General features: G+C 66.2%; 48 protein-coding genes (2 of these 48 cut by a window edge). 9 read left to right on the forward strand and 39 right to left on the reverse strand.

Going from position 1 to position 56,477, the window contains the following annotated elements; all coding sequences use genetic code 11:
- The 4 genes in view from AC1VVK_RS06020 to AC1VVK_RS06035 are tightly spaced (each overlapping or abutting the next) and all read right to left on the reverse strand, a layout consistent with a single transcriptional unit that may run on beyond the window.
- A protein-coding gene (locus AC1VVK_RS06020) for a xanthine dehydrogenase family protein molybdopterin-binding subunit (RefSeq protein ID WP_482904755.1) crosses the window boundary here: on the reverse strand, positions 1-2,593 show its 5' portion. Its footprint begins 131 nt before the window's first position; only the first 2,593 of its 2,724 coding nucleotides appear in the window; the start codon lies at positions 2,591-2,593; its stop codon lies off the left edge, out of view.
- On the reverse strand, positions 2,590-3,081 hold the full coding sequence (locus AC1VVK_RS06025) for a (2Fe-2S)-binding protein (protein ID WP_482904756.1): 492 nt from the start codon (positions 3,079-3,081) through the stop codon (positions 2,590-2,592). Before AC1VVK_RS06025 ends, AC1VVK_RS06020 begins: the two co-directional genes overlap by 4 nt.
- Positions 3,078-3,947: an FAD binding domain-containing protein gene (locus tag AC1VVK_RS06030; RefSeq protein ID WP_482904757.1), complete on the reverse strand. Its 870-nt coding sequence runs from the start codon at positions 3,945-3,947 to the stop codon at positions 3,078-3,080. The genes AC1VVK_RS06025 and AC1VVK_RS06030 overlap by 4 nt, the downstream gene beginning before the upstream one ends.
- Positions 3,944-4,657 (reverse strand): SRPBCC family protein, encoded by a 714-nt coding sequence (locus AC1VVK_RS06035; protein WP_482904758.1) that lies wholly within the window; start codon positions 4,655-4,657, stop codon positions 3,944-3,946. Before AC1VVK_RS06035 ends, AC1VVK_RS06030 begins: the two co-directional genes overlap by 4 nt.
- A gap of 198 nt (positions 4,658-4,855) precedes the next feature.
- Between AC1VVK_RS06035 and AC1VVK_RS06040 the strand changes: the two genes are divergently transcribed.
- Positions 4,856-5,647: an SDR family oxidoreductase gene (locus tag AC1VVK_RS06040; protein WP_482904759.1), complete on the forward strand. Its 792-nt coding sequence runs from the start codon at positions 4,856-4,858 to the stop codon at positions 5,645-5,647.
- 172 nt (positions 5,648-5,819) lie between these two features.
- Here AC1VVK_RS06040 and AC1VVK_RS06045 read toward each other — a convergent pair whose 3' ends face one another.
- The 14 genes from AC1VVK_RS06045 to AC1VVK_RS06110 all read right to left on the reverse strand — a co-directional run bounded on the left by AC1VVK_RS06045 (position 5,820) and on the right by AC1VVK_RS06110 (position 20,618).
- Positions 5,820-6,188: an EthD domain-containing protein gene (locus tag AC1VVK_RS06045; RefSeq protein ID WP_482904760.1), complete on the reverse strand. Its 369-nt coding sequence runs from the start codon at positions 6,186-6,188 to the stop codon at positions 5,820-5,822.
- A gap of 72 nt (positions 6,189-6,260) precedes the next feature.
- Positions 6,261-6,968, reverse strand: a complete 708-nt coding sequence (locus tag AC1VVK_RS06050) for a hypothetical protein (RefSeq protein ID WP_482904761.1) — start codon at positions 6,966-6,968, stop codon at positions 6,261-6,263.
- Positions 6,969-6,986: 18 nt separating this feature from the next.
- Positions 6,987-8,204, reverse strand: coding sequence for a toxic anion resistance protein (locus AC1VVK_RS06055; RefSeq protein WP_132386971.1), 1,218 nt, complete (start codon positions 8,202-8,204; stop codon positions 6,987-6,989).
- Positions 8,205-8,297: 93 nt separating this feature from the next.
- Entirely contained in the window at positions 8,298-9,134 is an 837-nt protein-coding gene (gene fdhD / locus AC1VVK_RS06060) for a formate dehydrogenase accessory sulfurtransferase FdhD (protein ID WP_482904762.1), read from the reverse strand.
- 40 nt (positions 9,135-9,174) lie between these two features.
- Entirely contained in the window at positions 9,175-10,164 is a 990-nt protein-coding gene (locus tag AC1VVK_RS06065) for an aldo/keto reductase (protein ID WP_482904763.1), read from the reverse strand.
- On the reverse strand, positions 10,164-11,120 hold the full coding sequence (locus AC1VVK_RS06070) for a Gfo/Idh/MocA family oxidoreductase (protein ID WP_482904764.1): 957 nt from the start codon (positions 11,118-11,120) through the stop codon (positions 10,164-10,166). Before AC1VVK_RS06070 ends, AC1VVK_RS06065 begins: the two co-directional genes overlap by 1 nt.
- Before the next feature lie 69 nt (positions 11,121-11,189).
- Positions 11,190-12,095, reverse strand: a complete 906-nt coding sequence (locus AC1VVK_RS06075) for a class III extradiol dioxygenase subunit beta (protein WP_482904765.1) — start codon at positions 12,093-12,095, stop codon at positions 11,190-11,192.
- A 1-nt stretch (position 12,096) separates the two neighbouring features.
- Positions 12,097-12,549 carry a protocatechuate 4,5-dioxygenase subunit alpha gene (gene ligA, locus AC1VVK_RS06080; RefSeq protein ID WP_482904766.1) on the reverse strand — a complete coding sequence of 151 codons (453 nt, stop codon included), beginning with the start codon at positions 12,547-12,549 and terminating at the stop codon, positions 12,097-12,099.
- Positions 12,546-13,571 carry an amidohydrolase family protein gene (locus AC1VVK_RS06085; RefSeq protein WP_482904767.1) on the reverse strand — a complete coding sequence of 342 codons (1,026 nt, stop codon included), beginning with the start codon at positions 13,569-13,571 and terminating at the stop codon, positions 12,546-12,548. Before AC1VVK_RS06085 ends, ligA begins: the two co-directional genes overlap by 4 nt.
- 2 nt (positions 13,572-13,573) lie before the next feature.
- Positions 13,574-14,437, reverse strand: coding sequence for an NAD(P)-dependent oxidoreductase (locus tag AC1VVK_RS06090; protein ID WP_482904768.1), 864 nt, complete (start codon positions 14,435-14,437; stop codon positions 13,574-13,576).
- Between the two features lie 100 nt (positions 14,438-14,537).
- The gene (gene mdoH / locus AC1VVK_RS06095; protein ID WP_482904769.1) at positions 14,538-16,370 is read right to left on the reverse strand and encodes a glucans biosynthesis glucosyltransferase MdoH; all 1,833 of its coding nucleotides are present in this window, start codon (positions 16,368-16,370) and stop codon (positions 14,538-14,540) included.
- A complete protein-coding gene (locus AC1VVK_RS06100; protein WP_482904770.1) occupies positions 16,367-17,947 on the reverse strand; it encodes an OpgD/OpgG family glucan biosynthesis protein in 1,581 nt (526 codons plus the stop codon). The genes mdoH and AC1VVK_RS06100 overlap by 4 nt, the downstream gene beginning before the upstream one ends.
- Positions 17,948-18,157: 210 nt before the next feature.
- On the reverse strand, positions 18,158-19,363 hold the full coding sequence (locus AC1VVK_RS06105) for an efflux RND transporter periplasmic adaptor subunit (RefSeq protein ID WP_482904771.1): 1,206 nt from the start codon (positions 19,361-19,363) through the stop codon (positions 18,158-18,160).
- Positions 19,356-20,618 carry a TolC family protein gene (locus tag AC1VVK_RS06110; protein WP_132386989.1) on the reverse strand — a complete coding sequence of 421 codons (1,263 nt, stop codon included), beginning with the start codon at positions 20,616-20,618 and terminating at the stop codon, positions 19,356-19,358. The genes AC1VVK_RS06105 and AC1VVK_RS06110 overlap by 8 nt, the downstream gene beginning before the upstream one ends.
- Before the next feature lie 188 nt (positions 20,619-20,806).
- Between AC1VVK_RS06110 and AC1VVK_RS06115 the strand changes: the two genes are divergently transcribed.
- Both AC1VVK_RS06115 and AC1VVK_RS06120 read left to right on the forward strand, forming a co-directional pair.
- Entirely contained in the window at positions 20,807-22,003 is a 1,197-nt protein-coding gene (locus tag AC1VVK_RS06115; protein ID WP_482904772.1) for a cytochrome P450, read from the forward strand.
- Between the two features lie 5 nt (positions 22,004-22,008).
- Positions 22,009-22,329 (forward strand): 2Fe-2S iron-sulfur cluster-binding protein, encoded by a 321-nt coding sequence (locus AC1VVK_RS06120; RefSeq protein ID WP_482904773.1) that lies wholly within the window; start codon positions 22,009-22,011, stop codon positions 22,327-22,329.
- A 329-nt stretch (positions 22,330-22,658) separates the two neighbouring features.
- On the opposite strand, the gene pobA is transcribed toward AC1VVK_RS06120, so the two are convergent.
- Positions 22,659-23,828 (reverse strand): 4-hydroxybenzoate 3-monooxygenase, encoded by a 1,170-nt coding sequence (gene pobA, locus AC1VVK_RS06125; RefSeq protein ID WP_482904774.1) that lies wholly within the window; start codon positions 23,826-23,828, stop codon positions 22,659-22,661.
- Positions 23,829-23,965: 137 nt separating this feature from the next.
- On the opposite strand from pobA, the gene AC1VVK_RS06130 reads away from it, so the two are divergent.
- Both AC1VVK_RS06130 and AC1VVK_RS06135 read left to right on the forward strand, forming a co-directional pair.
- Complete coding sequence (locus AC1VVK_RS06130; RefSeq protein ID WP_482904775.1) at positions 23,966-24,847, forward strand: helix-turn-helix domain-containing protein; 882 nt, start codon at positions 23,966-23,968, stop codon at positions 24,845-24,847.
- A gap of 62 nt (positions 24,848-24,909) precedes the next feature.
- Positions 24,910-26,565 carry a SulP family inorganic anion transporter gene (locus AC1VVK_RS06135; protein ID WP_482904776.1) on the forward strand — a complete coding sequence of 552 codons (1,656 nt, stop codon included), beginning with the start codon at positions 24,910-24,912 and terminating at the stop codon, positions 26,563-26,565.
- 325 nt (positions 26,566-26,890) lie between these two features.
- Here the strand turns inward: AC1VVK_RS06135 and AC1VVK_RS06140 are convergent, their stop codons facing one another.
- From AC1VVK_RS06140 to AC1VVK_RS06150, 3 genes are all read right to left on the reverse strand, one after another.
- On the reverse strand, positions 26,891-30,283 hold the full coding sequence (locus AC1VVK_RS06140) for a glycosyl hydrolase (RefSeq protein WP_482904777.1): 3,393 nt from the start codon (positions 30,281-30,283) through the stop codon (positions 26,891-26,893).
- Positions 30,284-30,570: 287 nt separating this feature from the next.
- Positions 30,571-31,863: a sugar isomerase gene (locus tag AC1VVK_RS06145; RefSeq protein WP_482904778.1), complete on the reverse strand. Its 1,293-nt coding sequence runs from the start codon at positions 31,861-31,863 to the stop codon at positions 30,571-30,573.
- Between the two features lie 64 nt (positions 31,864-31,927).
- Positions 31,928-34,051, reverse strand: a complete 2,124-nt coding sequence (locus tag AC1VVK_RS06150) for a bifunctional rhamnulose-1-phosphate aldolase/short-chain dehydrogenase (protein WP_482904779.1) — start codon at positions 34,049-34,051, stop codon at positions 31,928-31,930.
- 110 nt (positions 34,052-34,161) lie between these two features.
- Between AC1VVK_RS06150 and AC1VVK_RS06155 the strand changes: the two genes are divergently transcribed.
- From AC1VVK_RS06155 to AC1VVK_RS06170, 4 genes are all read left to right on the forward strand, one after another.
- The gene (locus AC1VVK_RS06155) at positions 34,162-35,577 is read left to right on the forward strand and encodes an FGGY-family carbohydrate kinase (RefSeq protein ID WP_482904780.1); all 1,416 of its coding nucleotides are present in this window, start codon (positions 34,162-34,164) and stop codon (positions 35,575-35,577) included.
- Positions 35,577-36,722, forward strand: a complete 1,146-nt coding sequence (gene lldD / locus AC1VVK_RS06160; RefSeq protein ID WP_482904781.1) for an FMN-dependent L-lactate dehydrogenase LldD — start codon at positions 35,577-35,579, stop codon at positions 36,720-36,722. The genes AC1VVK_RS06155 and lldD overlap by 1 nt, the downstream gene beginning before the upstream one ends.
- 30 nt (positions 36,723-36,752) lie before the next feature.
- On the forward strand, positions 36,753-37,829 hold the full coding sequence (rhaT, locus tag AC1VVK_RS06165; protein WP_482904782.1) for an L-rhamnose/proton symporter RhaT: 1,077 nt from the start codon (positions 36,753-36,755) through the stop codon (positions 37,827-37,829).
- 80 nt (positions 37,830-37,909) lie between these two features.
- Positions 37,910-38,683 carry a DeoR/GlpR family DNA-binding transcription regulator gene (locus AC1VVK_RS06170; protein WP_482904783.1) on the forward strand — a complete coding sequence of 258 codons (774 nt, stop codon included), beginning with the start codon at positions 37,910-37,912 and terminating at the stop codon, positions 38,681-38,683.
- 323 nt (positions 38,684-39,006) lie between these two features.
- Here the strand turns inward: AC1VVK_RS06170 and AC1VVK_RS06175 are convergent, their stop codons facing one another.
- The 17 genes from AC1VVK_RS06175 to cyoA all read right to left on the reverse strand — a co-directional run.
- Positions 39,007-40,332: a family 1 glycosylhydrolase gene (locus AC1VVK_RS06175; protein ID WP_482904784.1), complete on the reverse strand. Its 1,326-nt coding sequence runs from the start codon at positions 40,330-40,332 to the stop codon at positions 39,007-39,009.
- Positions 40,333-40,342: 10 nt separating this feature from the next.
- The gene (locus AC1VVK_RS06180) at positions 40,343-41,188 is read right to left on the reverse strand and encodes an alpha/beta hydrolase (RefSeq protein WP_482904785.1); all 846 of its coding nucleotides are present in this window, start codon (positions 41,186-41,188) and stop codon (positions 40,343-40,345) included.
- Positions 41,185-41,667 carry a hypothetical protein gene (locus tag AC1VVK_RS06185; protein WP_482904786.1) on the reverse strand — a complete coding sequence of 161 codons (483 nt, stop codon included), beginning with the start codon at positions 41,665-41,667 and terminating at the stop codon, positions 41,185-41,187. Before AC1VVK_RS06185 ends, AC1VVK_RS06180 begins: the two co-directional genes overlap by 4 nt.
- Positions 41,667-43,955 (reverse strand): TonB-dependent receptor, encoded by a 2,289-nt coding sequence (locus AC1VVK_RS06190; RefSeq protein ID WP_482904787.1) that lies wholly within the window; start codon positions 43,953-43,955, stop codon positions 41,667-41,669. Before AC1VVK_RS06190 ends, AC1VVK_RS06185 begins: the two co-directional genes overlap by 1 nt.
- A 42-nt stretch (positions 43,956-43,997) precedes the next feature.
- Positions 43,998-44,831 (reverse strand): fumarylacetoacetate hydrolase family protein, encoded by an 834-nt coding sequence (locus AC1VVK_RS06195; protein WP_482904788.1) that lies wholly within the window; start codon positions 44,829-44,831, stop codon positions 43,998-44,000.
- A 48-nt stretch (positions 44,832-44,879) separates the two neighbouring features.
- Complete coding sequence (locus AC1VVK_RS06200; RefSeq protein ID WP_482904789.1) at positions 44,880-45,764, reverse strand: VOC family protein; 885 nt, start codon at positions 45,762-45,764, stop codon at positions 44,880-44,882.
- Positions 45,761-46,192: a GlcG/HbpS family heme-binding protein gene (locus AC1VVK_RS06205; RefSeq protein WP_132387025.1), complete on the reverse strand. Its 432-nt coding sequence runs from the start codon at positions 46,190-46,192 to the stop codon at positions 45,761-45,763. The genes AC1VVK_RS06200 and AC1VVK_RS06205 overlap by 4 nt, the downstream gene beginning before the upstream one ends.
- Positions 46,189-47,712 carry a bifunctional 3-(3-hydroxy-phenyl)propionate/3-hydroxycinnamic acid hydroxylase gene (locus AC1VVK_RS06210; RefSeq protein WP_482904790.1) on the reverse strand — a complete coding sequence of 508 codons (1,524 nt, stop codon included), beginning with the start codon at positions 47,710-47,712 and terminating at the stop codon, positions 46,189-46,191. The genes AC1VVK_RS06205 and AC1VVK_RS06210 overlap by 4 nt, the downstream gene beginning before the upstream one ends.
- 28 nt (positions 47,713-47,740) lie before the next feature.
- On the reverse strand, positions 47,741-48,976 hold the full coding sequence (locus tag AC1VVK_RS06215) for an amidohydrolase family protein (RefSeq protein WP_482904791.1): 1,236 nt from the start codon (positions 48,974-48,976) through the stop codon (positions 47,741-47,743).
- A 326-nt stretch (positions 48,977-49,302) separates the two neighbouring features.
- Complete coding sequence (locus AC1VVK_RS06220; RefSeq protein WP_482904792.1) at positions 49,303-50,232, reverse strand: LysR family transcriptional regulator; 930 nt, start codon at positions 50,230-50,232, stop codon at positions 49,303-49,305.
- A 22-nt stretch (positions 50,233-50,254) separates the two neighbouring features.
- Positions 50,255-50,845: a response regulator transcription factor gene (locus AC1VVK_RS06225; protein WP_132387033.1), complete on the reverse strand. Its 591-nt coding sequence runs from the start codon at positions 50,843-50,845 to the stop codon at positions 50,255-50,257.
- On the reverse strand, positions 50,838-52,172 hold the full coding sequence (locus AC1VVK_RS06230) for an ATP-binding protein (protein WP_132387035.1): 1,335 nt from the start codon (positions 52,170-52,172) through the stop codon (positions 50,838-50,840). The genes AC1VVK_RS06225 and AC1VVK_RS06230 overlap by 8 nt, the downstream gene beginning before the upstream one ends.
- Entirely contained in the window at positions 52,160-52,900 is a 741-nt protein-coding gene (locus AC1VVK_RS06235; protein WP_482904793.1) for an SURF1 family protein, read from the reverse strand. The genes AC1VVK_RS06230 and AC1VVK_RS06235 overlap by 13 nt, the downstream gene beginning before the upstream one ends.
- A 22-nt stretch (positions 52,901-52,922) precedes the next feature.
- A complete protein-coding gene (cyoD, locus tag AC1VVK_RS06240; RefSeq protein ID WP_132387037.1) occupies positions 52,923-53,303 on the reverse strand; it encodes a cytochrome o ubiquinol oxidase subunit IV in 381 nt (126 codons plus the stop codon).
- Entirely contained in the window at positions 53,303-53,947 is a 645-nt protein-coding gene (gene cyoC / locus AC1VVK_RS06245; protein ID WP_132387039.1) for a cytochrome o ubiquinol oxidase subunit III, read from the reverse strand. Before cyoC ends, cyoD begins: the two co-directional genes overlap by 1 nt.
- Positions 53,948-53,950: 3 nt before the next feature.
- The gene (gene cyoB / locus AC1VVK_RS06250) at positions 53,951-55,957 is read right to left on the reverse strand and encodes a cytochrome o ubiquinol oxidase subunit I (RefSeq protein ID WP_482904794.1); all 2,007 of its coding nucleotides are present in this window, start codon (positions 55,955-55,957) and stop codon (positions 53,951-53,953) included.
- A 7-nt stretch (positions 55,958-55,964) separates the two neighbouring features.
- On the reverse strand, positions 55,965-56,477 hold the 3' portion of the coding sequence (cyoA, locus tag AC1VVK_RS06255; protein WP_132387043.1) for a ubiquinol oxidase subunit II. The gene runs 750 nt beyond the window's last position; the window shows 513 of its 1,263 coding nt (coding positions 751-1,263); its start codon lies beyond the right edge, outside the window; its stop codon occupies positions 55,965-55,967.

Below are 56,477 nucleotides of genomic sequence, written 5' to 3' on the forward strand. Positions count from 1 at the left end.
AGCGCAGCCGGTTGCCCTCCACCGTGCCTCCGGCGAAATCCTGCCGCCCCTCCGGCGCGGAGAGATAGCCACTGAGCGCCGTGCCCTCGACATCGAAGTGCGCCACCATCGCCTGCGGACCCATCGGCGTCTTCAAGATCATGTTCCAGTCGCCCTCCGGCCCAGCCGAAGACTGCGCAGGTGCTTCCGCCACCGGCTCCGACACTACCGCGACAGGCTCCGCAACCATCGCCTCAACCTTCACCGGCTCCGGCGCGTGGACACCGGAAACGTCGCGCTGCTCGATCACGTCGAGAATGCGCGCCGGCGTCAGCGGCAGCACGACATCGCCCAGTTCGCCGAAGGGCGTGAGCGCGTCGGCAATGGCGTTCACCAAAGTCGGCGGCCCGATGATCGCCCCGCCCTCCCCCACGCCGCGCATGCCGCCGATGGACTTGGACGGCGTGTTGGCATGAACGAATTCGAACGTCGGCACGTCGCTGATCGACGGCAGCATGTAGTCCTTGAACGTCGCCGCCTGCGGATTGCCGCGCCCGTCGTAAGGCATCTCTTCCAGCAGAACCATGCCGATGGCCTGCGCCAGACCGCCGGAAATCTGCCCTTCGACCACGGCAGGATTGATCACTGTCCCGCAGTCCTCCGAGGAGATCCAGCGCAGGATCTTCACAAAGCCGGTCTCCGCATCCACTTCCACCACGGCCAGATGCGTGGCGCTGGTGAAGGTCATCGGCGGCGGCTGATAGCGGAACTGCATTTCCAGCCCGCTTTCGAAGCCGGGGGGCAGACGGTCCGGCTCGCCATAGGCAATCGCGGCGATCTCCGCGAGCGGGCGGGCCATTTCCGGCGCACCTTCCACGCGCACCGTGCCCTCATCGATCACCACGCTTTCGATGCTGGCGTTGAGCAAGTGGGCGGCCAGCGTGCGGACCTTGTCCGCCAGCATTTCCGAACAGCGGATCGCCGCGCCCCCGGCAATCACGCCCTGCCGGCTGCCCGCCGCGCCGGGACTGAAGCCGCCGCGCGCGGAATCGCCCTCGAACACGGTCACGTCCTCGTAGCGGACGCCCAGGCGGTCGGCGATGCACTGGGCCATCGTCGTTGCCGTGCCGTGGCCCTGCGAATGGGTGGAGAGCGTGGCGGTGACTTTTCCGGTCGGCTCGATCCGCACTTGCGCGAGTTCGCCGGTCATCGGCGCCATCGATCCGGCCGAGCCGGTCGGCTCGACATAGGACGCGATCCCCACGCCGAGATAGCGCCCCTCCGCCCGCGCTGCCACCTGTTCGCGCCGGAACGCCGCCATGTCGAAATGATCCAGGAGCTTTTCGAGGCATTCGCCGGGCGTGATGTCGTCCAGCGGAATGCCCATCGAGGTGACCATGGGCTGGTCCTTCAGATAGACCAGATTGCGCCGCCGGATCTCGATCGGATCGATGCCGAGTTGCCGCGCGGCCCGGTCCAGCATGGTCTCGCGCACCAGCGATTCCATCGCCCAGGGCCCACGATAGGCGGCAAGGCCGTTGGTATTGGTGTACCACCCGCGCGAAACGAAGGCATAGGCGGGCACGCGATAGGCCGCCCAGACGAACATGTGCACGGCGATATTGCTGTCCGCCCCTTGCGGGAACGCGCCGTTGTTGCAGTCATAGATCCCGTGCGATCCGGTCAGCCGCCCTTGCGCGTCGAACCCGGCCTGCAAGGTCATTTCCGCCTCGCGCGCCTGATTGGAAGCGGTCAACGCCTCGTATCGGTCCTCGATCCACTTGAGCGGCTTGCCCATGAGCAGCGCGGCGACGATCACCGCGCTCTCTTCCTTCCACGGATGGTTCTTGAGGCCGAAAGAACCGCCCACGTCCTTGGCGATCACCCGGATCGCGGTATCCGGCAAGCCGAGTGCAAGGCTGACCCAGCGCGCGACCAGATGCGGGCTCTGGCACGTGATCCAGAGCGTCAGTTCCTCCGGCCCGTCGCGCGAGGCCAGCACTCCGCGCGTTTCCATCGGCGATTGCGAGATGCGCTGGTGGACGATCCGGTGGCTGAGGCGCAGCGCCGACCCGGCGAGCTTGTCCTCCAGTTCGTCCTCGATCTCCTCGTCACCGATTTCGGCCGCGACATTGCTGTCCATGCCGGGATGGATCGGTGCCGCCACCTTGGCCTGCGCGATGGTGACGACCGGATCGAGTTCCTCGTACTCGATCTCCACCAACGAGGCGGCGTCTTCCGCCTGTGCGCGGGTTTCGGCGGCGACCAGCACCACCGGCTCACCCGCGTAGGACACATAACCGTCCGCCAGCGGCGTGATCGGGACTTCCGCCTCGGTAAAGAAGAACGAGAGCAGCTTGATCGGCCGCGCGGCAAGGTCCGCCATGGTCAGCACGGCATGGACGCCGGGCATCTCACGCGCGACTGCAGTGTCTATCGAGACGATCCGCCCACGCGCGATCGGACTGCGCGCGAAAGCGACGTGCAACATCCCCGGCAGCGTCACGTCATCGACGAACTGGCCGCGCCCGGTCAGCAGGCGCGGGTCTTCCTTTCGGGGAACGCGCTTGCCGATCCAGCGGGTGGCGCCGAGGTTGGAATTGGGGGCGTTCATTCAACCGCTCCCGCGCCGACAGTGCCCTCGGCCAGCGCCTTGGCGGCGCGGCGGATGCCCTGATAGCCGGTGCAACGGCAGATGTGGCCGCTCATCGCGGAAACCAGCGAGTCCTCGCTCGCTTTCGCTTCCCCGCCGGTGAGCGCGGCGAAAGTCATCAGCACGCCGGGGGTGCAGAACCCGCATTGCAACCCGTGCGCCTCCCGCATGGCCTGCTGGACGGGGTGGAAAGTGCCGTCCGGCGCGGCGAGGCCTTCCACCGTCGTCACGGTGCTGCCATCGGCCTGAACCGCCAGCATCAGGCAGGATCGCACCGCGCGCCCGTCCACCATCACTGTGCAGGCACCGCAGACGCCATGCTCACAGCCGAGGTGGACGCCGGTGCACCCCGCATCGAGCCGAAGGTAATCGGCAAGGCTGGTGCGCGCCTCCACCACCGCGTCGCGGCGCTGGCCGTTGAGCGTCAATGCTATGGCGTGCTCGCTCATGCCGCCTCCCTCAGTTGCAGTGCTTCGCGCAAGGTCCGCGCGAAAATGCGGCGGCCGACCGTGCGGCGATATTCGGCGCTGGCGTGGTGATCGTCGAACGGCGCGGTGTCCGCCACGGCGAGTTCGGCCATGGCACGCGGATCGAGCGCGGAGAGCGAGGCGCCGGTCAGCGCCGCCTCCACCTGCCGCATCCGCACTGGCGTCGGGCCCATGCCGAACCATGCGAGACCCACACGGGTCAACGTATCGGCCTCGACCACCGCCGCGCCAACCATGCCGACCAGCGCGAAGTCGCCGGGCCGCTGCGCCACTTCGCGGAACAGCACAACGTGCCCGTCCGGCCAGTCGGGATAGATGATCCCGGTCAGCAGTTCGTCCGGCTCCAGCGCGGTCATGTAGGGGCCGATGTAGAAGTCGGCGGCATCGACAACGCGGGTGCCGCGAGTCGAGGTAATCTCCAGCCGGGCCCCCAGTGCCACCGCCGTAGCGGGCATTTCCGCCGCCGGTTCGCCCAGTGCCACGGAGCCGCCCACAGTGCCGCGATTGCGCGTCTGGTGATGGCCGACATGACCCAGTGCCGTGACCAGCGCGGGCAGATGCGCCGCCAGCACCGGATCGGCCAAGGCATCGGCCTGCCGCGTCATCGGGCCGACGCGCGTGCCGCCCTCCGCGCGGGTGACGCCCTGCAAGGCCGCGATCCGGCCGATGTCGAGAAGAATGAAGGGCTGGCTCATCCGCAAGTTGAGCAGCGGCATCAGCGTCTGCCCACCCGCGATCACGGTGGCTCCCCCGCCCGCTTCGGAGAGGATGCGGCAGGCCTCCTCTATGCTGGAGGGGCGCTCATAGTCGAAAGGCGCGGGCTTCATCGCCGCGCTCCGCCGCGGCCCGCCTCAAAGGCGGCGGCCGCAGTGACGATCAGCAGGACCAGCACCACCAGCATTTCCACCTGCATGTGCGCCGAGCCAAGCAGGAAACCGGCCAAAACGGCCATGACCAGCGCCGCCGTCCAGCCCCAGATCCCGCCCGCCGCCGTCGTCGCCATCACCGTGGATGGCGCCAAAACGACGGCACCTGCCGCAGGTCCCCCGACCGCTGCGGCAGGTGCCGTCACCCCGGGTTCGGCGGGTGCGTTGCCCCCCGCAACGACCTCCCCGAACTTCGCGAAGAACTTGCCAGCAAGATTCTTCGCCGTGGCATCGATGATCGGGCCGCCGAGCTGCGCCATGCGCCCGCCCACTTCGGCATCGACCTCGTAAGCGACCAGCGTTCCCCCGTCCGCCGTGTCGCTCAGCCTTACTTTCGCTCCCCCCTTCGCCGTGCCGGCAACGCCCCCGTTGCCCGACCCGGTGATCGTGTAACCGTTCGGCGCGTCCAGATCGGACAGTTCCACCGCACCCTTGAACCGCGCGCCGATGGGGCCGATCTTCACTTCCGCCGCTGCCACGAAACGGTTCTCCCCGTCCCGTTCCAGCGACTGACAGCCCGGAATGCTCCGGGCGAGAATCGCCGGATCGTTCAGCGCCTCCCACACCTTCCGGCGCGGCGCCGCGACCCGCTGCTCGCCCGTCATCTGCATCCCGCGCTCTCCCCGTCCGCTTGTTCGCCGTCTTATCCGGTGGCGGATTGAACGCGATCCGGTTGTCTTTCGCAAGACTTATGAGCGGTACTGTATCTTATTCCCCCCGGCGATGAAAGGTCCGGGCGCTGGCGGCGATGCTGCGCTGCGATTACCACTCTGCCCGCAAAGCCCCGCAAAGGAGGCAGGAGGAGAGCCATGAGCGCAACCGTCATCATCACCGGAGCCGCCGGCGGCATGGGCATCCCCAGCGCTCGGCGCTTCGCCGCGCAGGGCCGCCCGCTGCTGCTGTGCGACGTCAATGCCGACAAGCTTGAGGCCTTCGCCGAGGAACTGCGCAGCGAGGGCGCCCGAGTGACCACGCTAGCCGGAGACATTTCCGCCGCATCCTTCCCGCAGGATCTTGTCGCCGTGCTGGGCGATGCACCGCTTCACGCGCTGGTGCACACCGCCGGGCTCTCGCCCACCATGGCGGACCCGCTGCGGATCCTCGAGGTCAACTATTTCGCCACCGAGCGCCTTGTCGCCGCGCTGCTGCCGCGCTTCGAAAAGGGCGGCTGCGCGGTGCTCATCTCGTCGATGTCGGGCTATCTGCTCAGCGATCCGGCCATGGTGGACGCGGTGCGCGACCTGCTCGCCGGCAAGGGCAGCGAGGGCATCGAGCGCTTCGCCGTCAATCCGGGCATGGGCTACACGCTGTCCAAGCGCGCGGTGATCGGTCTTGTCGGCCGCGAGGCTGCGGCGTTCGGCGCGCGCGGCCTGCGCATCGTCTCGATCGCACCGGGCTTCATCGACACGCCGATGAGCCAGGCCGAAGCCGAATCCAGCGAACAGATGCGGCAGATGATTACCATGACTCCGGCAGGTCGGCTTGGTCTGGGCGACGAGATTGCCTCGGTGGCGGAGTTCCTGTGTTCGCCGGGGGCTTCTTATATCAGCGGGTGCGATATCAAGGTGGATGGCGGGATTCTGGGGCGGTTGGGGATTTAAACTACGAGGGGCGGAGCCGCCCTTTCGCCCATAGCTCTCGTCGCCCCCGCGAAGGCGGGGGCCTCGCTGCCTTTTGCCACGCCGCGAGGAAGGAAAGCGGAATCCCCGCCTTCGCGGGGATGACGTAGTTTTTGCGGGTAGAGTTAAACCTGAACCCGCATTCTACCGCCTCTCACGCCTTCATGTCGCTCTCGCATTCCACCACCGTCGCAATCCGGAACGAGGTGCGGTCGAACAGGTTCGCCTCATCCGCCACGATTTCCTCGGGCATCAGGCTGGTGGTCATGTAGCGCAGGGTGCCGCGAAAGGTCGCCTCATCCTCGAACCAGAGTTCGGTGATGACATCGGGCCCATCGGTAAAGGCGCCCGTCTCGGGATGGACCTGTGGTTCGAGATAGCGGCGCACATAGCGCGAGAGGCCCTGCGAATAGCGCTCGGCCAGCGGGGCGTGGCGGGTTTCGTAGTAATCGCGGAACTGCTCCGGCGTCAGGTCGGGCCTGCGCTTCATGAACAACAGGATCTTGAACACTGTGCCAGCCATGCCTTCTCTCCCGGATAGGAGAGCGGCGTAACATCCGGCCCCGGCATGGCCCAACCGCCGGAGCGATAGCGCCTATTCGTCGCGCGAGTCGATGTACTTGGCCTCAAGGAAGCGCCCGCGCGTGGCCAGCGCATCAAGGTCGTTGCGCGAAAGGTCCAGGCTCATCGCCTCGATCTGCCCGGCGATCACGCCCAGCCCCTCGACCAGTTGCTCTGACGGCGTCGTGCCGCCCGCATGCGGCTTGTTGCGCAGTTCCGCCGGGATCCGCGTGTAGCTGTCCACCAGCGAAGGCAGGTGCTCGGACAGCAGCTTGCGCACTTCGTAAGCGGCGGGGCCCTTCTCTTCCAGCGCGGCGAGCTGCGGGGCGATCTGTTCGAGACGCACGCCGATCATGTCCACCGCGTCCACCGCCGCATTGGGCAATGCCCGGCGGCGGTTTTCCAGCCAGATCTCGGTCGACCCTGCCAGTTCCGGCAGGGTCGCGTTACCGAGATCGCCGACGTTGAGGCGCGGGCTCGACGGGTAGATCGACAGGAAACAGAACACCGCGAAAGCCAGCAGCGTGGTCAGCACCGTGGTGGTGAAGGAAAGTCCGCCGAGGATCAGCCCGGTGGTCAGCGCAACGATGAAGATGACCGCCACCGCCAGGAACGCTCGGCGCAATCGGCGCCAGCGGAACGCCCAGCGCTCCTTGCGCGCGTTGTAGAGCCGCGCTGCCCGCTGGCGGCGGGCGGCGCGGATGATGTCCTGATTCACGGCATTGCGAGACGTTTGCGGCATGAGACTAGTCTAGCAGGCTCAATCGAGCGCCTCCAGCAGCGCCTTCGCGGTCTTGCTGTCTCCCAGCGCGGCGGCGCCTTCGGCCTGCCCCTGTGCGCGGGCGATATAGGCTTTGGACTTGGTGACTTCGCCTTCCAGCGACTGCACCGTCTGCTTCATCGAATCGAGCGCCTGCATCTTGAAGGTGTCGATCGAATCCATCGTGTCGTAGATGTTCTGGAACGCGCGGCTGAGCGTTTCCAGCGGGATCGTCGAGTTCGCCGCCTGCTCGTGAATGCGCGCGGTGTTGTCCTTCAGCATCTGGCCGGTGCCGTCGATGATCTTTGCCGTGGTGGTGTTGAGCGCGGTAATCTGGTCCAGCACCAGCCTCTGGTTGGCCATCGCCTGCGCCACCGTAACCGCCGTGCGCAGCGCGCCGACCGTAGTGGTAGAGGCGCGATCGACGCCCTTGATCAGTTCGACATTGTTCTTCTTGACCAGATCGAGCGCGAGGTAGCCCTGCACCGATACGGCCATCTGCGTCAGCAGGTCCTGCGTGCGCTGGCGCACGTAGAACAGCGCGGATTCGCGCACGGCCTTGGCCTTGGCGGGATCGGTATGGTCGAGGTCGTTGGCCTTCTGCTCCAGCGTCTCGTCCAGCGCCTTCGACATGAAGATCATCTGTTCGAGCTTGCCCATGGCTGCCCAGAGGTTCTGGCGCTCCACATCGATGGCGGCATTGTCCATTAGCAGCTCGTCCTTGCCGCCCTGAAGACGGGCGAGGATCGCGCCGATATGGCCCTGCGCGCTCTGGTAGCTGTCGAAGTAGTTGCGCAGCTTGTTGCCCATCGGGATGATCCCGAAGATCTTGCGGCGCGAGAGCAGGTCGCCCTTGGTCGAGGGGTCAAGGTCTTCCACCGTGCGGCGCAGTTCGGCAAGGTCGGCGCCGACGCCCGCATCCTTGTCCATCGCGCGCACCGGGCGGTCGAGGAAGCGGTTGGACTGGCCCGAAGCCTCGGCGATTTCCTTGCGGCCCATATTGGTGATCTGGTCGACCCGGCGGCCGAAATCGGGCGAATTCACGTCCTGCGAGACGAGATCGTCGACGAATTCATCGACGCGCGTCTGCAACTTCGAGCGCTGCTCGTCTCCCACGGGCACGAGACCGGCCGCCCGCTCGGGCTGGACCACCGGCACCGGATCGGGAGGGGTCAGCTTGAGCTCGCCCGCGGTCGCCTGATCGGTCGTCGTCGCCATGGAAGAAAATCCCCGTCCTTCAAGAATTGCAGTCGTCTCTCGCGAATCTAGGTTCGACCGAAAAAACTACAAGCAAAACAGGAAGCCCCCCATTTACGGTTCGACGAGCGGCGTGCCCCCTTCGTCGGAAGGCTGGGTATCGGTGACGACCAGCATGGCATCGTCCCGCGCCACGACGCAGAGCCAGAGCCCCGCCGCGTGGGCCCGGCGCACCGCAAGATCGGTGGGGGCGGAGATCGTCACGAGCAGCGGAATACTTGCACGGACCGTCTTCTCGACCAGTTCGTAGGAACAGCGCGAGGTCATGACGACGAAGCCCTGCGCCGGATCGATGCCGCCGCGAACCAACGCACCGATCAGCTTGTCGAGCGCGTTGTGGCGGCCGACATCCTCGCGGATCGCCAGCAACATGCCCTCCTCGTTGCAGAACGCGGCGGCATGGGTGGCGCGGGTTTCGCGGCCCAATCGCTGCGCCGCATCCAGCGCGTCGAGCCCGCGCCGGATCGCCTCCGGGCTGGCCGCGCTTTGGCGCGAGAGGGTTGGCAGGGGGCGCAAGGCAGCCTCCACACCTTCGATGCCGCAGATCCCGCAGGAACTGTCGCCCGTGCGCCTGCGCGCGCGATCGATTATCAGCGAGAGGCGTTCCGGCGGCAGGTTTACACGGGCAACGTAGCCCGTGCCCCATTCGCCGTTCTCGACCGGATGGACAGCCACGTCGCCAATCTCACCCGCCGCCGCCAGTCCTTCGGCGAGCAGGAAGCCGGTGACGAAATCCTCGATCTCGATGGGGGTGGCCATCATCACGGCATAAGCGATGCCGTTGGTCTCGATGGCGATGGGCGCCTCGACCGGGACGGCGAAGCGCTCGGCCTCTTCCGTCCCGGTGCGATAGCTGTTGCGGCTGAGCCGGATCGTTTGTGCGCCATTCATAATGGCGAACTTAGCCCGACCGGCTCACGAGGTCACGCAATCACACGTAGTCCTCGGTGTCGATGGTGGGCTTGATCATGTCCGGGTAGCGATGACCGGCAATGGTCTGCTGATTCATCAGTTCGCCCGCCTTCTCCAGAATGCCCGCGTCGATTTCCAGCGCGGCGGCCGCGTGATTGTCGTCGAAGTGGGCGATGGAGCGGGTGCCGGGAATCGCATGGAGATGGTCGCCGCGCGACAGCACCCAGGCCAGCGCCAGCTGAGCCGGGGTGACGCGGATCGACGAGGCAAGCGCGTCGAACTCCTCGATCAGCGCAAGGTTGTGCGCCCAGTTCTCGCCGATGAAGCGCGGGAAACTGCGGCGCAGGTCCTTCTCGGTGAGCGTGTTCACATCGGTCAGCTCACCGCCCAGCGCCCCACGCGCGACGGGCGAGAAGGCGACGAGCGCGATCCCCAGTTCACGCGTGGCATCGAGCACGCCCAGTTCGACATTGCGTGTCCAGAGCGAATATTCGGTCTGCACCGCCGCCACCGGATGCACTGCGTGCGCCTCACGGATATGCGCGGTGGACCATTCGGACACGCCATAGGCGCCAATCTTGCCCGCCTCCATCGCGCGCACCATGGCGCCCACCGAGTCGGCAATCGGCACCTTCGGATCGAAACGGTGCATGTAGAACAGATCGATGTGATCGGTGCCGAGCCGCTTCAGGCTGGCGTCGAGCGAGGCGGTGATGCTCTCCGGCGCGCAGTCGATGCCGCGGCGGGCACCGTCGATCAGGATGCCGGTCTTGGAGGCCAGCAGGAACTCGCGGCGCCGGTCCATGATCGCTTCGCTCAAGATCTCTTCGCTGAGACCCATGCCGTAGATGTTGGCGGTATCGAAGTGATCGCAGCCTGCGTCGAGGGCGTGGCGGAACAGTGCGACCGCCTCCTCGCGAGACGGCGGATTGCCGTAGGCCCAGGCCACATTCATGCAGCCGAGACCGACGGAGTGGACCGGACGGCCCGCGAGGAGGCGTTTCGTCATCAGGACCAGCCGTCCTGTGCTTCGAGGCTCGCGGCCAGCTCGCCGATCACGCGGTAGCAATCGAGCACCTTGCCGACCGACGAGTTGGGCTCACGCCCTTCGCGGATGGCGGCGACGAATTCGCGGTCCTGCAGCTCGATGCCGTTGTTCGACACCGTGACGCCGGTGAGGTCGATCGGCTCTTCACGGCCGTTCACCAGATCGTCGTAACGCGCGATGTAGGTCTCGCTGTCGCCGATGTAGCGGAAGAAAGTGCCGAGCGGGCCGTTGTTGTTGAACGAGAGCGAGAGCGTGCAGATCGCGCCTGTCTCAGCCTTCAGCTGGATCGACATGTCCATGGCGATGCCCAGTTCCGGATGCTTCGGGCCCTGCAGCACGTTGGCGGCGACGATCTTGCCCGACTGATAGGCGAAGAGGTCGATCGTGTGCGCGGCGTGGTGCCACAGCAGGTGGTCCGTCCACGAGCGCGGCTGGCCCTTGGCGTTCATGTTCTTGCGGCGGAAGAAGTAGGTCTGCACGTCCATCTGCTGGACGTTGAACTCACCCGCAGTGATCTTGTTGTGCACGTACTGGTGCGAAGGATTGAAGCGGCGGGTGTGGCCGACCATGCAGACCAAACCCGTTTCCTTCTGCTTCGCGACAACCGCCTCGGCATCGGCCCAGGTGTCCGACAGCGGGATCTCGACCTGAACGTGCTTGCCCGCGTTCATGCAGGCGATGGCCTGTTCGGCATGCATCTGCGTGGGGGTGCAGAGGATCACGGCATCGACATCGGGCATGGCCAACACTTCGGCCAGATCGGTGCCGGAATGCGGCGCGCCGTACTTGGCGGCGACTTCGGCAGCCTGTTCGGCCGAGCGGCTGATGACCGAGGCGATCTCTACGCCGTCGATGTTCTTGAGGCCGTCGAGGTGCTTTTCACCGAAAGCGCCGGCGCCGACGAGGGCAATACGCATGGGAATCTCCTTGGAAACTCTATCAAGGGAAGGAGCATGCCGGCGTCAAGCACCGGCACGCGGAATCGATCAGCCGATCAGGGTTTGGGCTTCGGCATTGTTGCCTTCGATCGTCGTCGAGGGCGGCACGTCGCCGTTCACCGGCTCCAGCACGATATGGCCGACCGCCGTGTTGCTGGCGGGCACATGGTAGAAGCGATAAAGTTCCCGCGTTTCCTTGCCCAGCGCGCCGCGCATGATCAGCCACATGACCATCTCGATGCCTTCGCTGCCGGTTTCGCGCAGGTATTCGATATGCGGAATGCACCGCAGTTCCTGCGTATCGCCCGAAAGCTTGTCGAGGAACATGTTGTCCCACTCGCGGTTGATCAGGCCGGCGCGGGGGCCCTGAAGCTGGTGGCTCATGCCACCGGTGCCCCAGATCTGCACGTTGAGGTCTTCATCGAAGCTTTCGACGGCGCGCGCGATGGCCTCGCCCAGCGCCCAGCAGCGATTGCCCGACGGCGGCGGATAGGTCACCACGTTGACGGCGAGCGGGATCACCTTCACCGGCCACTTGGCAGGCTTGCCCAGCACCATCGACAGCGGAACGGTAAGGCCGTGGTCGACATCCATCTCGTTGATGATGGTCATGTCGAACTCGTCGAGGATCAGGCTCTGGGCGATGTGCCAGGCAAGGTCCGGATGGCCTTCCACGTCAGGCACTTCGCGCGGGCCCCAGCCCTCGTCCGCCGGCTTGTAGCTTTCGCCGCAGCCGATCGCGAACGTGGGGATGATCTTCATGTCGAAGGCCGATGCATGGTCGTTGTAGACCAGGATCACGACGTCCGGCAGGTTCTCCGCTTCCCACTTCTGGGTGGGCGCGAAGCCTTCTTGGATCGGCTTCCAATAGGGGTCTTCCCACTTGTCGAAGTCGGACGCGACGCCGAGCGCCGGGATGTGGCTGCAGGCGATGCCGTGCGTAATGCGGGCCATCTTAGCGGTGCTCCTTGATGGAGCGCTGGCCCTCGGGCGAGCGTCCCCCGGCGATCATCATCGCCTGATAATCCTCGACCGACATGCCGGTCATCGTCGAGACGGCCTGAAGGAAGCTCAGGCCATCGGTCGAGAAGACCTTGGCGAGGAAGTAGATGTTGCCGCCCAGATCGAGCAGGCGGTTGTAGTCGCGGGCGAGAACGGCCAGCTTCTGGTCCTCGGTCATCGGCCATTCGTCGAGATAGGCACGCTCGTCCGCCTTCCAGCGCTCGCGGTTTTCCGCCTTCATCAGGCTCATCGCGAACTGGTTCAGGTGATAGCCCTGACGCGCGCGCTTCGCCGTGTAGACGCGCGTGCCCGGAATATCGTCGAACTCACCGAGATAGGCATGGATGTCGATCGGACCGCCAGCGTTCGGGCAAGGATTCTTATCCGTCGGATTCTTGGCGTTCACAGGCCTCGTTCCTTCAGCTTGGCGTCAAGGCGCGGGAAGACCTTGCGCACATTGCCTTCGAAGATCGCGTGGCGCTCCTCATCGGAAATGTCGAGCGCGTCGACATAGCGCTTGGTGTCGTCGAAGTAGAAGCCGGTCTGCGGGTCGATCCCGCGCACCGCGCCGACCATTTCGGAGCCGAACAGGATGTTCTTGTTGTCGATCACGTCGGCCAGCAGGTTGATGCCCGGCTGGTGGTAGACGCAAGTGTCGAAGAACACGTTGTTCATGATGTATTCGTCAAGCGAAGGCTTCTTCAGCATGTCCGCCAGACCGCGATAGCGGCCCCAGTGGTACGGCACCGCGCCGCCGCCATGCGGGATGACGAAGCGCAGCTTGGGGAACTTCGCGAAGAGATCGCCCTGCATCAGCTGCATGAAGGCCACGGTGTCCGCCGCGATGTAGAAGCCGCCGGTGGCATGCATCGCCGGGTTGCACGAACCCGAGACGTGGATCATCGCCGGAACGTCCAGCTCGCACATCGCCTCGTAGATCGGGAACCAGTATTCGTCCGTCAGCGGCGGATGCTCGAAGTGGCCGCCGCCCGGATCAGGGTTGAGGTTGCAGCCGATGAAGCCCAGTTCCTCAACGCAGCGGCGCAGTTCCTTCACCGAGGCGGAAAGGTCCGCCTTGGGGCTCTGGGGCAGCATGCACACGCCCACGAAGGTCTCGGGGAACATGTTCACCACGCGGGCGATAAGATTGTTGCAGTGGACCGCCCATGCCTCGGACACCGCCTGATCGCCGACGTGGTGCGCCATGGCACTGGCGCGCGGGCTGAACACGGTAAGATCGGCGCCGCGCTCCTTGATGAGGCGAAGCTGGTTGTCCTCGATGGTCTGGCGGATCTCGGCGTCCGAGATTTCCGGGTAGGGCGGCGCGGCTTCGCCGGCCTTGAACGCGGCGATCTGGGCTTCGCGCCAGGCGTCATGCGCCTTGGGCAGGACGGTATAATGTCCGTGACAGTCGATGATGAGCGACATGCTCAGTTCTCTCCCTTGAGTACGCCCGCCGCGACTGCTGCCGCAAGCTTGGCTTCGAATCCTTCGGGCGGCGGCACAATGCCCAGCGCGCCCAGCGCCTGCTGCCAGGCGACGGTGTTTTCGGTCATGAGCGGCGGAATGCCCAGCGAACGCAGCATTTCCGCGGCCTCGTCCATTTCGGCGGCGCGGCGGCGGCCGTGGACCAGCATACGGTCGAGATTGTAGTCCGCGCGTTCCGCCCAGGGAATGGTCTTCTCGCTGGCATCGAGCGAAGACAGCACCTCGTCCGCCACGCCTTCGGCATGGGCGGCCATCATCATCTCGGCGGTCAGCGCCTCAAGGCCCTTGACCATGACCGAGCGCACCAGCTTGATCGCCGAGGCCCGGCCGACCGCATCGCCGACGACGCGCACATTGGTGAAGCCTACCGCCGTCAGCGCGCCTTGCGCTTCTGCGGCATCGGGGCCGGAAACCAGCAGAGGAACCTTCATCCGCGCGGGGTTCACCGGGGCGAGCACGGCCACATCGACATAGCGCCCCTTGCCGGTAGCGATGGCCTTGGAAGCGGCTCGCTTGGTGCCGGGGGCTACTGAATTCATGTCGCAGAACAACGCGCCCTCGCTCAGCAAAGGCGCGACGGCTTCCGCCACCAGCGGCGCAGCATCTGCGGTAACGAGCGAAAGCACCAGCGAGGCGCCCGCAAGCGCTTCGGCCGCGCTGTCGCAAGCGGTGATGCCGAGTTCGGCCATGGCGTCCCGGCGTTCGGGAAGAATGTCGAAGGCACGAGCCTGCCCGGCCCAGTCTCCAGCTCCCGCAAACGTCGATCCGGCCTCTCCGAACCCGATAAGGGCAATGGACCTGTTCATTGGGGCACCCTGCGCTCACCGCAGGGAATCCACCAATCGAAACCGACTTCCGGCTATAACACCAGCGTAATCGAACCGATCACGCGTCGGATGATCTCCCTCACCCGATCGCCAGCGGCGCCTCTTCCTCTTCGGCATCGTCGTGCATGTCGGGTGCCACCGGATCGACGATGGTGGGCGCCGGTACGGTGAAGAAGCCGCCTGCTTCCGCCCGCGCGCCGAGGCTCGCGCGCGAGGTCAGGCTGATCAGCCAGGGCGAGGCAAGCAGGCCCAGCGTCAGCGGCGAAAGCCACAGCGCCGTCACCGGATTGATGAACGCCGTCGCCGCGAAGGTGAGGCCCAGCGCGATGTGTTCCTTGAGGTCGGGCAGCACCTCGCGCACGCCGATGCGGCGGGCGTCGCGTTCCTGCGTGTTCCAGTGGGCCGGAATGCCGAGCGCCAGCCCGCACAGAGCCTTCACCTGCATTACCATCGTTACCGGCGCCAGCAGGATCGCCAGCGGGACTTCCAGCGCCACCGAGCGCAGGATGCCGCTCCAGCCGCCGAAGCGCTGGCGGCGGCCGGGATTGGCGGCAACCCACAGCGTTCCCATTGCCTTGGGGCCGAACAGCAGCAGCACGGTCAGCCACAGCACGCTTGGCGGAGTGCCTCCGGCAAGGGTCTGTCCGCCCTGCACCATCGCCGCCTGCGCGATCGCGGTGATCAGCAGCAGCAACCAGCCGGGCGAGGTGAGATAGGCCGAGGCACCGATCAGCAAATGCAGGCGGCTCGCCCAGTGCAGGCCCGAGGCGTCAAGCAGGCGCAGATGCTGGAGATTGCCCTGCATCCAGCGCCGGTCGCGGATCGCGTGATCGACGATGGTGGGCGGGAATTCCTCGTAGCTGCCGTCGATCATGACCATGTGCACGGCCCAGCCCCGGCGGCGCAGCAGCGCGGATTCGAACATGTCGTGGCTGAGGATGTGGCCGCCGAACGGCGGCTTGCCCGGCAGTTCGGGAAGGCCGCAGGATTCGGCGAAAGCGCGCGTGCGCACGATGGCGTTGTGGCCCCAGAAATTCGCCTCCGCGCCCGACCACCAGAGCAATCCGGCAGAGGCAATCGGCCCATAGGCCTCGCTGGCAAAGCGCATCCAGCGCTGGAACAGCGTCTGCGCGCCGACGATCATCGGCACGGTCTGAAGCAGGCCGATCGACGGGCGCTCTTCCATGATCGCGACCATGCCGATGATGGCATCGCCGCTCATCAGCGAATCCGCGTCAAGGATCAGCATGTTTTCATAGGCCCCGCCGAAGCGCTGTACCCATTCGGCGACATTGCCCGGTTTGCGCGCGAGGTTCTTCTCGCGGCGGCGGTAGTAGACGGCGATGGGCGCCTCTGCGGCGACTTCGCGCCAGGCCGCTTCCTCGCGCTTTCCGTGGAAGGCATTGGAATCGCTGAGCACGAAGAAATCGATCCACTCGGCGCCGCCCGACGCCGCAATCGAGTTCGCCATCGCGCGCACTCGGCCGAAAGTCGCCTCCACGCTCTCGTTGTAGACCGGCATCAGCACGGCGGTGCGGTGGCGCAGCGACGAGGCCGGGCTCGGGACGGCGGTGAAGCCGGGATGCTTGCCGGTGATGAGCTGGAGGAAGCCGATGGCCGATGTCACGAAGCCGAACGAGATCCACGTGAACAGCGGCACGAAGAACAGCAGCAGCACGATCTCGACCGCGTCGAGCCCATCGCGCGAGAAGGCAAAGCGCACTTCGCTGGACGCGGCGAGCGCGATCACGGCGGTCACCACCAGCAGCAGCAGGCGCTTCACCTGCATGCCGTGCGGGCTGGTCCGCACGGCGATGGAGCCCGGCGCGATGCCGTAAAGGTCCTGCACCGGCATCGCCAGCGGGGCCTCCGCCGGAAGCGGAGGGAGTGCGCGGTTTATGCCCGCCTTCATGCCTGAACGCCTTGAATAACTGTTTCGCTAAGCGCCTGTCCGGCGCGCGCAAGATAGACCTGTAGTTCCGGCGACGGCATCGCCGAAGGCCGAACGTCCAGCGTAACCCGCCAGCGCGTTTCCTCGCCCACTACCGGATAGGCGGCGGATGCGATCACCGCGCTGGCCGGAAGGCCGGTCACGGCCTGAACACCGCTGTCGCGGGTCAGCCCCTTAAGCGCCGGGCCTTCGAAATCGAACACGAACTTGCGCCCGTCCTTGGCAACCGGCGCGTCGCCCGGCTTGCCCGCCGCGCCCTGCCAGCTATCCACGCAGCGCGCGGTGGCGGTCGCAGTCGGATCCTGCGATGTCCAGTTGAGCCGATAGGCCAGATCGCGCCGCTGCCCCGCCTTCGCCGGTTCGTCGGAGAGCCAGAAAGCGGCGACATTGTCGGTCGTTTCGGTATCGGTGGTCATCTGGTAGAGCATGACCGAGCCCTTGCCCCAATCGCCCTGCGGCTCGATCCACAGCGAGGGCCGCCGGTCGTAGAACGCGCCGTCGTCCTGATAGTGGTCGAAACGCTGGTCGCGCTGGAGCAGGCCGAAACCCTTGAGGTGATCCGCGCGCATCGCATTGGTGCGGGTGAGGCGCGGATTGCTGAGCGGCACCCAGACCCTTTCGCCATTGCCGGAAAGAACGGCAAGACCGTCGGAATCGTGGATTTCCGGGCGCCAGTCGCCACGTTTGGAGGGGTCCGACTGGTCGTACCAGAACATGCTGGTGATCGGCGCGAGGCCCAGCCGCTCGACATCGCGGCGCAGGAACAGGCTGGCGCGCACGTCCTGCGTGACGCCCTGCTGGCCGTGCGTGCAGTCAAAGGCATAGGCGCCGGTGACGCTCGGCCCGTCGAGCGCGGCATGGATGCGCACGCGGTTCGGCCCGAGGTTCTCGATCCAGAACTCGGTGAAGGCGGGGAATTCCTCAGCCTTGGGCATGGCGGTATCGATCGCGACGCCGCGTGCGGAGAGGCCGTACTGATCGCGTGAGCCCGAGGCGCGGAAGTAGGACGCGCCCAGAAAGGCCAACCAGTCCGAGTGCTGGTCAGCGGTCATGACGCGGAAACCGGCGGGATCGGCGCGCGTGGCGCCCACGAAGAAGCCGCGCGTGTCGACAAGCTGGCGCGAAGTGCCGTTTTCCACGAGGTGGATCGTCACTGCCTGCGGGGCGACACCCCGGCTGGTCGGGAACAGCCGAACATCGCCTGCCAGTGCCTGCGCATTGCCATATGTCAGCTTCACCGCCGTATCGAAATCGGTAACGGCATGGGCCGAAGGCGCGGGCGCGGCCCAGGGACGCGCGGCGGCGGCCTGCGCAGTGCTGACAAGGTTGTCCCACGAAAACGGCTGCGCGGGCCCGAAATTGCCTTGCCCGGCCGTGGCGACAGCCGCCTGCGCGAGACGCGGAACCGCCAGCAGCCCGGCCATCGAGGCGAGCATGGCTGCGAAATCGCGCCGGGCCAGCGTTGTCAGTGCGACGAGGCCGGTTGCGGCCTTGGGAGCCGTTTTTCGGCCCGCATCCCTCATGTTGCCTTGGGTCATAGGTTTCATACGCACAGACGAACGCAAAGTTTCGTTGCGGTGCGTCGTAAGGGTCCTTCTACCAGCCGAATCCGGGTCAGGCGAATTCCACTAAAGCGGCGCACTGACAGCTTCGAGACGGCATTATTCAATCGCAAATGAATAGATCGTGACCGACACAAGTTGATCGCGTTCGATGATTCGCCCAGCCGTGTACTATCGCTTCTTGCGCTAATGCTTTTCGGGCGGATTGCGCCATCCCACGATCACTTCGGCGCCGGGCTTGAGGTCGTTGGCGAAGACTTCGGTACGCTTGCCGTCGCCCGCTCCGGCCGACACATAGACGCGGCGCGGCTCCCCGTCGCCCGAGACGAGATAGATGCGCGGCTGGTTGCGACCAGTCGAGTTGCCATCCACATGGGCGCCGCCGGTGCTCCCGGGCTCGAAAGTCAGCGCCGCATCGGGCACCAGCAGCACGTTTTTCCGTTCGGGCAGAGCCACTTCCACGGTCGCTGCCATGCCGGGGCGGATCGCTTCGGTCGGCTTTTCCAGCGTGAACACCGCGCGGCGCGATCCCGGTGCATCGGCGCTGTCGGCCAGCACCCGTGCCAGCGTCGCCTGCTGCACGTCATCGGGCATGGCATCGATCCGCACTTGCGCCACCGTGCCGGCATCCAGGCCGGCACTGCCGGCGCGGGCGAGCGGGATCTCGATCTCCAGCGTCTCGTCGCTTGCCGCCAGCGTGAACAGCTTCATGCCCACCCGCACGCGCTGGCCGGTGCGGATATTGCGCTCCACCACATAGCCCGCGAAAGGCGCCCGTACGACGGCGGCGGCCAACGTCTCGCTATCAGCCTTGAGGCTGTTGCGGGCCGCCGAAACCCGCGCTTCGGCGGCGGAAACTTCGCGCGCGGCTCGCTCGGCGGCGGTCCGGGCGGCTTCCAGTTCGTTGATCGCGGGCACGCGGTGGCCGGAGCGGCGCCAGACATCTTCGAAGCGCGCCAGCTTGGACGTCGCCTCGTCGCGCGCGCCGCGCGCGGCTTCAAGATCGGCCTCGGCAGCGGCCACCAGCGCGCGATCGGCCGCGAGCGTGCTGCGCAGCGGCTCGGCATCGATGGTGGCCAGGATCTGCCCCTTTTCCACTTTGCCGCCGGCCGGAACGCCCTCTGCCGTCACGGTGCCGTCGAGCGCGGCGGCCAGTGCGACCTCGCCGCTGCCGTGCACAGTGCCGCGTTCGGAGAGGAGCGGCGTGATGCTCCCCTGTTCGACCAGCGCGGTGTAGAAGGGCGAATCGGTGCCGCCCAGAAAGCGCACGACCAGCAACACAAGCGCCACCACCGCCGCCGCCAGCAGGGCGATGCGCAGCAGGTGCGTGCGGCCGCGACGAGTGCCCCCGCCCAGAAAGTGGTCGAGCGAAACCTCTTCGGGCTCAGTCACAACCGGCGCCTCCCGGCGGCGGGGTCAGGTCGGTGGCCGACCACCCGTCGCCGCGCTGGAGATGCAGGCGGATCATTGCCGAGGCCCGCTCGGCGCGAATGCCAAGGCGCGCTTCCTCGACCGACAGCGCGGAGGCTTCGGCCACATAGAGCGTCGCGAAATCGCCCATCCCGGCGCGATAAGCGCTGCGCGCATCCTGCACCGCACGGCGCGCGCGCTCACTGCTCTGCGCCAGCGCGGCCTCGCGGGTGTCGAGCGTGACGAGCGACTGGCGTGTCGCCGCGATCTCGGCCCGGGCAGCGAGTTCCGCCTTGTCCATCTCCGCGAGACCGTCGCGCAGCAGCGGCGGCGTGCCGGGATCGCCGCGATGGGCCTCGGCGGCGTCGATATCGGCCTGGCTCATCTTCTCGCGCTCGATACTGGCCAGCAGCCGATAGCGCCGCGCCTGCAAGTCGGCGCGGTGGAGCGGCCCCTCATCGGCGACGCCCGGAGGATCGCGGCCAAGATCGGGTACATCGCCAGCCTCACCCAGCGCGGCGAGCAGCGCCGCATCCTCCATGCCGGTCATCCGCGCCAGATTCGCCCGCGCCGCATCGAAACGGGCGCGCGTCGCGGAAAGATCGGCATCGGCAACGCCGGCCATGCTGCTGCCGATACCGCCGTCGATCCCGGTGACGAGCCCGGCCTGTCGGCGGAATTCGGCAATCGCCGCATTATCCCGGAACTGGTCGAGCCGCTCGGTGCGCAGGACCAGCACTTTCTGGAGCCGCCGCACCTCAACATAAGCCAGCGCCACTGCCGCCGCGCGTTCGGCGCGGGCCTGCGCATAGGCATAGGCATCGGCGCGGCGCGTGGCATCGCGCACAAGGTCCTGCTCCCCGCCAACCAGCTTGCGCACCTTTCCGGTAAGCCGCCGGGCCGCCGCCGCATCCTCCTCGTTCTGCGCGTCAAGACGGGCAGCGCGGCAGGCAAGGTCGGTATCGGCGGCGATTCCGCGCGCGATCAGGTCTGCCAGCAGCGGATCGCTCGCCGTCTTCCACCAATCGCCATCGGTTGGCGCCTCCACCGTGGGCTCGGGCGCTTTCGGCACTTGGGCGGCGGGGCCAGACTGCCCGGCGCATCCCGAAAGTCCACCCGCCGCGAGCGCACAGGCGATCGCCATGACCATCGGCGCTCCGGCGCGGTTCCATGCTCCAAATATTCGCACGCGGGCAGCGATAGCAGCAAAGCGCCGCGAGGCAATCACGCTGCGCATGCGAAGGCCCCAAGTTCTTGCAGCCGGGGACAAAAACGGACCGCCGGGCCGGACATGGGAGAGGCCCTCGGCCGCCAAATTGCCGCTGGCCATGTTTTGATCCATTGCGTATCATATCCTCGAAATTGGTCGGTCGCACCAGAGCCGAACGCATGGGGAGAAGCAGGGTTGTCGGAAGGAGCACGGCCATGAACGCCGAACCCGCAAAATGTCCGTATGGGCATGGTCAGAAATTGGGACGCGACGACCGCAAGAGCGCCCGTCTCGCCGAGGCGAACATCACGCCGCAGCCCGGATCGCGCGTTGTCGGCGACTTTGCCATCGGCCGCGAGGTCCTGCGGTCGGCCAAGGTCCGGCAAGCCGGCGCCCATGCCGACGATACCGATCTTTCGCGGCCGGACGAGGTCTCGTTCTTCTTTCTCGACGGCGATCTCCACCGCAAGCGCCGCGCCGCCGTGGCCGGGCTGTTCGCGCCCAAGACCATCGTCACCCGCCACCACGCGGTCATGCACCGGACGATGGATGAACTCGTCGCGCGGCTGCAGGAAGGCAAGCCGCTGCCGCTGGACGAACTGAGCTTCCAGATGGCGGTGGATGTTACCGCCGAGATCGTCGGCCTGACGAACAGCGACAGCAACCGCAACCTCGCCAGACGCATCAAGTCCGTGCTCGACAGTTCGCTGGACCGAAAGCCGGGCCGCATCGGCAACATGATCTTCGCCGCGAAGATGCTGCTGCGCGTCGGCCGGTTCTATCGCAAGGACCTGGTCCCCGCGATCGCCGCGCGCCGCAAGGAACCGCGCGACGACGTGATCTCGTTCATGGTCGGCGAGAATTACTCGCGCAAGGGCATGATCATGGAGTGCCTGAGCTACGGCGGCGCCGGAATGATGACCACGCGCGAATTCATCGTCATGGCCGCGTGGCACCTGTTCGACAATCTGGACTTGCGCACCCGCTACCTGACCGGCGGCGAGGCCGACCAGTCCGCCATTCTGGAAGAGATCCTGCGGCTGGAACCCGTCGCCTCGATGCTCCACCGCCGCGCGGTGGAACCGCAGCCCGGCGTGATGGAGGAAGGCGAAGTGCTCTGCGTCTCGATCCGCGAGGCCAATGTGGACGAGGCGATCACCGGCCCCTGCCCCTTCGAACTCGACCCCGACCGGGCCAAGCGGATGAAAGTGGCCGGACCCTACATGAGCTTCGGCGACGGCCCCCACCGCTGCCCCGGCGCACAAGTGGCGCTGCACGAGACGCGCATCTTCCTCGACCGCATGCTGCGCCTGCCCGGCATCCGCCTCGTTTCCGAGCCGAAGATCATCTGGAACAGCATGATCCAGGGCTACGAACTGCGCGGGGCGCTTGTCGCCTGCGATCCGGCCTGACCCTCATGGTACGCGTGACCTTTATCGACGCGGGCGGAATCGTGCGCGAAATCGAGGCGAGCGAGGGGATCTCGCTGATGGAAAACGCTGTCGCCGGCGGGATCGACGCCATCGAGGCGGTGTGCGGGGGGAACTGCTATTGCGGCACCTGTCGGGTGCACCTGACGCCCGAATGGTATGAGCGGCTCGGCGGGCCAGGCGAATACGAAGGCCCCGTGATCGAGACTTCGGGCGATGAGCATCCGAGGGTACGGCTTTCGTGCCAGCTTACGGTGACGCAGGCGCTTGAGGGACTGGTGGTGGAGACGCCTGAAGCGCAGAGCTGAACGTCGGGGGCTTCATTGCGCCCCTCAGAGGGCTAAATTACTCAAAGATCCTTCGTCAATTCGAGCGTAGCGAAGCAATCCAGAGCGGCGCAAAACTGCCCTGGATTGCTTCGCTACGCTCGCAATGACGAAGGTGAGGGTAAGGATGAGGGAATAGCCTACAGGCCACGTCCGTACCGCATCCCCCTTCCCGTCGCCCCCGCGCAGGCGGGGATCCCGCTTCCTTCGCGCTACCTCGCCAAGAAAAGCGGGGCCCCCGCCTGCGCGGGGGCGACGAGTGTTATGGGTGACCATCAGGTCTCAACATCAGCGATCAAAGACCGCCCAGTTTAAACCGGCAACCCCACATAATTCTCGGCAATCACCCGCCGCGCATGTTCGCTCGACGCAATGTAGTCCAGCTCCGCCAGCTGCATGCGGCGCTCGAACGGACCGTCCTCGGGGAAACGGTGCATCAGCTTGGTCAGCGACCAGCTGAACCGCTCCGAAGCCCAAACCCGGCGCAGCGCCTTGGCCGAATAGCCGACCACGGCGTCATTATCGGCCTTCCGGAAGAACCCGGTCAGCGCCTCGCAGGCATAATAGACGTCGCTGGCGGCAAGGTTCAGGCCCTTGGCGCCGGTCGGCGGCACGATGTGCGCGGCATCGCCGCAGAGCAGCAGGCTGCCGTGGCGCATCGGCTCGAACACGAAGGAGCGCAGCGGCGCGATCGACTTCTCGATGGAGGGCCCGCGCGTGATATGCGCGGCGGCATCGGGGCCGAGGCGGATCGCCAGTTCGTTCCAGATGCGCTCGTCGCTCCAGTCTTCCAGCTTCTCGGTCAGCGGAACGTCGATGTAATAGCGGCTGCGCGTGTGGCTGCGCTGCGAGGCAAGCGCGAAGCCGCGTTCGTGGTGCGCGTAAATCAGTTCGTGATTGCACGGCGGCACATCGGCCAAAATGCCGAGCCAGCCGAACGGATAGACGCGCTCGAACGTCTGGCCGACACTGGCCGGGATCGCCTGACGCGACGGGCCATGAAAGCCGTCGCAACCGACGATGAAGCGCGCGTCGATGCGCTGTTCGGCGCCGTCTTTCGAATAGGTCAGGTAAGGCGCATCGCTCTCGATGTCGTGGAGCGCCACCTCACCCGCCTGATAGATCACTTCAAGGCCGCGCTGCTCGGTCGCTTCCATCAGGTCGCGCGTCAGCTCGGTCTGGCCATAGACCATGACCTGTTTGCCGGTCAGTGCTTTGATGTCGATGCGGATCAGGCGTTCGCCGTCGGCAAGGTTGAAGCCGTCATGCGGCAGGCCTTCCGCCTTCATCCGCGCATCGAGGCCCAGCCGCTCCATCAGCGCGACGGTGCCCTGTTCGAGCACGCCGGCACGGATGCGCGAGAGCACATATTCGCCCGTCTGGCGCTCGACCACGACACAGTCGATGCCTTCGGCGCGCAGCAGGTGACCCAGCAACAGGCCAGCCGGCCCGGCGCCGACAATGGCGACTTGAGTTCGCATTCTCCATCTCCCGATCGTGCGGCCCGCCCTTCGGACGGCCGCATTGCGTGTTCACGGGATTGACACCGCGCGGCGCTTGCCGGAATGCACCAGACGGCCATTGTTCCGGTACTTTCAGGACACGCCCGAGTCTGACCATGCCCACCCCCCTGCCCACGCCCCGCCCCATTCCCAGCTATGTCCTCTACGGCGAGGAAATCGCCGAAAGCCTCGCGGAATTCGGACATATCGAGACGATTGCGGCACGAAGCTCCTTGCACGACTGGGAAATTGCGCCGCACCGCCATGTCCGCGGCGTGCAGGTCATGCTGGTATCGAAGGGACAGGTAACACTCACCATCGACGACAAGACCGAGACTCTGGAGGCGCCCTGCCACATCGTCGTGCCGGCCGGCAGCATCCACGGTTTCCGTTTCCGTCCAGAGACCTTGGGTTATGTGCTCATGCTCAGCAGCGCCTTTGCCGAGCGGCGCAGCGGGTTGGGCGATCCGCTGCTCCACGCCTCCACCCACGGCCGCTTCGCGCCGACGCCAGTGGACATACTGCCGCGCGTCGAATTCCTCTGCGCGGAGATGCTCGCCATCCCGCAGGACTGGCGGCGGCCGAATGCCCTCTTCCTGTCGATGGCGGAAGCGTTGATGCGCTCGCTGCTGCCCGAGGAAGAGGCGGCGGACGATGGCGGCGGCGACCAGCGCATTTCGCACTTGCGCCATCTGGTGGAACTGCACTTTCGCGACCAGTTGCCGCTGGGCTGGTATGCCGAGCGGCTGGGCATGACCACGCGCACGCTGACCCGCCTGACCCGCGCGAAGCTGGACTGCACGCCGCAGGACCTGCTTCACGCCCGCCTTGCGCTGGAAGCCCAGCGGCTGCTGTGCTTCGCCAATGCCAGCGTGGTGCAGGTTTCCAATGAGCTGGGCTTCTCCGACCCGTCCTATTTCTCGCGCTTCTACCTGCGGATGACCGGGCACCGCCCGCATCTCGACAAATCGACGCATCCCCATCTGCCCGAAGCATGATTTATTCGGCGCCCGCAACGCGTTAAGATGATCGTTTGGAGAGCGATGAAAGGCCGGCCGCGATGACCAAACCCGTCTGGCGCGATGGATTGACCGGCCTTGCCATGGCCGGGCTGATCCTGCCGGAAAGCGTCGCCTATGCGGAGATCGCCGGATTGGCGCCGGGCCGCGCATTGGCCGCCGCGATTGCCGGGGGGCTTGCTTATGTGGCGGTCGGGCGCAGCCGTTTCGCGGTGGTATCGCCCACGTCCTCGGCCGCCGCGATCCTTGCGGCCACGCTGGCCAGTCTCTCCGCCACAGGTCCCGCGCGCGAGGGACTGGCGACCGTGCTGGTGGGCATGACCGGGCTGATCTTCCTGCTGCTCTCGCTGCTGCGGCTGGGCAGTCTTGCCAGCTTCGTCTCGCGCCCGGTGCTGCGCGGCTTCGCCTTCGGCCTCGCGATTACCATCATCGTGCGGCAGTTGCCTGCGGTGGTGGGTATTTCGGCGCCTTCGGGCACGATCTTCGCGGTGCTGATGAGTCTCGCCGCGCGGATTTCGGAATGGCATGTGCTGAGCGGCCTGCTCGGCGCGGCTACGCTGGCGGTACTGCTGGCGCTGCGGCGGGTGCCGCAGATCCCGGGCGCGCTGATCGTACTGGTCGCCGCCGTAGTGCTGGGCGCGGCAGTAGACCTGCCGCACTTCGGCATCGCCGTGGCCGGGCCTGTCGGCCTTGGCTGGCCGCAGAGCGACTGGCCGTTCTCCGCCACCGCGCTCGCCCGGCTTGTCCAACTTGCCGCACCGATCGCATTGATCCTGTTTGCCGAGAGTTGGGGCACCATGCGCACGCTGGCGCTGCGCCATGGCGACGGGCTTTCGCCCAACCGCGAACTGGCCTCACTGGGCGCGGCCAACCTCGCCTCGGCGCTGGTGCAGGGCATGCCGGTCGGCGCGGGCTTCTCGGCCGGGTCGGCCAACGAGGCGGCGGGGGCATCCAGCCGCTGGGCAGCGGCGGCGGCGAGCCTTGCGCTGCTGGCGATGGCGCTGTTCGCCTCGGGCTGGATCGCGCGGATCCCCCAGCCGATGCTGGCCGCCATCGTCATCGTCGCGCTGACCCATGCGCTCTCGCCCGGGCCGTTGCTGCACCTCTTCCGCATCCGCCGCGACCACTGGATCGCGCTGGCGGCGGTGCTGGGGGTTTTGATGTTCGGCGTGCTCAACGGCATGCTGCTGGCGGTGCTGCTGTCGATCATGCACTTGCTCTACGAACTGGCGAACCCGCCGATCAGCGAGCTGGGGCAGCTTGGCGAGGGGCACGAGTTCGTCGATCTCGCGCGCCATCCCGAGGCGCACCGCGTGCCCGGCGCGGTCATCTTCCGTCCGAATGGGCAACTGGTCTTTGCCAATGCCGAGACGGTGCTGGGCACCATCGCCCGCCGCGCCCGGGCCAGCGCGGCGCGCGTGGTGGTGCTGAGCCTTGAGGAGAGCAACGACCTCGACAGCACCGCCATCGAGGTGGTCTCAGAATTCGCGCAAAGTCTGGAAAAAGCAGGCAAGCATGTGATCCTCGCCCGCGCCCATGACCGGGTGCGTGACGTGCTGACGGCGGCCGGATGCAGCGTGCTGGCCGAGGGTTCGACGTTCAGCGTGGCACAGGCAGCGCAGCGCGCGGCGGAGGTTTCCGCAGTTCCTCCCCTGCAAGGGGAGGTGGCAGCACGCAGTGCTGACGGAGGGGTATAACCGGTTCAGTCGCGCACGACCAAGAGGCCGACACCGCCAACGGGCGAACCGAACACAGCTCACCCGAACCAAACCCCGTCGCCCCCGCGAAGGCGGGGGCCCCGCTTTTTGGTTTCACGCGGAGACGCGGAGGCGCAGAGGGAAGGCCCCCAGCACGATCTCTCTGCGTCTCCGCGTCTCTGCGTGCATAAGAAACAAGAAGCGGGATCCCCGCTTTCGCGGGGATGACGGCGGGTTTTGGTTCGAGTTCTGTATTATTTTCGAATGACTTGTGCTCAGATGGCTCGGGCTCGCGATTTCAGCAAAGCCCGAGCCCCAGAGCCCCTTACTTCCCGCCTTCCAGAACAACCGGCCCGATCAGCCCCGAAGGCCGCAGCGGCGCGTCGGCCTTGTAGGTGGGCAACGCAGTCCAGGTGATTTTCTGCGCGCCCGGCTGGGCATCGCCGATCAGGCGGTTGACCCAGAGGTTCGCCACCTTCACCTCGACGGTATTGTTGCCGGACTTCACCGCCTTGCCGATGTCGATCCGGTACGGCGCATGCCACGCCGCGCCGACGGGCTGGCCGTTCACCCGCACTTCGGCAAGATCGCCCACCTGCCCCAGATCGAGCCACAGCGGCTGCCCCGGCTTGGCGCCGTTCGGCAGTGCGAAGCTGCGCGAATAGGTCGCCTCGCCCGAGAAGTACTTCACGCCCGGATCGCTGCTTTCGTTCAGCGGAGCGAGCTTCGCCATTGCCACCGAGGCAGGGGCACCGCGATCGGTCTGGAAGCGTACGGACCACCCATCATCGAGCGAGGCCAGCTTCTGCACCGTCTTTGCAGGCACCGTCAGGATCTGCGCGGTGGCAGGCTTGCGAAACACCACGAAGACCGCATCGTCCGCCACGAGGCTGAGCGGCACCACCGTCTCGCCATTCTCGATCCGATAGCTGACCGGCTCGCTGGTGCCGGTTTCGGCATGCCAGAGTTCGGGCGCCTTGCCGGTGACGCGGAAGTGCGCTTCGATGGTCTGCGGGCTCGCTTGCGGGTTGGAGAGATAGTAGATCTCGCCCTGCGCATCGCGGCGGTGGACGAAGGGGATCTTCACGCCCGCGTCGGCGCCGGTAAAGGCGAAGTCCGGTGCCACGCCCAGTGTCCGGAGTGCACCCTCGACATCCTTGCCGGCGATCACCCGGCCCTTGCCGACCGTGGCGTCGCCGCTGCCCGGCCAGAGTCTGGCCACCAGCGCGCTCCATTCGCCGCTCTTGCCCTCCGCCATCAGGCTGGGCGTCGAGACCGGCGCTTCGCCGATCACTGTCGCGCCGCCCTCGACCAGTGCGGCCAGTTTCGTGAGCGCGCCAAGCGTCATGTGCTGCGAAGACCCGCCGAGGTAGATCGCCCGGTAACGCGCACCGCTGGGCGCGACGAGTTCGTTGCCGTCGTTGGTCAGCAGGTCGGTCAGCGCATCGTGGCTGAGGAAGTCATAGGCGTGTGTCACCGGGGCATCGGCCACCGGCTTGTCGCCATAGAGCCCGGTCAGCGGCGCTTCCTCGCCGTAGAAGTAGGCCACGTCCGCGACATTGCGGCCGTCCTGAAGCAGCAGCGAGGACCGCGCAATGTAGTCCACCCAGGGCTTCGCCATCTCGCCCCAGCTTTCCATCCGGTTGAAATACTGGCCGAAGATGAAGAGCGAGAGGCCCGGCTTCTTGTCGTCCACCGGCACGTGGACCGAGGTGTGCACCACCGGCCGGTTGACGCCGGTGACGAATTCCAGATCGATGATCCGCTTCAGGTCCTTCGGCGCGAAGTTCCACGGATTGAGCGCGGCAGTCATCGATTCCGCCGCCACGAGGTTCTGCCCGTAAAGATGCGCGACCGAAGCCGCGCCCTTGATGTCGGCCAGATAGCTGGGGTTCGGCCCCTGTTCGCGCGAGTGGGTCCACATCGCGGCCATCGGCACGTCGGTATGGCTGCGCATGGTCATGTCGTCACCCAGCGAGGGGCGATGGTCTTCCAGCGCCTCGCCATAAACCTTGAGGCCGTTCTCGTGCGCCACCTTGGCAACGGTGCCGTAGTGCTCGCTGGCCATCAGGTCCGCCAGGGTGCGGCGATAGTCGTAGAGGAAGCGGTCGCTGTCCTCGCGGCTGCCGATCAGGGTGCCGGTAATCGTCGGCAGCCACGGGGTGGGGTCGTAGCCGCGCAGACGCTTGAACTGTTCCACCATCTTCGGCGTCCAGTTGGCGGCGCCGACTTCGATGGAATCGGTCAGCAGTGCGCGCACGCCGCGCTGGCCGACCATCCCGGGACCGGCAGCGTCCTTGTACATGCCAAGGTAGTGGTCGAGGTAGCGGCGCACCGCGTCGCCGTCGAACTTGTCCACCTCAAGCCCGGTCGCCTCGGGCGGCGCGGGGTGGTTGGTGGTGCCCAGCAGCGAATAACCCATGCGGATCACGCGCCAGTTTCCGGCAGGCGGCGTCCAGTCGAGCGTGCCGTCCGCGCGCAGCTTGCCGGTGAGGTCGATCACCTTGCCAACGTCCGGCCCCTTGGCTCCGTCGCTCGGGTTGCCGAGCGCGTAGTAATCGTGCGGAATCGCATAACCGGCCTTGAGTTGCGACTGGTCGATCGTCGCTTCGCCGGAGAGCCTGAAGTCGGCAAGGCGGAACGGCATGGCGCCCACGGCTCCCATCATCGCGCCCAGATCCATGGCAAGCCCCGGCGCCGCCGAGCCCATGTTCGACATGGTGGGCGAAAGCGGCGTCAGCACCACGCGGAACTGGCGCGCGGTGACCGGCGCGAAAGCGATGGTGGTGGGCACCTGCTCGACATGGAAGTCGGCCACCTTGCGCCATGTCTTGCCATCGTCGCTCGCTTCGAGCATCGGCGCGACCGAGGGGCCGCCGAACATCATCCGCGCGCCCGGCAGGAAGATCGAGGCGGAGCGGATCGTCTGCGGCTTGTCGTAAGTCAGCAATACGGCATTGGGCTTGTCCGGCGTGCCGTGGGGCACATCGACGCCGGTGTTGAGGTTCTGATCGCTCAGGGCGCCGCCGTCGATGGCACTGCCGTCACCCAGCGTCGCGCGTGGGCGGACCATGGCTATCGGCGCCAGCGGCACGGCCAGCACGGCCACGTCCTGATAGTGCTGCGGCGGCTCCGCGCCCTTCGCGCCGGAGATCATCTCCTCGATGCTCTTGGCCATCGGCAGGTCCTGATAGGGACCGGTCGCGCCGGGCGGCGGGGCAAGCTTGCCGGTGAAGGCCTTGCCGCCGGTCACTTGCGTCTCGCTCCAGACCAGCTTCTTCAACCCGTCCTCGGGCTTGACCCAAGGACCGCCGGTTTCGGACCAGCCGGGCGAAGACGCGATAGCGAGTTCAAGGCCCTGCCGGTCCGCTTCCTGCGCGGCGAAGCGGAAGGCGTCCTTCCACTCGGGCGTCATGTAGACGAGGCGATGGTCCACCACTTGCGGGGTCTGGAGATTGGCGTCGAAGTTCTGGAGACCGCCAATGCCCACGCGCTTCATCCACGCGATGTCCTTGGCGATGCCGTCCTTGGAGATGTTGCCGTTCATCCAGTGCCACCAGACGCGCGGGCGGGCGGAATTCGGCGGATCGCGGAACTGTTCTTCCAGCGGGGCATTCGCGGCGGGCGCAGGCGGAGCGGGCCGCTCCTGCGCGAAGGACGGCACAGCAACGAGCGCCGTAGCAAGACAAAGCACGGTACGAAGCGAATGGATCGGCATAATCCCTCCCGGATCCAAATGGTTGTGTCGATTATTGTTGTCGTGGTTGTTCTGTTCTTGCCCCGCCGCCGGGACCTATCCGTCCCGGCGAAAGGGTTTCCGGTGGAGCTTTTGCGCCCCTTGTCCGGGAATTTATGCTGGTAATCGGGCGCTCATAGCCCCCTCTTCGTCCCCTCTTCGTCATTGCGAGCGACCGAAGGTCGCGTGGCAATCCAGCAGCGGTTTACGCGGCGCTGGATCGCTTCTCCCGCTTCGCGGGCTCGCGATGACGAAAGGAGGGGAATGGTTCAGACGATCCCGGCGCCAAGGCCCACGGCCTTGCGTTCCTGCGCCTTGCGGTCGCGCCAGCGGCTTTCGCGGTAGACGCCCAGCACGTCCGCCGCGCCGCCCGCTTCCACGCGCGCCTTGGCAAGGATCGGGCTGACATCGACGTTGTAGGCACGGCGCAGCGCCTGGAAGGCCATCATCGTGTCGTTGGCTTCCTGCGAGAGGTGCAGCGCCTCGCGGTCCACCAGCAGCGCCTTGGCATAGCAGGAGCCGATGGCTTCGGCCGAGGACAGCATGGACTCGATCGGATCGGTCACGTTGTGCGACTGGTCGATCATGTAGGCGGGGCGGAAGCCGTCACGCGGGGCCAGCTCCGCCTCGACCAGCTCGTTGAACACGAGGAACAGCTGGTGCGGGTTGATCGAGCCCGAATCGAGATCGTCGTCGCCGTACTTGCTGTCGTTGAAGTGGAAGCCGCCCAGCTTGCCGAAGCGGTGGAGGCGGGCCACGATCTGCTCGATATTCACGTTGGGCGCATGGTGGCCAAGGTCGACAAGACACTTGGCCTTGGGCCCCAGTTCCTGCGCGGCAAGGATCGAGGAACCCCAGTCGCTGATGACAGTGGAGTAGAACGCCGGTTCGAACATCTTGTGTTCCAGCAGCATCCGCCAGTCATCGGGCAGCGCGGCATAGACTTGCGCAGCGGCGTCAAGATAGCGGTCGAGACTGCGGCCAAGGTCCTGCTGGCCGGGGAAGTTGGTGCCGTCCCCCACCCAGACGGTCAGGTCGGTGGAGCCGAGCTGCTGGCCGATCTCGATGCATTCGATGTTGTGCTCCACCGCCTGCTGGCGCGTGGCTTCGATGGTCGAGGAAAGCGAACCGGTGGCGTAAGTGTGTGCCTGATCCTTCTGGTCCTGGAAGGTGTTGGAGTTCACCGCATCGAAGCCGAGGCCGAGACTGGCGGCTTCCTCGCGCAGTGCCTTGTAGTCGGACACCTTGTCCCACGGGAAATGCGGCGAGACGCGCGGGGTCAGGCGCGAAAGCTGGTTGATGACGGCGCAGTCTTCCAGCTTTTCGTGAATGGAGGTCGGCTCACCGGCGATCGGGAACTTGGCGAAGCGAGTGCCGCCGCGGCCCGCGCCCCACGAGGGAACCGCGACCGAGAAGGCGGCGACTTTGTCCTTGATCGCATCGATGGCGATGCCCGAACGTTCCAGCTTGCGACCGAGCGAGGCGTATTCGTCCTCCAGCGCATCCGCCGCGCGGGCGTTGGCTTCGGCGATCAGCTCTTCGGAAATCGGCAGTCTGCTCATTCTTGTATCCTCTTGCCCGTTCGGGGAACGCGCCGGTTCACGCGTTCCCCGAAATCATCTCTTATCAGCGCGTGAACGCCTGCGCGTTCCCCGCATCGACATTGATCATGTTGCCGGTCGATTTCGCCGACTGGTCACCCGCGAGGAAATAGACCGCCTCGGCAATGTCGGCAGGCAGCACGTCGCGCTTCAGCATGGAGCGGTTGCGGTAGTGCTCTTCCAGTTCCTTGCCGGTGTCGATCCCGTGGGCGCCCGCGCGTTCCTTGCGCCAGTCGCCGTCCCAGATCTTGCTGCCCTTGATGACCGCGTCGGGGTTGACGACGTTGACGCGAATGCCATGCGGCGCGCCTTCCAGCGCAAGGCAGCGCGCAAGGTGGTTCGCCGCCGCCTTGGCGGAGGCATAGGCAGAGGCATTGGTGGCCGCCGCCACGCCGTTCTTCGAACCGATGAACACGACCGAAGTACCGCCCTGCTCCTTCATGCCCTTCAGCAGCGGCCATGCGGCGCGGCTGGTAAGGAAGTAGCCCTGCGCCAGCACGTCGTAATTGCGGTTCCACAGTTCGATCGTGGTCTCCTCGATCGGGGCCGATGAGGCGATCCCGGCATTGGCGACCAGAATGTCGAGCCCGCCGAATTCGCGCGCGGCCACGGCGAAAGCTTCCGCCACTTGCGCTTCGTCGGTCACGTCGCAGACGGCGGCGCGGACAACGTCCTTGCCGAACTGCTTGGCGAAACCGGCGCGGACTTCCTCCACGGCGTTGGCGTCGCGGTCGGCCAAGAGCACGCAGGCACCGTCCGCCATCAGGCGCGCGGCAGTGGCGGCGCCGATGCCGCCTGCACCGCCGGTGACGAGCGCCACGCGGCCGACCAAGGGCTTGGGTGCGGGCATGCGCTGGAGCTTGGCTTCCTCAAGCAGCCAGTATTCGATGTCGAACGCTTCCTGCTCGTCGAGCGCGATGTAGTCGCCGATGGCCTCCGCGCCGCGCATCACATTGATGGCGTTGCCGTAGAATTCCCCGGCAAGGCGCGCGGTGGTCTTGTCGGTGGCGAAAGTGATGCGGCCCACGCCCGGCACCAGCACGACCACCGGGTTGGCATCGCGCATCGCCGGCGAGTTCGCACGCTTGCAGCGCGTGTAATAGGCTGCGTACATATCGCGATAATCGGCAATCTTCTGCGCCAGGTAGGCATCGTCCTGAAGCCGCGCGGGATCGAGCGTCAGGGGAGCGATCTTGGTGCGCAGGAAGTGATCGGGGCACGAAGTGCCCAGCGCGGCAAGGCGCTCGAACTCGGCCGAGTTCACGAATTCCAGCGCTTCGGCGTCGTCCGAAAAATGGCCGACCTTACGCCGCGCCCCGGTCATCTGACCACGAAGGCGGGGCATAAGGTCGGCAGCAATGGCCGCGCGGTCCGAGGAGGAGGAGTGGACCGCACCACCGAAAGCGGGTTTTTCGGAAAGCTTCGCGTTGAGGTAGTTCGCCGCATCGGCGATCAGCTCTACGGTGTGTTCGTAGCAGGACTTGGCGCTGTCCGCCCAGCAGATGATCCCGTGGCCGGCGAGCATGACGCCCTCCACGCCGGGGTTGGCAGCGACGTAATCGCGCAGCATCACGCCCAGCGTGTAGCCGGGGCGCTTCCAGCCGAGCCAGCCGATCTTGCCGCCCCAGATTTCCTGCGTCGCCGCCTCGCCGCCCGAGCTGGCAGCCAGCGCGATGATCGCATCGGGGTGGACGTGATCGACATGCGCGAACGGCAACAGCGAGTGCAGCGGCGTATCGATGGAGGCGGCGCGGCCGTTCAGGTTGAACGTGCAGTGCGGCAGGAAGCCCACCATCTTGTCGTCGTCGTCCGGCCCGCCGTAATGCTTCTCAAGGCCGAGCAGCTTGCGCTGATAGAGCGTGGCGAACCCATCCAGCTTCATCGAACCGATGTCGCCGCCCGAACCCTTCACCCACAGCACTTCCACCGTCTCGCCGGTCAGCGGGTCGATCTCTTCCAGCTTGGCGGAGGTGTTGCCGCCGCCGAAGTTGGTGACGGTCAGGTCCGAACCGAGCAGGTTCGAACGGTAGAGCAGCAATTCGGCTGGAGACAGCGTGGCGGCGACCGAGTCGTCCCAGCGGCTGGAGGGGACCGAGAAGGGAAGCGCGGCGCTGAGAGCCGCCGGTTTGGCCGGTGCGATAGTGTCCATGGGCATCCTCTAACGAAACCTCTTTTCAGGTTCAATCTGATTCGATACTAAACGATCAAATCCAATCAAACAACACCATGTTCAAGCATGGCGATAAACGGGCAGAGAGAATGGCAGGAAGCGGCACTTTCATTGTCGTCGACATCGGCAAGACGCTCAGCAAGCTGACGCTGTGGACGCGCGACGGGCGCATGATCGACCGTCAGGTGCGGCCCAACATGCCTTGCGAAGTGGACGGCGTGCGCTGCCTCGATGCCGCGGGAATCGGCCAATGGCTGCGCGCGACGCTGCGCGGCTGGTCGGGCCATCCGGTGGAAGCGCTGATCCCGGTCGCCCACGGCGCGGGCTTCGCGGCACTCGACGAAGAGGGCCTGCTGTTCCCCCCGCTCGACTACGAACAACAGGTCCCCGCTGACGTCATGGCGGCCTACCGCAAGGAGCGGGACCGATTCGTGCTGACCGGATCGCCCGCCCTGCCCGATGGCCTGAACCTAGGCGCGCAAGTCTACTGGGTGGCGCAGCGTCACCCCGAGGCGATGGAACGCGCGACGCTGGTGCCATGGGCACAATATTGGGCATGGTTCCTCTCCGGCGGGCTCGCCAGCGAAGTGACCAGCCTTGGCTGCCATACCGACCTCTGGTGCCCGGCGGACGCGCGGTTTTCGCCGATGGCGGAGCGCTTCGGCTGGGCGGAGCGCTTTGCGCCGCTCGCCAAGTCCAGCGATGTGGTCGGCACCCTGCGCCCCGAAATCGCCGCCGAAACCGGGCTTCCGGCCAGCGCCAAAGTGCTGGCCGGCCTGCACGATTCGAATGCCGCCCTGCTCGCCGCGCGCGGGTTTGCCGAGATCGCCCGGCAGGAAGCGACGATCCTCTCCACCGGCACATGGTTCATCGCCATGCGCCTTGCCGCCGAACCTTTCGCGATCTCCTCGCTGCCCGAGGCGCGCGACACGCTGGTCAATGTCGATGCCTATGGCTGGCCGGTGCCCTCCGCGCGCTTCATGGGCGGGCGCGAGATCGAATCGATCATCCAGATCGACACCCGCCGCGTCGATATCCGCCCCGACCAGCCCAAACTGATGGAGGCCGTGCCCGCGCTGCTGGAACGCGGCACGATGATGCTGCCCACGCTCGCGCCCGGCTTCGGCCCCTTCCCCGAAGGCAAGGCCGAGTGGATGAACAAGCCGGAGGAGTGGGCCGGCACCTGGTACGCCCGCCGCGCCGCGATCTGCCTCTATGCGGCAATGGTGGCCGATACCTCGCTCGACCTGATCGGATCGAAGGAGCGCCTGCTGATCGAAGGGCGCTTCGCCGATGCCGAAGTCTTCGTGCGAGCCCTCGCCGCGCTGCGGCCGGAAACGCAGGTCTATGTCGCCAATGCCCATAACGACGTGTCGTTCGGTGCCTTGCGGCTGATCAACCCACTGCTGCAAGCGCAAGGCGGCCTTCGCCGCGTCGAACCGCTGGAAGGCGACCTCGACACCTACCGCGCGAAGTGGCGCGAACACCTGCGGGAACCTGCCTGATGATCACTGCCTCGATCCCCGACTTCCGCGAGGCCGCGCGCCGCCGCCTGCCGCGCTTCCTGTTCGAGTATATCGACGGCGGCTCCTATGCCGAGGAAACGCTGCGTCGCAATGTCTCCGACCTTGCCGGCCTTGCCCTGCGCCAGCGCGTGCTGCGCGACGTTTCCGCGCTAGACCTCTCGACCGAGCTGTTCGGCCAGAAGCTGGCCCTGCCCGTCGCCCTTGCCCCTATCGGCCTCGCCGGACTCAATGCCCGGCGCGGCGAATGTCAGGCCGTGCGCGCGGCGGACAAGGCGGGCATTCCCTTCACGCTCTCCACCGTGGGCGCCTGCACCATCGGCGAAGTGGCGGCGGCGGCAAGCAAGCCGTTCTGGTTCCAGCTCTACATGATCCGCGACCGCGCCTTCATGAAGGACTTGCTGGCCAAAGCGGTGGAGGCAGGCTGCTCCACGCTGGTCTTCACCGTGGACATGCCCGTGCCCGGCAGCCGTTACCGCGACTATCACACCGGCCTTGCCGGTACCGGCGGCCTGAAAGGCGCGGCATGGCGCTTCGCGCAGGCGGCCGTGAAGCCGGACTGGGCCTGGGATGTCGGCATCAACGGCCGCCCGCACACTTTGGGCAATGTCGCCCCGGTGCTTCAGGGCAAGACCGGCATCGAGGATTTCTTCGCGTGGATGCGCAATAATTTCGATCCCTCGATCAACTGGCGCGACCTCGATTTCATTCGCTCCGAATGGAAGGGCCCGCTCGTCATCAAGGGCATTCTCGATCCGGAAGACGCCAAGGAAGCCGCCGCACTCGGCGCGGACGGGCTGGTCGTTTCCAACCACGGCGGCCGCCAGCTGGACGGCGTGCTCTCCAGCGCCCGCGCATTGCCGCCGATTGCCGATGCGGTGGGAGACCGGATGGCCGTGCTGGCCGATGGCGGCATCCGCTCCGGCCTCGACGTGGTGCGCATGCTGGCGCTCGGCGCAAAGGGCGTGCTGCTGGGTCGCGCATGGGCATGGGCTTTGGGTGCGGGCGGCGAGGCGGGCGTCACCAAGATGCTCAAGCTGATCGAAGCGGAAATGCGCGTCGCCATGGCGCTCACCGGCACCACGAAAATCTCAGAGATAAACCGCAGCTGCCTTGCTGACGGATAACAACAACAAAACGAGAGGATTACACCGATTATGGGAGGGAACCCGGCGCTCGGCGTCGTATTTCACTGGCTGGGCGGCTTTGCCTCGGCAAGCTTCTACGTGCCCTACAAGCGGATCAAGCTGTGGTCGTGGGAAGTGTTCTGGCTGGCGGGCGGGATCTTCTCGTGGCTGCTGGCCCCGTGGGTCTTCGCCTCGCTGCGGACCGAGAACCTGCTGGGCGTGCTGGCGTCAGCACCGACTTCCACCCTGCTGTGGTGCTGGTTCTGGGGCGTGATGTGGGGCTTCGGCGGGCTGACCTTCGGCCTGACCATGCGCTACCTCGGCCTCTCGCTCGGCATGGCGGTGGCGCTGGGGCTGACCACGGTGATCGGCACGATGGGGCCGCCGATCTTCCACGGCACCATCGGTGAAATCGCCAGCCGCACCAGCGGGCAGCTGACCCTGCTGGGCATCCTGATCACGCTGGTCGCCATCGTCGTCGTCGCACGGGCGGGGCATTCGAAGGACAAGGATCTGGGCGGCGCCGCATCGGAAGGCGTGGCCGAGTTCAATCTGAAGAAGGGCCTGCTGATCGCGGTGTTCTCCGGCGTGATGTCAGGCTGTTTCGCCTGGGGTCTCGACGCCGGCCAGCCGATCCGCGACCTGACGCTGGCGGCGGGCACCGACCCGCTGAGCCAGGGCCTGCCGGTGCTCTGCGTGGTGCTCGCGGGCGGGCTGACCACCAATCTGATCTGGTGCGCCCTGCTGATCCGCCGCAACCGCAGCTTCGGCCAGTTCTTCGGCCAGAGCTGCGAGGAAGGCGGCAATGCCCGCGCGCCGCTGCTCGCCAACTACCTGCTCGCCGCGCTGGGCGGGACGCTGTGGTACTTCCAGTTCTTCTTCTACACGATGGGCGAGAGCCAGATGGGCCGCTACGGCTTCTCCTCGTGGACGCTCCATATGGCGTCGATCATCCTGTTCTCCACGCTCTGGGGCTTCGCGCTGAAGGAATGGCGCGGGGCGAGCACACGCACGCGCCGCATGGTTCTGACCGGCATCGGCATGCTGCTGGGGGCGACGCTCGTGATCGGCGCGGGCAACATGCTCGATGCCGGTGCGGCGATCTGATGACCCAATGATGGATTTTGAGCGAAATTGGCGGCATGGGGGTTGGCCAGAGGCCTCCCCCTCATTGCGACAGGGTTACCATGCATTCGACCGAGCGTGAGAGACTGATCCTCGAAGCCCTGCGCCCCAGCGGCTTCGTGACCTATCGCGATCTGGAAGCGCAGTTGGAGGCTTCTCCGGCGACAATCCGGCGCGACCTTTCGCGACTGGAGGAAGAAGGCCAGCTCCTGCGCGTCCACGGCGGCGCCAAGCTGCCGGAGGAACGCGCCGAGCGCCAGCCTGGCCTTGCCGGAACGCCGTTCGAACAGTCGATCACGCTGAACCTCCCGGTCAAACAGGCTATCGGCAAGGCCGCCGCCGCACTCTGCCAGCCGGGCGAGGCGATCATGCTCGACGGCGGCACCACCACCTTGCAGATGTGCGCGCATCTCGACGGGCTGGACTGTCAGGTGCTGACCAACTCTCTCCACATCGTGCAGGCCCTGCTGACGCAACCCGGTACGCGCGTACTGCTGCCTTCGGGCACGGTGTTCCGTGAGCAGAACATCGTGCTTGCCCCGGCGGGCGAGGATTCGATGCCGCGCTTCCATGCGCCCAAGCTGTTCATGGGCGCAGCCGCCGTCGGCCCTCAGGGGGTGATGCAGCAGGACGTGATCCTCGTCGCCGCCGAGCGCCGGTTCATGGACCGGGCCGAGGAAGTGATCCTGCTGGTGGACAGTTCCAAGTTCCGCTCATCCTCCGGCGCCATCGTCTGCGGGCTGGATGAGGTGGACGTGGTGGTCACTGACGCCGGTATCCCTGCCGAGATGGCCGAGCGGCTGCGTGAGGCCGGGGTTCGGGTGGTGGTGGCCTGAGCGAGAGTGTTCGTGGACGCGCCCGCTCCGCACTGAAACTACCCCCGCGCTAAAACTACGCCACGCTAAAACACCCCGTCGCCCCCGCGAAGGCGGGGGCCCCGCTGCCTTTTGCCACGCCGCAAGAAAAGCGGGGTCCCCGCCTTCGCGGGGACGACGAGGTTTGATCTGCTGCCTTGCGGGCTAACCCAACGCTCCGCCACACCCTCCCCCTCGTCATTGCGAGGAGGCGAAGCCGACGAAGCAATCCAGAGCGGCGCAAGACGCGCCGTGGATTGCTTCGCTACGCTCGCAATGACGAAGGTCGTTAGGTTCCCGACCCCTTAGAGCGAATTGCGCTTCGCAATCGCCCCCAACACAGAAGCGCTCGGCTTGGGCGTGCGCGCGAACGTCTTGCGATCCACACTGCACAGACCGAAACGCGGCTTGTAACCGAAGATCCACTCGAAATTATCGAGCAGCGACCAGTGCATGTAACCGAGCACCGGCACGCCATCGTCCATGGCCTTCTTCAGACCCTCAAGCGCCGCCGGAATGAACCGCGCGCGAAGGCTGTCGTCCTCGGTGCCGACGCCATGTTCGGAGACGAGCACCGGAACCTTGGTCTCTCCATGAACATAGCGCACCGCGCCTTCGAGCGAGGGCGCCCAGACTTCGGTGCCCGACCAGTTGCGGTCGCCGCCATCGGGCGGAGGCAGGCGCCCCTTGTCGTTCCACACGGCGCGCTCGTAATTCTGCACGCCGATGAAGTCGTCGGCCTTGGCGACGTCCAGCCAAGCCCCGTAGAGTTCGGCCCGCACCTTGTCGCGCATCGAGTTCTTGCCCGCCGCCTGATCGTCGAGCACGGACAGCGTGAAGCCCACCGGCAGATCCCCGCGCACCGCCTTGATCGCCGCGCGCGCCGCCTTGTGCCCTGCCAGCAGGCCCTGTTCGAGCGCGGGAATGTCCTCGGCACCGGCGACATTGGCGCAGATGAACTTCTCGACGCCGAGGCGTTTGGCGGCCACGTCCAGCGTCTTGCGCTGCATGTCCCAGACCGGCGGCGGCAGCATGTTCTTGAGGATCAGCAGCAGGTTCGGCTCATTGAGCGTCATGGCCATGGCGATATCGGCGCCGATGGCGCGCGCCACCTTGTCGCAATAGCGCGCGAAAAGCTGCGGTGCTTCCGGGTTGGTCCAGCCGCCTTGCGCGCTGAACCAGCGCGGCGCGGTGAAGTGGTTGAACGTCACCAGCGGCGCCAACCCGCGCGCGTGGCACCCGGCGACAATGCCCTTGTAGTAATCGAGCATGGCCTGCGAAAACAGGCCCTTCTCCGGCTCGATCCGCGCCCATTCCACGCCGAAGCGGTAGGACGTGAGGCCCAGCGACTTCACGATGTCGAGGTCGGTCGCCCAGAGGCCGAAGCTGTTGCAGGCATCGCCCGAAGGTTCGGCGAAGATGGTCGGCTGCTGGTTCTCGATGAACCAGAGGTCGGAGGCGGTATTGTTGCCCTCGATCTGGTGTGGCGCAGTGGCGGCGCCCCAGAGGAAGCCCTTGGGAAACGCCGGATTCGGGCGCTTCGCGGCGGCGCGGGCCATCATCGGCGCGGCGGCGGCCATGGCACCGGCGGCGAGCAGGCTTCGGCGGTCGAGATTCGCAATCTTGGTCATCGGATGCCCCTCAGGAATGATCGGCGAAGAAGGACAGCAGCTCGTCCGACAAGCGGCGGTCGGATGTGCCGAGGTGCATGGCCATGGAGTAATGGTTGTGGCCGCTGGCATAGTGCGCGCGCGGCAAGTGGCCGTGGCGGCCGAGGCGGGCTTGCAGGAGGCTCGCCCATTCGGCCTGGAAGCGCGGGGGATCGAACTCGGCGCAGGCCAGCAGCAGCGGCAGGCGCGTTTCCATCACCGCCGAGAGCGGCATGCGCAGGCCGTAACAGTCCTGCGGGCCGTAATAGAGCATGTCACGTTCATCGAGCGGCGTGACCCCGTAGAGCCCGGACAGCAGCGCCGCCCCGCGCACGAGATCGGCGTGATCGTCGCGCGCCTTGAGGAAAGCCGAGACGTGGACCGCGCCCGCCGAGGTGCCGAGCAGGAATATCCGGTCGGGGTCGCCGCCGTGCCCGGCGACATGAGCGCGCAGCCAGTCGACCGCGAGGCCTACGTCTTCCGCGCCCGAAGGCCACATGTGCTGGGGCGCGAGGCGGTAGTTCATCACCGCGCCGACCATGCCGTTCGCCGCCGCCCAGCGGCCGACATGGGCATTGGCCCACCCGCTTTCGCCGCCCTTGTCGCCGACAAGGAAGCCGCCGCCGTGGACGAACAGCACCACCGGGCGCAGGTCTTCGGCACCTTCCGAGCGGTAGAGGTCCAGCCGGTTGCGCGCGTCGAGTCCATAGGCGCAGTCGAGCGCCACGGGCGGCAGCGATGCCGCAATCGGGGCCTGTTCCGGTTCGTAGAGCGCGCGGACGGCGCTCACCACGTCGGGACCGAGCCGGGTGCCGAACTGGCTGATGCTGTCGGTCATGCCGCGTGCTCCCTGAAAATAGTGCCGAACAGCCCGGTCAGGGCAAGCCGCGTGCATAGAAGGCCAAGCGCCGCGCCGTAAACGATCTTGAACGCGAGCGCCGGATGGCTGGAAACCGCATGCAGCGGCCCGAACAGCGCGAGAGCCGCCAGAAGCGCGGCACTGGCGAGCCCCAGCAACACGCCCTTCGCCACGATCCGCCCGACAGCGCCGCCCGAGGGGCCCGAACCCAGTCCGAAGCGGCCCATCTTGCGCAACTTCGCGCGAACCAGCAGCGCGGGAACGAGCGAGGCCATGAGCGAAACCATCAGCCCCTGCGGCAGGAAATCGAGCGCGAAGCGATCCGGCGCCGCGATCATCAATTGCCGCTCCCCAAGCCCGAAGACCAAGGCGAAGAACGCCGCGCTCAGCACCGCGTTGATCGCCGCGCTGACCGCCTGTTCCTGTCGGAGCAGGCGGTCCATCGCGTGGGATGCCATCAGAACTTGGCGTCGAGGCTGATGCCGACGTTGCGGTACGATTGCGGGCCGTAGATCGCGCCGATGTTGGCCTCGGGCACATTCGCGGCATTCACGCTCGTGTACGGGAAGTTGCTCTGCATCAGGCTCGGTTCGTGGACATTGAAGGCGTTCCGCACGAAGACGGCCACGGTGTAGCGGTCGTCCGCCGTCTTCACGCCGATGCGTCCGCCGACCATCCAGTGCGGCTTGAACGTCGTGTCATCCAGCGAGTTCTCCTCGTACCGGATACGCGACTTCCAGACCGTGTCCACCGAGAGGAAGCCGCCGAAACGCTCGCCCAGCGGAATGTCGTACTGGCCCGAGAGGGTGAACTTGTAGCGCGGCGAATAGGCAAGCTGACTGCCGCCGATATCGGTGCCGTCGGTGCCGAGGTAGCTCTTGGGATAGGTCGCCTTGGCGTAGATGAAGCCGGTGTTGAGCGAGAGGTTGTGCGTCACGTTGCCGAAGAAGTTCAGCTCGGCGCCGCGCGTCTTCACGCCGTTCACGTTCTTCTGGACGCAGGAGATGATCGCATTGGCGTTCACCGTGCAGCCCTGCGCCTGGAAGTTGTCGATCTGCATGTAGAACAGGCTGGCATCCGCAACCCAGCCGCCGAACAACGTGGACTTCAAGCCGAGTTCATAGGAAGTCGGGATTTCCGGGAGCACGACGTAGGGGTTGGTGCCGTCGCTCGGCACCGCGATCTGGCCGCCCTTGAAGCCGCGCGAGACGGTTGCATACGTCATCGTGGAGGACGTCAGGTCATACTGCGCGCCAAGGCGCCATGACCATTTCTTGGTATTGAGAATGGCGCGGTCGTTGATGGCTCCGGCCGTGTCGAACATGTCGAGGGAGAGGCGGTCGGTGGTATAGCGCACGCCGCCGATCAGGCGGAACTGGTCGGTGACATGGCCTGTCGCCTGTCCGAAGAAGGCCAGGGATTCGTCGCGGATGGTAAGCGCTTCGGTGACGGCCGGCGGGGCGATCGGGATCACCAGGCCGGGGAACGGTTGCAGGGTAACCCGAACCGTTTCCGGATCGCGAGTCTGCTTCTGGTTCGAGTAGAAGGCGCCCACCGTGTACTCGATCGGCTGGCCCGCCGCCGAACTGATGCGGAATTCCTGCGTGAACAGGCTGAGATCGCGATTGACGGGATCGTTGTTGACGTGGAGCAGCAGCGGATCGGCGCGGAACACGTCCGAAGCGGCGCCATAGCCCGTCTCGTTCGACTTGCGGGCCGACGTGATCGAGGTCAGCGTGAAGGGATCGGCCTCGTAATCGACTTGCAGGGAACCGCCATAGTTCTCGGACTTGCCGACGAAATGGTTATCCATGCAGTAATCGCGGTTGCCCGGCTTGGCCGTGACGCCGCAGGACGCAAGGCGGTCGGTGATGCCCACATCGTCGGTGCCCGCTCCGCCAAGGAAAGTGCCGGGGCCGCTGGTCTTGACGAACGTGAAGAAGTCGCCGCCGTTTTCATAGCGGCTCTTCGCATAGTCGCCGATCAGGTTGACGGTGACGCGGTCGGTCGGCTCCCACAGCAGGCGGCCACGCACACCATAGCGGTCGGTATCGTTGAGATCGCCCGTCGTCGCGTTACGGTTTACGCCCTGCCGCAAGTTGGCAACACCCGACACGCGCAGCGCGGCGTTGGAGGCGAGCGGCACGTTGACGAGGCCCTGAACCACCTGATTGCCGAACTTCGAACCGGCGGTCCCCGCATCCGAAAGCTCGGTGCGCAGGCGCGCGGAGAAGCTGGTGAAATCGGGCTTGTTGGTGGTGATGTTGATGACGCCCGCCGAAGTCGTCAGGCCGAACAGCGTGCCCTGCGGGCCCTTCAGCACTTCGACGCGGGCGATGTCGAACAGGTCGGAAATGTTGGCATTGCCCTGGCTCACCTGATCGACGACGACGCCAACCGAGGCGACCGCGCCGGGCGAGAACGTCATCGTGCCGATGCCGCGGATCGAGCCGCCGCCGCCGGTGTTCTGGCCGGGCGCGGACTGGATTTCGAGGCTGGGCGCAATGCGGGCCAGATCGTTGACGGTGTTGACCTGCTGACGCTCAAGCTGCGCGGCGCTGGCGACGGTGATCGAGATCGGAACCTCGGTCACTTTCTCGGCGCGGCGCTGGGCGGTGACGATGATCTCGCCGGTGTCGGAGGCCTGGGGTGCGGCGGCAGCGGCGGCCTCCTGCGCCATGGCAGGCGCGCCAAGCGCACCCACAGCGATGCCAGAGAGCAGCAGGGCCTTGCGAATGGTGTTCATGATGATCCTCTCCCTTATGTTTCTTTTGTCGTGTGAACGCGGTCAGGCTTCGTCGATAACGGGGTTGCTGAGCGTGCCGATCACGCCGATGGACACTTCCACGGTGTCTCCGGCCTTGAGGTAAAGCGGGGGCTTGCGCTTGTCGCCGACACCGCCGGGGGTGCCGCTGGCGATCACGTCGCCCGCCTTCAGTTCGGTGAAAGTCGAGCAGTAGGCGATGACCGTGGGGATATCCCAGATCATGTCCGAGATCGGCTGATCCTGCACCAGTTCGCCGTTCACGCGGGTCTGCACGCGCTGCGCGGCGAGGTCTTCCACCTCCGAAGCGACCACCATCGACGGGCCGAAACCGCCGGTGCCGGGCCAGGTCTTGCCGGGGGTGAACTGGATGTTGTGGCGCTGCCAGTCGCGGATCGAACCGTCGTTGAACGGCGCGAACCCGGCGACGTGCTCCCATGCGTTCTCGGGCGCGATGCGGCGGCCGGGCTTGCCGATCACGACCGCCAGTTCGCCTTCATAATCGAAGCGCTCGCTTTCGGGCGGGCGGACGAGCGCCTCCCCATCCGCGATCAGACTATCGGCCCAGCGGGTGAAGATCGCCGGGTGTTCCTTCTGCTCACGGCCGGTCTCGGCGACGTGGGTGGCATAGTTGAGGCCGACGCAGAGGATCTTCTCGGGGTTCGGCACGACCGGCAGCAGCGTGACGGCGGCGCGGGCGAACTCGCCCGTCACGGCCAGCCCGGCGAGATCGCCGCCGAGCACGTCCTTCAGCCATGCGTCACCGCCGGGCGCGCCGAGATCGAGAACCTTGTCCCCCTCAAGGCGGCCGAAGCTCTTGCTGCCGTCGGGACGTTCGAAGCTGATGTAACGGTTCATGCGTAGTCTCCCCTGCCCCCCGCGATTGCGGCGGCGGCGGTCAAATGGTCAGAGCGGCGCGGCGTCCCAGTCGCGACGGAAGCGGAAGCGTTCCTCGGCACGGCGCAGGCCGTCGAAATCCTTGTCCGAGATGCCCCACTGGTCGATCCGGTTCGGCGGCCAGGTCCAGTCTTCCGGCGCGCCCACCTTGTAGTCCTCGGGCACTTTCTCGACGGCGGTCGAAAATTCGACCACCGGGCCGAACGGGGCGATGAAGTAGGCGTAGACATTGGCACCGGGGCCATGGCGGCCGGGGCCCCAGGCAGGCACCATCGCATGGTCGCGCAGGCGCCCGATACCGCGCATCACCGCGTCGATATCCTCCATCTCGAAAGCCACGTGGTTGAGCGAGGCGAAGCCGGCGCGGGCAAAAGCGGTCGAGTGGTGGCTGTCGTTGCAGCGCACGAAGACCATACCCTTGGTGCGGTCCGAGACGCGGAAGCCAAGGATGTCTTCCACCGCCTCTCCGCAGGCTTCGGCATCGGCGGCGTTGAACACCACGTGGGTAAGCTTCACCGGCAGGTCGCGGCCGCTGATCGGCTCTGCTTCGTCGGCCCCCACGAGGAAGCGCAGGATCGTGCCTTCGGGCAGTTCCACCAGCAGGCCCTGCCCGCCGCCGAGGTCTTCGCTGACGGTGGGACGCGCGGTCCAGCCTGCGGCGGCGATGCGCTGCTTCAGGGCTTCGAGTTCGTCGGCGGTGCAGACGAACGTGGTCGAGCGGACGAATTCGTCCTCCGCCTTCTCGAACGCGACGAGATAAGGGAACGGGCCGGAGCCGCGCAGGTAATGGGTGCCACCCTGAACCTCGGCTGCGGCCATGCCCCAGATTTCGGTCATGAACGTGGCGGCGGCGGCCGGATCGGGCAGTGCCAGTTCGATGCTGCGCAGTTTCATGCTGCCTGCTCCTGAAGAAGGCCCGCTGCACGGAGACCGGCGCGGGCGCAGTCGGCGTCGCACTCGCCGGTATCACCGCTGACGCCGACGGCGCCGATCAGAGTGCCGGCGGCATCGCGGATCACCACCCCCCCGGGGGAAAACGCGATGCGGCCGCCGACGACAGCGGTGACACTTTGAAAGAAGACCGGATTGCCCTTGGCGCGCTCGGCCAGAACGGCGGTATCGGTGTCCATGCCCACCGCGCCTTGCGCCTTGGCTTTTGCGATATCGAAGCGGAACAGGCTGGCCCCGTCCTCGCGCGCGAAGGCCATCGGATGCGCGCCCGCGTCGAGCACGATCACCGCCAATTGCTTGGCATTGCGGGCACGCGCTTCGGCGAGCGTGCCGGTGACGATGGTCTGGGCCTGAGCCAGCGTGAGAGTCATGCGGCAAGTTCCTGATGGCTGAAAAGCTGCGCCGCACGGGCGGCGAGAAGATCCTCGGCGCTGTGCACGGCGGTACCGAAAACGTAGTGGTCGGGGCGGATGAGCACGGCGTCGGCGTCGTGGGCATCGAGCCATGCCATGACCGCGCCGTTGTCCGGCAGGGTGCTGGCGGAAACGCGGGTCACGCCGTCGGCGCTGCCGGCCACGGCATCGTCGCGGACGAAGAGACGCCAGTCGCCGCCGGTCAGATCGTCGAGCTTGCGGCCGTCGAAGAGGATCGGCTGGATGAAGCGAACGCCTGCGCCGGAGGTCTTGCCGAGGACGACGCCCTCCGTGATCGCGGGGATCAGGTCGTGTGCAGTCTCGCCGGCTTTCTGGCGCGCTTCCTCGCGGATGCGGGCGTCGCGCAGGGCGGCCTCGGCAGGGTCGAGTTCGCAGATATAGCGTCCGGCGGCGACGGCAGCGCCGATCACCGCGCGGACATGGGGATCGCGCTCACGCTGGTAGGTGTCGAGCACCGAGGCGTCGGCGCCGTGGTTGGCCACTGCGTCCATCTTCCACGCCAGATTGGCGACATCGCGCAGGCCATGGCACATGCCCTGCCCGAAGAACGGCGGCGTCTGGTGCGCGGCGTCTCCGGCAAGGAACACGTTGCCGACCTGCCACTGATGCGCGACGAGGCCGTGGAAACGATAGGTCGCCGCGCGCACGATCCGGTGCGGCACATCGGCCATCCACGCACCCACGAGTTCGGCCACCTTCTCGGGCGCCATCATCGCGGTATCGTCCTCACCGGGGAGCAGCATGAACTCCCAGCGGCGATGGTCGCGGCGGCCGGGGACCACAGTGGCAGGCCGCGAAGGATCGCACATCATCACCGAAAGGCGCTGGAGATCGGCCCCTTCCGGCACTCCGGAGAGCGGCGGGAAGGCAACCGGCCCCTCCACTTCGGCATCGACGACGAGCCAGGGCTCCTCGAAATCGAGATCGTCCAGCACGACGCCCAGCGCCTTGCGGACCGAGCTGCGCGCGCCGTCGCAAGCGATCACCCAGCGCGCCTCGGCCACCTCAAGCTTGCCGCCGACGAAGTATTCGACGGCAACGCCGCGCTCGTCCTGCGTGAGGCCAACGACGCTGGCGCCGAGCTTCAATTCGACATTGGGCATTGCCGCGAAGCCGCCGCGCAGATGCGCTTCGAGTTCGGGCTGGTAGAAGAAATAGTCGTTCGCCCACCCGAACGGGCGCGGTTTGCCCACCGTGCCCATGTAGCGGATCACGCCGTGGTCGGCGCCGATATGCAGGTGCCCGTCGGTGGCGACCATGTCGCGTTCAAGGTCGTTCAGGACCGTCGTGGACTGGAACAGGCGCATCATCTCGTGATCGAGATGGACCGCGCGCGGCAGCGGATAGTGTTCCAGTTCCCGTTCGAGAACCAGCACGGTGAGCCCTTTCAGGCCGAGAAGGTTCGCGGCCAGCGCGCCCACAGGGCCGCAGCCTACGACAACCACGTCGTACGACATCTTGTAAGCCCCTAGATAGGCGTCGGCATTAAGCCGTGGTCTGGATCTCTGCGGGCGCCTTGTGGAACGCCCCGCCCTTCATGATCATGGTCAGCCGGTCCTTGTCCTGCAGCACCGCGACGTCCGCCGTGGGATCGCCGTCGACCAGCAGCAGGTCGGCCAGCCAGCCCTGCTTCACCAGTCCGACCTCAAGGCCCATCAGCTCGCCGCCGTACTGGGTGGCGGAGCGCAGGGCTTCGGCGGGAGTGAAGCCGAAATACTGGACGAAATGCTCCAGATCGCGGGCGTTGCGGCCATGGGGGTTGAACGGGAATCCGTAATCGCCACCGGTCAGGATGCGCACGCCGCGCGCCTTCAGTTCGGGCACCAGCTTGCCTTCAAGGCCCATGCGCTCATGGGCGCTGGCCTTCATGTGCGTCATGTCGACATGCGGCGGCGGATTGGCCTCGATGGCCGCCACCGAAACGCCGGGACCGGGCGCGTAGAAGAACTTGTCCTTGTCCGCCGCCATGCGATCGACAGTCGCCGCATCGGCGAACGAGCAGTGGTAAAGAATACGCGCACCGGCATCGAGGGCAAGGCCGATGGCCTCGGGCGAATAGGCGTGGGTGGCGATCCACATCCCCGCCTCGCGCGTTGCCTCACCCGCCGCCAGCATTTCCTCGCGGGTGTAGAGCACCTGCATCGCCGAACCGGGCTTCAGCGCATCCTCGCCGGAAACGACCAGCTTGATCGACTGTACGCCCTCGTCTTTGCAGTAAGCCACGAACTGGCGCATCGCATCGGGCCCGCGGCCGTTGAACACGTCGCCGGTCTCGACGCCCTCTTCGCCTTCGGGGCTGCGTTCGAGGGTGGAGGGAACCATGCGCGGCCCAGGCGTCTCGCCGGCCGCGATGGCTTGGGCCAGTTCCGGCTCGATCATGTCGCCCAGCGCACCGGCCGAGTAGATCGAGGTGAAGCCATGGTCGAGCAGCACGCGCGCATTGCGCCATGCCGCGACCTTCAGCTCGTCGGGCGGGAGGATGAACTGGTGGTAGATCTTCTCGACCGAAGATCCCCAGGTGAGATGGGTGTGCGCGTCGACAAGTCCGGGCATCAGCGTCTTGCCGCGCCCGTCGATCACAACGTCGGCGGCTTCACCCGCCAGCGCGTCGTCGCCGTAAGCCACTCGGGCGATGCGGTCGCCGTCCACCAGCACCGAGCCGGTCTGGAGAGCGCTGCCGCTGCCGTCGAAGATGGATGCATCGCGGATCAGGGTCCGCATGGCTCTCTCCCGTGTGTTCGTTTGTTGAGCCCGATCTAACGTATGGAAGGACCCAAAGTAAAATAATGTTATTTCAGATTGCCATAGCTGGAGGCTATGGAATGGCACTCACTGCATGAACGAAATTGGCCCACTTTGCTTCGTCGCCCCCGCGAAGGCGGGGGCCCCGCTTTTCTTGAGTTCACGCAGAGACGCAGAGAGACCGTGCAGCGATCCACCGCTTCCTCTGCGTGCTGAAAGAAGAACAAGCGGGATCCCCGCCTTCGCGGGGATGACGGTCTTTTGGGGGAGTATTGTGCTGCGGAAGCTGCAGAAGGCGACGGAAGCTACGGAAGCACCGGAAGCGCCGCCAGCATTGCTTCGGCCAGCGGCGAGAGCGTGCCGCCTTCCATGCGCAGGACGCCGACGCTGCGCTCGAACACGGCCTCGGCAATGGCGATGGCGCGGATCGAACCGTCGGAGGCGCCGTCCAGAGCCACGGTGCGCGGCAGCACGGTCACGCGGTCGGTCTCGCGCACGATGGCCCGCGTGGTCAGCAGGGAATCGCAGCGGATCGTCGTGCGCGGCACCGAGACGCCCGCCGCGATGAACAGCGCATCGACCTGACGGCGGAACGCCCCGCGCGCCTCGGGCAGAACCCAGGCCAAAGCCTCAACCTCGCGCAGCGACACCCGGTCCGCCAGCGCCGCATGGTGCGGCCCGACGATCAGTGCGAAGGGATCGCGCGCCGCCGTGGTCTCCACCATGCCCTCCGGCACGCTTTCGATGCGGGTGGTGACCATGGCCAGTTCGATCTCGCCCTGCCGCAGCATCTCGTGGAGTTCGGCATCCGGACGTTCGACCACGCTGAGCGCGAAATCGCCCAGCGCCGCCTCCACGCGCATGATCGCGCCGGGCAGCAGGGTCAGTAGCGCGCCGGGCGTGCCGCCGATGCGCAAGGGGCCGGAAATGCGGTGCCGGGCGTGCTCGACATCGCTCACCGCGTCGGCCAGCAGGGTTGCCAGCGCTTCGGAACGGCGTTGCAGCGCAAGCCCTTCGCGGGTAAGCACGATGCCACCGCGCCCACGCTCGAACAGCACGGTGCCGAGCCGGTTTTCCAGCAGCGCGATCGTGTTGGAGACCGATGGCTGCGACAGGTTCAGCGCACGCGCGGCGGCGCTGATTGAGCCGGTCTCGCAGACGGCGCGGAACGTCAGCAGCGCGCGCGGATCCACGGCGGGAAGGCGCGCCTTGCGCGGCGCGGAATGCTCGGCCATGTCCCCCCTCCCTCGCTTCCGCCTAAACCTGCCGCTTTTCGAGCTTGCGCGCCAGCGTGCGGCGGTGCAGCCCCAGACGGCGCGCGGCTTCGGAAATGTTGAACTCGCATTCGACCAGAGTGCCGTGGATATATTCCCATTCCAGCGTCTTGATCGAGCTGCGGCGCCCGTCCACCGGTACGCTGGCATCGCCCTTGCCGCTGGCGAAAGCGGCCTCGATATCGTCGGTATTGGAAGGCTTGGCGAGGTATTGCGAGGCGCCCAGCTTGATCGCCTCGACAGCCGTGGCGATCGAGGCATAGCCGGTCAGCACCACGATCCGCGTCTCGGGCGAGCGCGCGTGGAGCGCCTGCACCACCGCCAGCCCGGACGAGGCGCCCAGCTTGAGATCGATCACCGCATATTCGAAATCCTCCGCCGCGCAGAGCCCTTCGGCCTCTTCCGGGCTGGCGGCGGAACTGACGCGGTAGCCCCGTCGCTCGAACGAGCGGCGCAGCGTGCGCGCGAACGTGGGATCGTCCTCGACGATCAGCAGGCTGGCGATTTCCGCCCCGTTTACAGCAGTGTTGATGGCATCGTTCACGGCTGCTGGGGTCGTGGCAGGCTCAGTCATGGGGCGTTCCGGCGTTGTCCTCGCCCTTCCTGGGCTCGTAGGCCAGTGTAGCAAGGGGAATGGCAAGTTGCACCCTTGCGCCGCCATCGACCAGATTGTCGACCGCAACTTTGCCGCCCAGCTTGCGGATCACATTGACGACAAGGAACAATCCCAGCCCGCCGCCGTCGCGCCCCTTGGTCGAGGCATAGGGCTGGCCGACGCGCGGCAGGATCTCCGCCGCGAAACCGGGGCCCCGGTCGCTGACGGTGAGCACCAGCCTGCCGCCTTCCACCCAGGCCTCGATCACCACGAGGCCGGGCGAGACTTCGACGGCATTGTCGATGACATTGCCGATCACCTGCTTCAGGCCGGGATCGGAGACGATGGTGCGGTCCACGTCGATGGAATCGAGGAAGCGCAATTCGCCCGCCATGCGCGGCCGCCATTCGGCCAGAATCTCGCCGATGAAGCCGCGCAGAGTGGTGACGGCGGGCGCAATGCCGCGCATTTCCCCTGCCGACATCAGGATGCCGCTGACAATCGTCTTGCAGCGCTCCAGTTCGCGCCGCACGTCGACGAGGTCGGCGGCAAGGTCCGGGTCTTCGGCAATCGCGGGTTCGTGGCTCCAGTCGCCGAGGATCACCGAGATCGACGAAAGCGGCGTGCCCAGCTCATGCGCGGCGCCCGAGGCGAGCAGGCCCATGCGGATGATATGGTCCTCCTCGGCCGCCTGTTGGCGCAACGCGGCCAGCTTGGCGTCGCTCTCGCGCCGGGTCAGGTCGAGCCGGGCCACGAAGACGATCAACAGCACCGCCGCCAGCACGAAGCACAGCAGGCTGCCGTAGATGTAGAGCTGGAACGGATCGCCCGCGTGGTGCACCGGCAAGCGCAGCGGGTGGTAGTAGAACGTCAGCAACAGCACGCAGAGGCAGGCGTTGACCGCCACCAGCGAACTCCACCGCAGATCGAGGATAACCGCCGCGATGACGATCTGGAGCAGGAACAGGAACGTGAAGGGATTGGTCGCCCCGCCCGAGTGGTAAAGCTGCCAGCACAGCGCGACGACGTCGATCATCAGCGCGCCGAACAGCTCGCCCTGCGTGAACGACTGCCGCCGCAGGACGACGCTCGCCGAGACGAGGTTGACCACGATCAGCAGGAGCGGCGCCAGCAGCAGCGGCGCCAGCGACAGGCGCACGCCCAGCACTTGCTGGACGACGACGATGGTGATGAGCTGGCCGATCACGGCGGTCCAGCGCAGCTGCATGAGCAGCACGATATTGGCGCGGCTGGCGGAACTTCCGGGAAGGCCGCGCGGCGCGAATAGATCGATCAGCCGTTCCATCGGCGGCGGCGCCAGACGAAGACCAGCGCCATCGCGGACATTGCCGCCATCGTGAACCAGGTCAGCGCATAGCTGAGATGGTTGTCCGGGAAGTGAATCTGGGTCAGCCCCGGCACCGGCGCGAGGCCTTTGGGCCTGACCGCATCTTCCACTTGGGCATCGACGAAGGCCGGCACTACCGCGCCGATCCCCCGCGCCTGAGCCAGCGCGTTGACGTCGCGCGAATACCAGCGGTCGGCCTGCGGCTGGTTCGACTGGAGCAGGCTGCCGGCAGGCTCGTTCACCCGCAGCAGGCCGGTGACCGAGACGGGGCCCTGCGGCGTGGTCGCGGCGGCGACGGCCGCCGTGGTGCCCGCCGGCACGAAGCCGCGGTTCACCCAGACCTGTCGTCCATCATCAAGCCGCAAGGGCGTCATCGTCCAATACCCGGTCCCGAGGTCGGTAGCGGCCCGCACCAGCGCGGTCGCCTTCCCCTCGTAGCGCCCTTCGATCGAAACGCGAAGATAGGCAAGGTCGGTGGCCTTATTCCCCGCCAGCACGGCGTCGGCGGGAAGCGGCACCGGCGCGGCGCGGGTCCGCGCGTCCACTTGCGCGATCAGCGCGTGCTTCCAGTGCAGGCGCTGCACCTGCCACACGCCCAGCGCGATGAAGAGCGCCATCGCCACAAGCAGAAGCGCGGCAAGCCCCCAGGGCCGCCGCGCTTCATTGGTCTCGATCACATTGTGCATGATGCTGCTGAAATCGTGACGATCAGGGCAGCTGGCCCATGTCGTGCGCGTTCATCGGCATCATGTTGTGGTTCAGGTGGTACATGACCCACAGCGAACCCGAGAGCGTGATCACCAGCACCACGATCGTGAAGATCAGCGCCATGACCGTCCAGCCGTTCTCGGACTTGGTGTTCATGTGCAGGAAGTAGATCATGTGGACGACGATCTGCACCATCGCGAAGGCCATGATGACAAGCGCGGTGGTCGACTTGTCGGCAATCGCGCCGGTCATCACCAGCCAGAACGGAATGGCGGTGAGGATGACCGAAAGGAAGAAGCCGATCAGGTAGTCACGCAGAGTGCCGTGGCCGCTGGCGTGCACATCGTCGACGTGCTCGTTGGGGTGGACGTGGTCGCTCATCACAGCATTCCCATGAGATAGACGAAGGTGAAGACGCCGATCCAGATGACGTCAAGGAAGTGCCAGAACAGCGAAAGGCACATGAGGCGGCGCTTGTTGGCCGGGATCAGGCCCTTGGTGCCGACTTGCGCGACCAGCGTGAACAGCCAGATCAGGCCGAACGTCACGTGCAGACCGTGGGTGCCCACCAGCGAGAAGAACGCGGTGAGGAACGCCGAACGCATCGGCGTCGCACCTTCGGCGATCATGTGATGGAACTCGAAGAGTTCGATCGACAGGAACGCCGCGCCGAACACGGCGGTGATCAGCAGCCAGATCTGGGTCGCGCCCTTCTGGTTCTTCTCCATCGCGATCATGGCGATGCCATAGGTGATCGACGAGAACAGCAGCATCGCCGTGTTCACCGCGACGAGCTTGAGGTCGAAGAGATCCTTCGGCCCCGGACCCGCCGCGAAGTTGCCGCCCAGCACGCCGAAGGCGGCGAACAGCATGGCGAAGATGAGACAGTCGCTCATCAGGTACATCCAGAAGCCCAGCATGGTGCTGCCGCCTTCGGGATGGTCGTGCTCGTTCAGGTCGTAGAACGCAGCCTGGAGCTGCGCCTGCGACAGGTTGTGGCTCGTATCAGCCGTAGTAGCAGTCATCGATCAGGCTCCCACTGCCGCGAGCTGGCGCGTACGCTCGGCCTCGGTCGCTTCGACCGTCTCGACCGGGATGTGGTAATCGCGCTTGTAGTTGAACGTGTGGAAGATCGCATAGCCGATGATGCCGAGGAACGACACGGCGGCGAGCCACCAGATGTACCAGATCATCGCGAAGCCAAGCGCCGTCGAGATACCGGCAAGGATGATCCCCGCACCGGTGCTCTTGGGCATGTGGATCGGACGGAAGCCCGAGGTCGGACGTTCCACGCCGCAGCGCTTCATGTCGTCCCATGCGTCGATGTCGTGCACGATCGGGGTGAAGGCGAAGTTGTACTCCGGCGGCGGCGAGCTGGTCGACCACTCAAGGGTACGGCCGTCCCACGGATCGCCCGTTTCGTCCTTCAGTTCCTCACGCTTCCAGATCGACACGGCGAACTGGACGAGCATGGCACCGATACCGCCGGCGATCATCAGCGCGCCGAAGGCGGCAACGATGAAGAACGGCTGGAGCGACGGATCGTCGAACACGCGCATACGGCGGGTAACGCCCATCAGGCCCAGGATGTAGAGCGGCATGAAGGCGAACCAGAAGCCCGGAACCCACAGCCAGAAGCTGACCTTGCCCCAGAACTGGTTGAGCTTGAAGCCGAAGGCCTTGGGCCACCAGAAGTTGATCGCCGCGAAGATGCCGAACAGCACGCCGCCGATGATGACGTTGTGGAAGTGGGCGATCAGGAACAGCGAGTTGTGCAGGACGAAGTCGGCCGGCGGCACCGCGAGCAGAACGCCGGTCATGCCGCCGATGGTGAAGGTCATCATGAAGGCGACCGTCCACATCATCGGCAGTTCGAACCGGATGCGGCCACGGTACATCGTGAACAGCCAGTTGAAGAGCTTCGCGCCGGTCGGGATCGAGATCACCATCGTGGTGATGCCGAAGAACGAGTTGACGCTCGCGCCCGAACCCATCGTGAAGAAGTGGTGCAGCCAGACGAGGTACGAGAGGATGGTGATGACCAGCGTCGCGTAGACCATCGACGAATAGCCGAACAGGCGCTTGCCGCAGAAGGTGGCGGTGACTTCGGAGAAGACGCCGAACAGCGGCAGGATGAGGATGTAGACCTCGGGGTGGCCCCAGATCCAGATCAGGTTGACGTACATCATCGGCGAGCCGCCGAAGTCGTTCGAGAAGAAGTTGAAGCCGAGGTAACGGTCAACCGACAGCATCGCCATCACGGCCGTCAGCACCGGGAAGGCGGCGACGATCAGGACGTTGGTGCAGAGTGCGGTCCAGGTGAAGATCGGCATGCGCATCATCGCCATGCCCGGCGCGCGGAGCTTGACGATGGTGGCGATCAGGTTGACGCCCGAAAGCAGCGTGCCGACACCGGCAATCTGCAAGGCCCAGATATAGTAGTCGACGCCGACCCACGGGCTGTACGCCAGGTTGGACAGCGGCGGATAGGCCAGCCAGCCGGTCTGCGCGAACTCGCCGATGAACAGCGAGGCCATGACCAGCACGGCGCCGGCGGTCGTCATCCAGAAGCTGAAGTTGTTCAGGAACGGGAAGGACACGTCGCGCGCGCCGATCTGCAGCGGCACCACGTAGTTCATGAGTCCGGTGACGAAAGGCATCGCCACGAAGAAGATCATGATCACGCCGTGCGCGGTGAAGACCTGGTCATAGTGGTGCGCCGTCAGGTAGCCGTCGTTGCCGTTGAACGCGATCGACTGCTGGATGCGCATCATCACCGCGTCGGCAAAGCCGCGCAGGAACATGATAAGGCCGAGGATCATGTACATGACCCCGATCTTCTTGTGGTCCACGCTGGTGAACCACTCCTTCCAGAGATAGCCCCAGAGCTTGAAATAGGTCAGCCCGGCCACCAGCGCCGCGCCGCCAAGGGCGACGACGACGAAAGTGGCGAGCACGATCGGTTCCTGTGGCAGGGCGTCCCACCACAGGCGGCCCAGTAACGGGCTCCAGTGCGAATGGTCTACGGCTTCCATTGTTCTGTCAGTTCCGGGAAATCTGAGTGGGATGCGCGGGCGTCTGTGCGGGGGCGGCAAGCGCCTCCTGGCCGTGCGAGAAGATCGGTGCCGACTGCGGCTCGCTCAGACCCGCACCGCTCAGGACGCGCGGCGAGGCCGGTGCCTTGATCGTGTGGTCCGGCGCGGAGCCGGGGTTCTGGCGGCAGAGCGCGCGGACCCAGGCCAGCTCGCGCTGCATGGCGGCGGTCGGGTTCGCGGTGGCCTGGGCGGCAGCCTGGCGGCCGCCACGGTCGTAGGCCAGCATCTGCACGTTGCGAATGCCTTCCTTGCCAAGGCCGCCGCGCGCGTCGATCGCCATCATGTCGCTCATGCACATCTTGCCGGGCTCGACGCACATGTTGAGGATGGCATTATAAAGGTCGGGCGAAACCGACGCGAAACGCATGACCGGCACCTTCTCGCTCGGCTTTTCGAGCTGGAGGTAAGCGGCGCGGTCCAGCGTACCGGCATTTGCCTGTCCGCCGGCCTTCACGCCCTG

Source organism: Novosphingobium sp. BL-S-32 (assembly GCF_056857055.1).

What these genes read in the sequence shown, in the direction of transcription:
- AC1VVK_RS06025 (WP_482904756.1), bottom strand. Translation starts at nt 3,081, where the DNA reads ATGAGCGAGCACGCCATAGCATTGACGCTCAACGGCCAGCGCCGCGAC.
- AC1VVK_RS06030 (WP_482904757.1), bottom strand. Translation starts at nt 3,947, where the DNA reads ATGAAGCCCGCGCCTTTCGACTATGAGCGCCCCTCCAGCATAGAGGAG.
- AC1VVK_RS06035 (WP_482904758.1), bottom strand. Translation starts at nt 4,657, where the DNA reads ATGCAGATGACGGGCGAGCAGCGGGTCGCGGCGCCGCGCCGGAAGGTG.
- AC1VVK_RS06040 (WP_482904759.1), top strand. Translation starts at nt 4,856, where the DNA reads ATGAGCGCAACCGTCATCATCACCGGAGCCGCCGGCGGCATGGGCATC.
- AC1VVK_RS06045 (WP_482904760.1), bottom strand. Translation starts at nt 6,188, where the DNA reads ATGGCTGGCACAGTGTTCAAGATCCTGTTGTTCATGAAGCGCAGGCCC.
- AC1VVK_RS06050 (WP_482904761.1), bottom strand. Translation starts at nt 6,968, where the DNA reads ATGCCGCAAACGTCTCGCAATGCCGTGAATCAGGACATCATCCGCGCC.
- AC1VVK_RS06055 (WP_132386971.1), bottom strand. Translation starts at nt 8,204, where the DNA reads ATGGCGACGACGACCGATCAGGCGACCGCGGGCGAGCTCAAGCTGACC.
- fdhD (WP_482904762.1), bottom strand. Translation starts at nt 9,134, where the DNA reads ATGAATGGCGCACAAACGATCCGGCTCAGCCGCAACAGCTATCGCACC.
- AC1VVK_RS06065 (WP_482904763.1), bottom strand. Translation starts at nt 10,164, where the DNA reads ATGACGAAACGCCTCCTCGCGGGCCGTCCGGTCCACTCCGTCGGTCTC.
- AC1VVK_RS06070 (WP_482904764.1), bottom strand. Translation starts at nt 11,120, where the DNA reads ATGCGTATTGCCCTCGTCGGCGCCGGCGCTTTCGGTGAAAAGCACCTC.
- AC1VVK_RS06075 (WP_482904765.1), bottom strand. Translation starts at nt 12,095, where the DNA reads ATGGCCCGCATTACGCACGGCATCGCCTGCAGCCACATCCCGGCGCTC.
- AC1VVK_RS06085 (WP_482904767.1), bottom strand. Translation starts at nt 13,571, where the DNA reads ATGTCGCTCATCATCGACTGTCACGGACATTATACCGTCCTGCCCAAG.
- AC1VVK_RS06090 (WP_482904768.1), bottom strand. Translation starts at nt 14,437, where the DNA reads ATGAACAGGTCCATTGCCCTTATCGGGTTCGGAGAGGCCGGATCGACG.
- mdoH (WP_482904769.1), bottom strand. Translation starts at nt 16,370, where the DNA reads ATGAAGGCGGGCATAAACCGCGCACTCCCTCCGCTTCCGGCGGAGGCC.
- AC1VVK_RS06100 (WP_482904770.1), bottom strand. Translation starts at nt 17,947, where the DNA reads ATGACCCAAGGCAACATGAGGGATGCGGGCCGAAAAACGGCTCCCAAG.
- AC1VVK_RS06110 (WP_132386989.1), bottom strand. Translation starts at nt 20,618, where the DNA reads ATGCGCAGCGTGATTGCCTCGCGGCGCTTTGCTGCTATCGCTGCCCGC.
- AC1VVK_RS06115 (WP_482904772.1), top strand. Translation starts at nt 20,807, where the DNA reads ATGAACGCCGAACCCGCAAAATGTCCGTATGGGCATGGTCAGAAATTG.
- AC1VVK_RS06120 (WP_482904773.1), top strand. Translation starts at nt 22,009, where the DNA reads ATGGTACGCGTGACCTTTATCGACGCGGGCGGAATCGTGCGCGAAATC.
- pobA (WP_482904774.1), bottom strand. Translation starts at nt 23,828, where the DNA reads ATGCGAACTCAAGTCGCCATTGTCGGCGCCGGGCCGGCTGGCCTGTTG.
- AC1VVK_RS06130 (WP_482904775.1), top strand. Translation starts at nt 23,966, where the DNA reads ATGCCCACCCCCCTGCCCACGCCCCGCCCCATTCCCAGCTATGTCCTC.
- AC1VVK_RS06135 (WP_482904776.1), top strand. Translation starts at nt 24,910, where the DNA reads ATGACCAAACCCGTCTGGCGCGATGGATTGACCGGCCTTGCCATGGCC.
- AC1VVK_RS06140 (WP_482904777.1), bottom strand. Translation starts at nt 30,283, where the DNA reads ATGCCGATCCATTCGCTTCGTACCGTGCTTTGTCTTGCTACGGCGCTC.
- AC1VVK_RS06145 (WP_482904778.1), bottom strand. Translation starts at nt 31,863, where the DNA reads ATGAGCAGACTGCCGATTTCCGAAGAGCTGATCGCCGAAGCCAACGCC.
- AC1VVK_RS06150 (WP_482904779.1), bottom strand. Translation starts at nt 34,051, where the DNA reads ATGGACACTATCGCACCGGCCAAACCGGCGGCTCTCAGCGCCGCGCTT.
- AC1VVK_RS06155 (WP_482904780.1), top strand. Translation starts at nt 34,162, where the DNA reads ATGGCAGGAAGCGGCACTTTCATTGTCGTCGACATCGGCAAGACGCTC.
- lldD (WP_482904781.1), top strand. Translation starts at nt 35,577, where the DNA reads ATGATCACTGCCTCGATCCCCGACTTCCGCGAGGCCGCGCGCCGCCGC.
- rhaT (WP_482904782.1), top strand. Translation starts at nt 36,753, where the DNA reads ATGGGAGGGAACCCGGCGCTCGGCGTCGTATTTCACTGGCTGGGCGGC.
- AC1VVK_RS06170 (WP_482904783.1), top strand. Translation starts at nt 37,910, where the DNA reads ATGCATTCGACCGAGCGTGAGAGACTGATCCTCGAAGCCCTGCGCCCC.
- AC1VVK_RS06175 (WP_482904784.1), bottom strand. Translation starts at nt 40,332, where the DNA reads ATGACCAAGATTGCGAATCTCGACCGCCGAAGCCTGCTCGCCGCCGGT.
- AC1VVK_RS06180 (WP_482904785.1), bottom strand. Translation starts at nt 41,188, where the DNA reads ATGACCGACAGCATCAGCCAGTTCGGCACCCGGCTCGGTCCCGACGTG.
- AC1VVK_RS06185 (WP_482904786.1), bottom strand. Translation starts at nt 41,667, where the DNA reads ATGGCATCCCACGCGATGGACCGCCTGCTCCGACAGGAACAGGCGGTC.
- AC1VVK_RS06190 (WP_482904787.1), bottom strand. Translation starts at nt 43,955, where the DNA reads ATGAACACCATTCGCAAGGCCCTGCTGCTCTCTGGCATCGCTGTGGGT.
- AC1VVK_RS06195 (WP_482904788.1), bottom strand. Translation starts at nt 44,831, where the DNA reads ATGAACCGTTACATCAGCTTCGAACGTCCCGACGGCAGCAAGAGCTTC.
- AC1VVK_RS06200 (WP_482904789.1), bottom strand. Translation starts at nt 45,764, where the DNA reads ATGAAACTGCGCAGCATCGAACTGGCACTGCCCGATCCGGCCGCCGCC.
- AC1VVK_RS06205 (WP_132387025.1), bottom strand. Translation starts at nt 46,192, where the DNA reads ATGACTCTCACGCTGGCTCAGGCCCAGACCATCGTCACCGGCACGCTC.
- AC1VVK_RS06210 (WP_482904790.1), bottom strand. Translation starts at nt 47,712, where the DNA reads ATGTCGTACGACGTGGTTGTCGTAGGCTGCGGCCCTGTGGGCGCGCTG.
- AC1VVK_RS06215 (WP_482904791.1), bottom strand. Translation starts at nt 48,976, where the DNA reads ATGCGGACCCTGATCCGCGATGCATCCATCTTCGACGGCAGCGGCAGC.
- AC1VVK_RS06220 (WP_482904792.1), bottom strand. Translation starts at nt 50,232, where the DNA reads ATGGCCGAGCATTCCGCGCCGCGCAAGGCGCGCCTTCCCGCCGTGGAT.
- AC1VVK_RS06225 (WP_132387033.1), bottom strand. Translation starts at nt 50,845, where the DNA reads ATGACTGAGCCTGCCACGACCCCAGCAGCCGTGAACGATGCCATCAAC.
- AC1VVK_RS06230 (WP_132387035.1), bottom strand. Translation starts at nt 52,172, where the DNA reads ATGGAACGGCTGATCGATCTATTCGCGCCGCGCGGCCTTCCCGGAAGT.
- AC1VVK_RS06235 (WP_482904793.1), bottom strand. Translation starts at nt 52,900, where the DNA reads ATGCACAATGTGATCGAGACCAATGAAGCGCGGCGGCCCTGGGGGCTT.
- cyoD (WP_132387037.1), bottom strand. Translation starts at nt 53,303, where the DNA reads ATGAGCGACCACGTCCACCCCAACGAGCACGTCGACGATGTGCACGCC.
- cyoC (WP_132387039.1), bottom strand. Translation starts at nt 53,947, where the DNA reads ATGACTGCTACTACGGCTGATACGAGCCACAACCTGTCGCAGGCGCAG.
- cyoB (WP_482904794.1), bottom strand. Translation starts at nt 55,957, where the DNA reads ATGGAAGCCGTAGACCATTCGCACTGGAGCCCGTTACTGGGCCGCCTG.